The following is a 53,275-nucleotide window of genomic DNA, read 5'->3' on the forward strand; positions in this document are numbered from 1 at the left end:
TCTGGTCATAGGCGCGGAATTCGCCAAAATACTTGGTGATCGCCGCCGTCAGCGTCGTCTTGCCGTGGTCAACATGGCCGATCGTGCCGATGTTGACGTGCGGTTTGTTCCGTTCAAACTTTGCCTTTGCCATCTGGGCCTCCTGGATCAGCGGGGCATGGCTGAGACGGCCCCGGAATTGACGTGCGCCGCGATGTATAAGCCGCAGGCGGGGAAATCAAGGGCCGGAACGCGCGGGGCAAAGGGAATGGGACTTGGGGAATGTGGGGCGGTGTCATCGGACGCATGCCCCTTAAGCGCCTGTGCCGTGCGGCGGGGGAACCGGGGGGCGGAACCGCGGGGGCATGGTCGCCGTTTTCAGCCGAGACAGACGGATAACAGGTCCGCTGCGCAATTCTGGAGAGGTCTTTCCCATGAGCCTGATGAAAAGTCTGACCAAGGTCGCCGCCGGTGTGATGCTTGCCAAGGGAATCGGCACGATGATGAACAACCAGCAGGGCGGCAGGCCGTCGGGCCGCAGCGGCGGCGGCGGTTTGCTGGACAACCTTCTGGGCAATAACAGCAGCGGCGGCTCGGGTCTGGGCGGCAGCACGGGCGGCGGGTTGTCGGGCGGCGGGCTGCAGCAGATGCTGGGCCGGGCGCTTGGCGGCGGTGGCATGTCCGGCTCGGGCGGCTCGGGGCGTGGATCGCTTGGCGGGCTGCTGGACAGTCTGGGCGGACAGCGTGGTGGAGCGACGACCGGCAGCACGTCGGGTGGCGGGCTGGGACAGATGCTGGGCGGGCTTCTGGGCGGCGCTGCGGCGGGCCGTGCGGTCGGCCATCTGGCGCGAAAGGATTCGCAGCCCAGCAATCAGGCCAGCTTTGGCGCGCTCTTTGACGATGCGCTGGCCCATGACGGCGAGCCGCAGACTGCGCCCACGCCGGAACAGAACGAGATGGCCGGGCTGATGCTGCGCGCAATGATCCAGGCGGCCAAGTCGGACGGCACCATCGACGATGCGGAACGTCAGCGCCTGATGGGCCATCTGGGCGACGATCTGGACGAGGAGGAACGTCAGTTCATCCGCGACCAGATGGCCGCACCGGTCGATGCGGCAGCGCTGGCCCGCGAGATCCCCGAGGGGATGGAGCGGCAGGTCTATCTGATGTCGCTGCTGGCCATCGATTTCGACAGCGAGGCCGAGGCGCGCTATCTGAACGAACTGGCCGGAGCGATGAAGCTTGACCGGGCGGCGGTGAACGACATTCACCGCGAAGCGGGGGTGATGCCGCTGTACAATGCCTGATCCCGGGGAAAGGCAGGGGGGCCAGCCCCCCATCGCCTGACGGCGATTCCCCCCGGGATATTTCCCGCCAAGATGAAGGGGTGCGGTTTTCCGTCTCCGTGCGGGTCTGGGGTGCCGGGGCTGTTGACCCGGGCGGGGGAAGCCGTTAAGGCAGCGCAATCGTCACCGGTGCGCCCTGTTTTTTCGCGAATCGGTGATCATCAGTCGGGCCGCCACCCACCGGGGCGGCCTGATGTCATTTTTTACGGTCCGATGCTGGCGCCGCATGGTGCGCCGTCAGCCTCTCGACTGGAACTCCCCGCAAGAGGGATGTCGTTACATGCAAAGCCAGAATATCCGGATCCGGCTGAAGGCGTTCGACTATCGTGTGCTGGATGCCAGCACCCAAGAGATCGTCAATACCGCCAAGCGCACCGGCGCGACCGTTCGCGGCCCCATTCCGCTGCCGAACAAGATCGAGAAATTCACCGTCCTTCGCGGTCCGCACATCGACAAGAAGTCGCGCGACCAGTGGGAAATCCGCACGCACAAGCGTCTGCTGGACATCGTCGATCCGACCCCCCAGACCGTTGACGCCCTCATGAAGCTCGACCTCGCCGCCGGCGTGGATGTCGAGATCAAAGTCTGAGGAGCGAAATCATGTTGCGTACTGGTATCATCGCCAAAAAGCTGGGCATGACGCGTCTGTTCCTCGAGGATGGCCGTCAGGTTCCCGTCACCGTTCTGCAGATGGACGGCCTTCAGGTCATCGCACAGCGCACCGCTGCGACCGACGGATACACCGCCGTCCAGCTGGGCGCAGGCACGGCCAAGGTCAAGCGCACGACCGCCGCGATGCGCGGTCACTTTGCCAAGGCCTCGGTCGCGCCCAAGCGCAAGATCGTGGAATTCCGCGTGGCCGAAGAAAACCTGATCAATGTCGGTGAGGAAATCACCGCGGATCATTATTTTGCTGGTCAGTTCGTGGACATCGCGGGCATCTCGATCGGTAAGGGCTTTGCGGGCGCCATGAAGCGTCACAACTTTGGCGGTCTTCGCGCCTCGCACGGTGTGTCGGTCAGCCACCGTTCGCACGGTTCGACCGGTCAGTGTCAGGATCCGGGCAAGGTCTTCAAGGGCAAGAAGATGGCCGGCCATCTGGGCGCCGTCCGCGTGACGACGCAGAACCTGCAGGTCGTGCGTACCGATGCCGACCGTGGTCTGATCATGGTCAAGGGTTCGGTTCCCGGTTCCAAGGGTGGCTGGGTCACGGTCAAGGACGCGGTCAAGAAAGCCTCGCCCGAGAACCTGATCTATCCGGCAGCCCTGCGCTCGGCCGCCAATGAAGCCAAGCGTATGGCCGAAGAGGCCGCTGCCGCTGCCGCGGCCGAGGAAGAGGCTGCCCGCGAGGAGGCCGCCCGTCTGGCCGCCGAGCAGGAAGCTGCCGCGCTGGCCGAGGCCGAAGCTTCGATCAAGTCGGACAAGGACGCAGCCGATCCGAATGCGGATCCGGTGGCCGAAGACGACGCCGCGCCGGAAGGAGACAAGCAATGAAACTTGATGTGATCAAGCTGGATAGCGGCGCTGCCGGGTCGATCGACCTGTCGGACGACGTCTTTGGTCTGGAACCGCGCGGCGACATCCTGCAGCGCGTCGTGCGCTGGCAGCATGCCAAGGCGCAGGCCGGCACCCATTCGGTGCTTGGCCGGTCCGAGGTCAGCTATTCGACCAAGAAGATCTATCGCCAGAAGGGCACCGGCGGCGCACGCCACGGGTCCCGCAAGGCGCCGATCTTCCGCAAGGGCGGCGTCTACAAAGGCCCGACCCCGCGGTCGCATGCCTTCGATCTGCCGAAAAAGGTCCGTGCTCTGGGTCTGCGTCATGCGCTGTCGGCGAAAGCCACGGCGGGCGAGCTGGTGATCATCGAGGATCTGAACCTCGCCGATGCCAAGACCGCCGCCGTCGCCAAGGCCGTTCGCGAGAATGGCTGGAAGCGCGTGCTGGTCATCGACGGTGCCGAAGTGAACGAGAACTTTGCCCGTGCCGCGCGCAACATCGAAGGCGTGGATATCCTGCCGTCGATGGGCGCCAACGTCTATGACATCCTCAAGCGTGACACCTTGGTCATCACGCGCGCCGGTGTCGAAGCTCTGGAGGCTCGTCTGAAATGAGCGCGAAAGCTGAACATTACGACGTGATCGTCAAGCCGATCATCACCGAGAAAGCCACCATGACGTCCGAGAACAACGGCGTCGTGTTTCAGGTGGCGAAATCGGCCAACAAGCCGCAGATCAAGCAGGCCGTCGAGGCTCTGTTCGGCGTCAAGGTGAAGGCGGTCAACACCACCATCACCAAAGGCAAGACCAAGCGCTTTCGCGGCCAGCCCGGCCGTCGCAGCGACGTCAAGAAAGCCTATGTGACGCTGGAAGCTGGCAGCAGCATCGACGTTTCGACCGGCCTCTGATAACCGGACGCGATCTGGCAGCCCCGGCCTTGTCCGGGGCTGCCGCATTTGACTGAAACGGACCACCTCGGTCCAAAGCAACGGAAGACAGAAAGATGGCATTGAAGTCGTATAAACCGACGACGCCTGGCCAGCGTGGGCTGGTTCTGATCGACCGTTCGGAGCTTTGGAAAGGACGCCCCGTCAAGACCCTCACCGAGGGCCTGACCAAGAAGGGCGGCCGGAACAATACCGGACGGATCACCATGCGCCGCAAAGGCGGTGGCGCGAAACGCCTGTATCGCATCGTCGATTTCAAGCGCACCAAGTTCGACATGGCAGCGGTCGTCGAGCGGATCGAATACGATCCCAACCGCACCGCCTTTATCGCACTGGTGAAATACGAAGACGGCGAGCAGGCCTATATCCTGGCGCCGCAGCGTCTGGCGATCGGTGACAAGATCATCGCCGGCGCCAAGGTCGACGTGAAGCCGGGCAACGCCATGCCCTTCAGCGGCATGCCGATCGGCACGATCGTCCACAATGTCGAGCTGAAGGCCGGCAAGGGTGGTCAGATCGCGCGTTCGGCTGGCACCTATGCCCAGTTCGTCGGTCGCGATGGCGGCTATGCCCAGATCCGCCTGTCCTCGGGCGAGCTGCGTCTGGTCCGTCAGGAATGCATGGCCACCATCGGTGCCGTGTCGAATGCCGACCATTCTAACCAGAACCTCGGCAAGGCCGGTCGCAACCGCCACAAGGGCATCCGCCCAAGCGTTCGCGGCGTCGCCATGAACCCGATCGACCACCCGCATGGTGGTGGTGAGGGTCGCACGTCGGGTGGCCGCACGCCGGTCACGCCCTGGGGTAAAGACACCAAGGGCAAGAAGACCCGCAGCAACAAGGCGACCGACAAGTATATCTTGCGTTCGCGCCACGCGAAAAAGAAGGGGCGTTGATCCATGGCACGTTCTGTTTGGAAAGGCCCCTTTGTTGACGCCTATGTGCTCAAGAAAGCGGAAAAGGTTAAGGAATCCGGCAAGTCCGAGGTCATCAAGATCTGGTCGCGTCGTTCCACGATCCTGCCGCAATTCGTCGGTCTCACCTTTGCTGTCTATAACGGGCACAAGCATATCCCGGTGAATGTCAGCGAAGAGATGATCGGTCAGAAATTCGGCGAATACTCGCCCACGCGCACCTATTACGGGCACGCGGCCGACAAGAAAGCGAAGAGGAAGTAATCGCCATGGGTAAGGAAAACAATCCGCGCCGCGTGGCGGAGAACGAGGCCTTCGCCAAGACGAAGATGCTTCGCACCTCGCCGCAGAAACTGAACCTGGTCGCACAGCTGATCCGGGGCAAAAAGGTCGACAAAGCTTTGTCGGACCTGACCTTCTCGCACAAGCGCATCGCTGGTGACGTGAAGAAATGCCTGCAATCGGCCATCGCGAATGCCGAGAACAACCACGGTCTGGACGTCGACAATCTGGTCGTCGCCGAGGCCTGGGTCGGCAAGAACCTGGTGATGAAGCGTGGCCGTCCGCGGGCACGTGGCCGCTTCGGCAAGATCATGAAGCCGTTTTCGGAAATCACCATCAAGGTGCGCCAAGTCGAGGAGCAAGCATAATGGGTCAGAAGGTCAATCCGATCGGCATGCGTCTTCAGGTCAACCGCACCTGGGACAGCCGCTGGTACGCCGACGACAAGGACTATGGCAATCTGCTGCTTGAAGACCTGAAGATCCGGGACTTCATCCACAAGGAAGCCAAGCAGGCCGGCATCAGCCGCGTCATCATCGAGCGTCCCCACAAGAAGTGCCGCGTGACCATTCACGCAGCACGCCCCGGTGTGATCATCGGCAAGAAGGGCGCGGATATCGAAACCCTGCGCAAGAAGCTGGCGAACTTTACCGACAGCGAGCTGCACCTGAACATCGTCGAAGTGCGCAAGCCCGACGTCGATGCGCAGCTGGTCGCCGAATCGATCGCCCAGCAGCTGGAGCGTCGGGTGTCCTTCCGCCGCGCCATGAAGCGCTCGGTCCAGAACGCGATGCGCATGGGGGCCCTGGGCATCCGCGTGAACGTCGCGGGTCGTCTTGGCGGTGCCGAGATTGCACGGACCGAATGGTATCGCGAAGGTCGTGTGCCGCTGCACACGCTGCGCGCCGATATTGATTATGCACTGTCCAAAGCCACGACCCCGTACGGGATCATCGGTGTGAAGGTGTGGATCTTCAAGGGCGAGATCATGGAACATGATCCCCAAGCCCATGATCGCCGCACTGCCGAGGCTCAGGAAGGTCCCGCGCCCCGTGGCCCGCGCCGCGACGCCCGGTAAGGAGTAGAAAACATGCTGCAACCGAAACGGACCAAGTTCCGCAAACAGCACAAGGGCCGGATTCACGGCGAAGCCAAGGGCGGGTTCGACCTGAACTTTGGTTCCTTCGCCCTGAAAGCCACCGAGCCCGAGCGTGTGACCGCGCGGCAGATCGAAGCGGCCCGCCGCGCGATCACCCGCCACATGAAGCGTCAGGGCCGGGTCTGGATCCGGATATTCCCGGACGTTCCGGTCTCGTCCAAGCCCACCGAAGTGCGGATGGGTAAAGGCAAAGGCTCTGTCGATTTCTGGGCCGCCCGGGTTCACCCCGGCCGGATCATGTTCGAGATCGACGGCGTGAACGATGTTATTGCGCGTGAGGCCCTGCGACTTGGTGCGATGAAACTGCCGGTTCTGACCCGCATCGTCGCACGCGAAGACTGGTAATCGCGCCGCCTGTCCGCAGGCAGCCTGATGACCCCAAGACCCCGCCGGGCAGCCGGCGGGGTTTCCTTTTGCCGGGCCCCCGGGAAAAGGGTTGCAATCGGGCCTTCGGGCCTGTATGCGCAGGCCTTCATCACGAAACTCCACCGGAATCAGGGTGGCCCTGGCGACAGGGGCTCTCCGGTGATGTTGAAAGGAAGACGCGTCATGGACGCCAAAGAATTGCTGACGAAAACGCCCGACCAGCTGAAGGATCAGCTGGTTGCGCTGAAGAAAGAAGCCTTCAATCTGCGGTTCCAGCAGGCCACCGGCCAGCTGGAAAGCACCGCACGGATGCGTGTCGTCCGTCGCGAGGTTGCCCGTGTGAAGACGATTCTGAATCAGAAAGCGGCAGCTGCCGCGGCCTCGAACTAAGGAGCCCCGGTCATGCCCAAACGTATTCTGCAAGGCCGCGTCACCAGCGACAAGAACGAACAGACCATCACTGTTTCTGTCGAGCGCCGCTTCAAGCATCCCGTGCTGCACAAGATCGTGCGGTCGTCCAAGAAATACCGCGCGCATGACGCGCAGAACCAGTTCAAGATCGGTGATCTCGTTCGCATCGTCGAATGTGCCCCGATCTCGAAGACGAAACGCTGGACTGTCCTGACGGACGAAACGGCTTCGGCTTAAAAGTCCATCATCACAGATCAGAAATGATCGAAACCCTGGGGTCGGCGAGGCCGGTCCCCAAAGGTCGGGAGAAACCAAATGATCCAGATGCAGACCAATCTGGATGTTGCTGATAACTCGGGCGCTCGCCGGGTTCAGTGCATCAAGGTCCTGGGTGGTTCGCACCGTCGCTATGCGTCGGTGGGCGACATCATCGTCGTGTCCGTCAAGGAAGCCATCCCTCGGGGCCGGGTGAAGAAGGGGGACGTCCGCAAGGCCGTCGTCGTTCGCACCGCCAAGGAAGTGAACCGTGAAGACGGCACCTCCATCCGCTTCGACCGCAACGCCGCCGTCATCCTGAACAATCAGGGCGAGCCGGTCGGTACCCGTATTTTCGGGCCGGTCGTGCGCGAACTGCGCGCGAAGAACTTCATGAAGATCATCTCGCTTGCGCCGGAGGTGCTGTAATGGCTGCCAAGCTGAAAAAAGGCGACAAGGTCGTCGTGCTGGCCGGCAAGGACAAGGGCAAGCAGGGTGAAATCACCTCTGTCATGCCCAAGGACAACAAGGCCATCGTGGACGGCGTAAATGTCGCCATCCGCCACACCAAGCAGTCCCAGAACAGCCAGGGCGGCCGCGTGGCGAAAGCCATGCCGATCGATCTGTCGAACCTGTCGCTGATGGACAAGGACGGCAAGGCAACCCGCGTCGGCTTCCGCATGGAAGACGGCGGCAAGGTCCGCTTTGCCAAGACCACGGGAGACGTGATCTGATGCTGGACGACGCAAAGTACACGCCCCGCCTGCGCGCGGTGTTCCAAGAGACGATCAAGGCCGCGCTGAAGGAAGAATTTAGCTATAAGAACGACATGCAGATCCCGCGTCTGGACAAAATCGTCCTGAACATGGGTGTCGGCGAAGCCGTGAAAGACACCAAGAAGGTCAAGCAGGCTGCTGATGAGCTGTCGTTGATCGCCGGTCAAAAGGCCATCATCACCTATGCCAAGAAGTCGATCGCCGGCTTCCGCGTGCGTGAAGAGATGCCGCTTGGCTGCAAGGTGACCCTGCGCGGCGACAAGATGTATGAATTTCTTGACCGCCTGATCAACATCGCACTGCCCCGCGTTCGCGACTTTCGCGGCGTGAAGCCGACCTCGTTCGATGGTCGCGGCAACTATGCGATGGGCCTGAAAGAACACATCGTGTTCCCGGAAATCAACTTCGACAAGGTCGACGAAGTTCTGGGGATGGACATCATCATCTGCACCAACGCGAAGACCGACGCGGAAGCGAAGTCGCTGTTGAAGCATTTCAACATGCCGTTCACCAGCTGATCGCGGAGGGAAAGAGATAATGGCAAAGAAATCCATGGTCGAGCGCGAGAAAAAGCGCGAGCGTCTTGTCAAGCAGTACGCCGCAAAGCGTTCTGAGTTGAACGAGGTCATCAAGGACCAGTCCCGCCCGATGGAAGAGCGGTTCAAGGCCACGCTGAAGCTGGCCGAACTGCCGCGCAATTCGTCGGCGACGCGCCTGCACAACCGGTGCCAACTGACCGGTCGTCCGCATGCGTATTACCGCAAACTGAAACTGTCGCGGATCATGCTGCGCGAGCTCGGCTCGCTCGGTCAGATCCCCGGCCTGGTCAAGTCCAGCTGGTAAGGGGGCACACAAGATGATGAACGATCCTCTCGGCGATATGCTGACCCGCATCCGCAATGCGCAGATGCGTGGCAAATCGACCGTCCGCACCCCCGCTTCCAAGCTTCGTGCCTGGGTTCTGGATGTGCTGAAAACCGAAGGTTACATCCGCGGCTACGAGGAAGTGACCACGACCGAAGGCCACAAAGAGCTGGAAATCGGTCTGAAATATCATGACGGCAGCCCGGTTATCCGCGAGCTGTCGCGTGTCTCCAAGCCTGGCCGCCGCGTGTATACCGGCGTCAAGGAAATCCCGCAGGTCCGTCAGGGTCTGGGCGTCTCGATCGTCTCGACTCCTAAGGGCGTCATGTCGGATGCAGCGGCTCGCACTGCCAATGTCGGCGGCGAAGTCCTCTGCACCGTGTTCTAAGGAGGGCAAGATGTCTCGTATTGGTAAGAAGCCGGTCGAACTGCCCAAGGGCGTGACGGCCGAGATCAAAGGTCAGACCATCGAAGTGAAGGGCCCGAAAGGCGCCCGCAGCTTTACGGCGACCGATGATGTGGATCTGGTGCTGGAAGACGGTTTCGTCGCGGTCAAGCCGCGCGGAACGTCCAAACGTGCGCGCCAGCAATGGGGGATGTCCCGCTCGATGATCGAGAACCTGACCGTGGGCGTGTCCACCGGGTTCAAGAAAGAGCTGGAAATCCAGGGCGTGGGTTACCGCGCCACCATGCAGGGCAAGGACCTGAAACTGGCCCTTGGCTATTCGCATGACGTGATCTTCGCGGTGCCCGAGGGCGTCACGGTCTCGTCTCCGAAGCAGACCGAAATCGTTGTGGAAGGCATGGACCAGCAGCTTGTTGGCCAGGTCGCAGCGAACATCCGCGAGTGGCGCAAGCCCGAGCCGTATAAAGGCAAGGGCATCCGCTACAAGGGCGAGTTCGTCTTCCGCAAGGAAGGCAAGAAGAAGTAAGGGGCGCATGAAATGGCACTGAAAAAGCAAGAGCTGTTCCAGAAGCGCCGCCTGCGCGTTCGGAACAAGCTGCGCGCGATGTCGAATGGACGTCCGCGCATGTCGATCCACCGGTCTTCGAAGAATATCTTCGTGCAGGTGATCGACGACCTCAAAGGCGTGACCCTGGCTTCGGCCAGCACGCTGGAGAAAGACCTGGGCCTGATCGGCAAGAACAATGTCGAGGCTGCGGCCAAGATCGGTTCGACCATCGCCGAGCGTGCGAAAGCCGCTGGCGTGGAAGAAGTCGTGTTCGACCGTGGCGGTTTCATCTTTCACGGCAAGGTCAAGGCTTTGGCCGACGCCGCCCGTGAGGGTGGTCTGAAGTTCTGATCCTGTGGGCGGCGGTTCCGCCGCCCCGATGATCCGGGGGCCTGCCTTTTGCGAAAGGCGGCCCACCGCGATCGACATCACCGGCGCAGCGCGCGCCCGCGTATAAGGAATGCCTCATGGCAGAACGTGACAACAATCGCCGGGGCGGTCGCAACGACCGCGACGAAAACCCGGAATTCCAGGACCGCTTGGTTGCCATCAACCGTGTGTCCAAAACCGTCAAGGGCGGCAAGCGCTTTGGCTTTGCAGCTCTGGTCGTCGTGGGCGATCAGCGCGGCCGCGTCGGTTTCGGCAAGGGCAAGGCCAAAGAGGTCCCCGAGGCGATCCGCAAGGCGACCGAGCAGGCCAAGCGCGGCCTGATCCGCGTGCCGCTGCGCGACGGCCGCACCCTGCACCATGACATCGAAGGTCGTCATGGCGCCGGCAAGGTGATCATGCGCACGGCCGTTCCGGGTACCGGCATCATCGCAGGCGGCCCGATGCGTGCCGTGTTCGAGATGCTGGGCGTTCAGGACGTCGTGGCCAAGTCGCAGGGGTCGCAGAACCCCTACAACATGATCCGCGCCACCATCGACGGTCTGAAAAAGGAATCGAGCCCCCGTTCGGTCGCGCAGCGTCGCGGCAAGAAAGTGGCCGACATCCTGCCCTCGACGTCGAACTCGTCCGACAAGCCGGCTGAAGCCGCTGTCGAAACCGTCGACGCGTAAGGAGAACGTCTTATGGCAACCATCGTCGTCAAGCAGATCGGGTCTCCGATCCGCCGTCCGGCCATTCAGCGCGCGACGCTGAAAGGTCTGGGCCTGAACAAGATGAACCGCACGCGCGAGCTGGAGGACACTCCATCGGTGCGCGGCATGGTCAACAAGATCTCGCATCTTGTAACGATCATCGAAGAAAAGAAGTGATCTGACCGGGGCGCTGCGGCGCCCCGTTTCATTTGGAAAGGGCCGGGATGACGATCCCGGCCCTTTCGCATGTCATCTGCCCCGTGGCTGGGCATCCGGGTCATTGCCGCGCGATAGGGTATCGCGCATAACCATGGGTTGCCATAGGTTGGTCCTCAGCATGACCGACGCATGATGGCCCTTGATGATCCGATCCGCCTTGATCCTGATGCTGCTGCCCCTGACGGCTGTCGCCGGGCCTTGGCCGCGCGAGGCGGGTCAGACCTTTCTGTCGATCTCGGCCGAGCGCGATCGGCAGGGCAGCCGCTATACCGGGCTTTACGGCGAATACGGGCTTTCCGCGCGCGTGACCCTTGGGCTCGAACTGGGCCGCACCGATCTGGGTGAGGCCAGCGCGGTGATCTGGGCGCAGCGGGCGCTGGATGATGGGACCGGGCCGAACCGGTTCAGCCTGTCCAGCGGGCTGGGCGCGATCCGCCGCGACGGTCAGATGCGGCCGGTGGCGCAGGGTGCTTTGGCCTGGGGGAGGGGCTTTGACCACCAGTTGGGGCAGGGCTGGATGACCGGGCAGGTTCTGATCCGTGTGACCGGAGGGATGGATGCGGCGCAACAGTCCCCGGCCTTTCGCATCACCGACAGCACGATCAAGACCGACCTGACCCTTGGCCTGCGGCCCACCGACCGGCTGATGGTGATCAACAGCCTGTGGCTGGAGGCGCCGCGAGAGGGGCAGGGGACGGCCAAGCTGGCCTCGTCGGTGGTCGTCGATCCCGGTGGGCCGGTGATGATCGAGCTGGGGCTGGTTCAGCCCCTGCACGGTCCTGCCGAACGGTCGGTCAGGCTGGGTGGCTGGCTGGAATTCTAGCCGCCGCCGCAGGCATAGACCGCGCCGCCGACCGCGACCACGCTGACCGCCGCACCCGCGATCACTGCAGGGGCCGAGGCGACTGCCGCCGCCGCCCCGCCGATCGAGCCAAGCGCGCTGCTGATGGTCGCCGCCGAGCCTGACAGAATCACCGCGCCGGATTTCGATCCGGCCACCGTCTCGACCCCCTGAAAGCTGCGCCGCGCCGCAGCCCCGGCGATGGCGACCGAGGCATCGCGGGTACGGTTCACGCGCTGGCAGACGCCCGAGGGCTGTTCGCAGCGGCCATAGGCATCGCGCGGCCCCAGATCATAACCGATGACCGATTCGCTGTCCTCGTCATGGCGCAGACAAAAGGGGCCACGCTCTTCGTCGTTCAGTTCGGGTGTCAGGCTGCGCAGGACCACATAGCTGGGGCAGGCCTCGCCCCGGCCGACCCGGGCGGCCAGCTGTTCGCGGCGGGAATAATTCTCGGACAGGCGCGCCTCGGCCTTGTCAAAGCCCATCACCACGTCGCGGTTGTTGATGCGCGCCGTGCAGAAGGTCGGCTCGGCATCCTGCGCCAGCGCGGGGGCTGCGGGGGCTGTCAGCAGGGCAATGGCAAGACAAAGGGGTCGGAACATGGGCGGGGCCTTCGGGATCGGTGCTCGCCTTGCAGTAGCAAGCGGCGCGCCGCACTCAAGACACAAGGGTGTGTAGGGGGATGATTGCGCAGGCCCCGTGGCTGATCGCTTGAATGCGGCGGGGTTTGCGCGTATAGCCCGCCGGTGCCCGCTGGCACAGTGATTCATCAATCAAGACAAGCCGTGTCCCCCTGTTTCGCTTCGAGGGTGTGTCCGGCAAAGGAGAAGCGACATGAAACTGCATGAAATCCGCGACAATGATGGCGCGAACCGCACCAAGAAACGCGTCGCGCGTGGTCCCGGTTCGGGCAAGGGCAAGACCGCAGGCCGCGGCATCAAGGGTCAGAAGTCCCGTTCGGGCGTCGCCATCGGCGGATACGAAGGCGGCCAGATGCCGCTGTATCGCCGCCTGCCCAAGCGCGGCTTCACCAAGCCGAATGCGAAACATTACGCCGTCGTGAACCTGGGCCAGATCCAGGGCTTCATCGATCTGGGCAAGATCGACGGCAAGGCCGAGCTGACCGAAGACGGGCTGGTCGCATCGGGACTGGTGCGCCGCAAGCTGGACGGCATCCGTCTGCTGGCCAAGGGCGAACTGAAGGGCGCGATGACCATCACCGTCACCGGCGCGTCGAAAACCGCCATCGAGGCGGTCGAGAAGGCCGGCGGCAAGGTTCAGCTGCCCGCACAAGCGGCGGCTGCTGCCGAATAAGCTGTTGAACGGGGCTTTCCTGCCCCATAGATAGCAACTAGGTTTTCAGGCGCCGCCGTCCCCGGAAAACGGGTCGGCGGCGCTGTCATGACACGGGACGGAACAGCATGGCGTCAGCCGCAGAACAGATGGCCGCGAACCTCTCCTGGGGGCAGCTTGGCCGGGCCACGGAACTTCGCCAGCGAATCTGGTTCACCATCGGTGTGCTGATCATGTATCGCATCGGCACCTATATCCCCGTTCCGGGGATCGACGGCGCCGCGCTGCGCAACTTCATGGAACAGGCGTCCACGGGGATCGGCGGCATGCTGTCGATGTTCACCGGCGGCGCGCTTGGGCGGATGGGCGTTTTTGCGCTTGGCATCATGCCCTATATCTCGGCCTCGATCATCGTCCAGCTGCTGACCTCGATGGTGCCCACGCTGGAGCAGCTGAAGAAAGAGGGCGAGCAGGGCCGCAAGAAGATCAACCAGTACACCCGCTATGGCACCGTGCTGCTGGCGCTGTTTCAGGCCTATGGTCTGGCCCGCAGCCTTGAGGCCGGTGGCCTTGCGCATGAGCCGGGGCTGTTCTTTCAGGCATCGGTCGTCATCACGCTGGTCGGGGGCACCATGTTCCTGATGTGGCTGGGCGAACAGATCACCGCGCGCGGTGTCGGCAACGGCATCAGCCTGATCATCTTTGTCGGCATTCTGGCGGAAATCCCGGCGGCGCTGGCGAACTTTTTCCAGCAGGGCCGGACGGGTGCCATCTCGACCCCGGTGATCCTGTTCGTGATCGTCATGCTGGTCGCGATCATCGCCTTTGTTGTCTTCATGGAACGGGCGCTGCGCAAGATCCGCATCCAGTATCCCCGCCGTCAGGTCGGCATGAAGGTCTATGACGGCCAGACCAGCCATCTGCCGGTCAAGGTGAACCCCGCAGGCGTGATCCCGGCGATCTTTGCCAGCTCGCTGCTGCTGCTGCCGATCACCATCTCGACCTTTTCGGGGAACGAGGCGGGGCCGATCATGTCGGTCGTGCTGGCCTATTTCGGTCCCGGCCAGCCGCTGTATCTGCTGTTCTTCGCAGCGATGATCGTCTTCTTTACCTATTTCTATACCCAGAACGTGTCGTTCAAGACGGATGACGTGGCCGAGAACCTGAAAAACCAGGGCGGTTTCATTCCGGGCATCCGTCCGGGCAAACGCACCCAGGAATATCTGGACTATGTGGTCAACCGGCTGCTGGTGATCGGCTCGGGCTATCTGGCGCTGGTCTGTCTGATGCCCGAGATCCTGCGCGACCAGTTCTCGATCCCGGTCTATCTGGGCGGCACCTCGGTGCTGATCGTGGTCTCGGTGACGATGGACACGATCAATCAGGTGCAAAGCCACCTGCTGGCCCACCAATATGAAGGCTTGATCGAGAAATCGCAGCTGCGCGGCAAACGCAAGCCGGGCACGCCCAAGCCGCGCCGCACACCGACGCGGCGCTGAGGGGCGCCGCAGAAAGCTGAACGACAGACGCTGACAAGGCCAAAAAGGCCAGCCTGAGGGGGACATGCCATGACCATCAATATCATCCTGCTGGGACCGCCGGGGGCAGGCAAGGGCACGCAGGCCCGCCGTCTGGTCGAGGACCGGGGCATGGTCCAGCTGTCCACCGGCGACATGCTGCGGGCCGCCCGGTCCTCGGGGACCGAGATGGGCAAGCGCGTGGCCGCCGTCATGGACCGGGGCGAACTGGTCACCGATGACATCGTCATCGGCCTGATCCGCGAACATCTGTCGGCGGGTGGGCAGGGCTTCATCTTTGACGGCTTTCCCCGCACCCTGCCGCAGGCCGATGCCTTGGGTGAGCTGCTGGCCGAAACGGGCATGCAGCTGGACGCCGTGATCGAGATGCAGGTCGATGACGAGGCGCTGGTGCGCCGGATCACCGGCCGTTTCACCTGCGGCAGCTGCGGCGAAGTCTATCACGACGAAACCCGCCCGACCAAGGTGCCGGGCGTCTGCGATGTCTGCGGGTCTGACAAGATGGTGCGGCGTGCGGACGACAATGCCGACAGCCTCAAGACCCGGCTGCTGGAATACTACAAGAAGACCTCTCCGCTGATCGGATACTATTATGCCAAGGACCGGCTGACGCAGGTCGACGGGCTGGCCGAAATGGATCAGGTCGCGGCCTGGATCGCGCAGGCGCTGGACACTTGACCTTGATGTGATCTGCCGATAAGTCACAGCATCTCGCAAGAGAATCACCCGGGTTTCGGGTGCACCATCGATTTGGCCCGAAGGCACAGCTTTCGGGCCTTGCGTTGTGAAAAAAGGTTCCGGCGTTACGGAACCGCAACTGAAAAGGAAAACGCGTGGCTCGTATTGCTGGCGTAAACATCCCAACGGGGAAACGTGTCCCCATCTCGCTGACCTATATCCACGGCATCGGTCCGCTGTTTGCCGAACAGATCTGCGAGGCCGTCGGCATCGACCGCGCCCGTCGCATCAATGATCTGTCGGATGCCGAGGTTCTGTCCATCCGCGAATACATCGATGCCAACCTGACCGTCGAGGGCGACCTGCGCCGCGAAGTTCAGATGAACATCAAGCGCATGATGGATCTGGGCTCGTATCGCGGCCTTCGTCACCGTCGCGGCCTTCCGGTCCGTGGCCAGCGCACGCATACCAATGCGCGCACCCGCAAGGGCCCGGCCAAGCCGATCGCCGGCAAGAAGAAATAAGGGGCAAGCGATATGGCACGTGACAAGACCCGCATGAAGCGCAAGGAACGCAAGAACATCGCCACCGGCGTTGCTCATGTCAATTCCAGCTTCAACAACACCAAGATCCTGATTTCCGACGTTCAGGGCAATGCGATCGCATGGTCCTCGGCTGGCACGATGGGCTTCAAGGGGTCGCGCAAATCGACCCCCTACGCCGCCCAGATGGCTGCCGAAGACGCCGGCCGCAAGGCGCAGGAACATGGCGTCCGCACGCTGGACGTCGAAGTTCAGGGCCCCGGTTCGGGCCGCGAATCGGCGCTGCGCGCGCTGGCCGCTGCCGGCTTCAACATCACGGCCATCCGTGACGTGACGCCGATCGCCCATAACGGCTGCCGCCCGCCCAAGCGTCGGCGCGTCTGACACCGGATCATCATTGACCGGCCCCCGCATGCCAGCAGGGGCCGGACATTCGCATTTCACCTCGGGCGTTTCCGGCCTTGGACATGGGCGGGGAACAGGTATGGAGGAAAATTCATGATCCACAAGAATTGGGCCGAACTGATCAAGCCGACCCAGCTGGTCGTCAAGCCGGGCGCTGACGCGACCCGCACGGCAACCCTGGTTGCCGAGCCGCTGGAGCGGGGCTTCGGCCTGACGCTTGGCAACGCGCTGCGCCGCGTGCTGATGTCGTCGCTGCAGGGCGGTGCCATCACCGCGGTCCAGATCGACAACGTCCTGCATGAATTCAGCAGCGTCGCGGGCGTCCGCGAGGATGTTACCGACATCGTGCTGAACCTGAAAGGCGTCACGCTGAAGATGGATGTGGAAGGCCCCAAGCGGCTGACGCTGTCCGCAAAAGGCCCGGGCGAGGTCAAGGCCAGCGACATCCACGAGACCGCTGGCATCACCGTTCTGAACCGCGACCATGTCATCTGCCATCTGGATGACGGGGCCGAGCTGAACATGGAACTGACCGTGCAGACGGGCAAGGGCTATGTCGCCGCCGACAAGAACCGTCCCGAGGATGCGCCCATCGGGCTGATCCCGATCGACGCGATCTTTTCGCCGGTCAAGCGCGTCAGCTATGAAGTGCAGCCCACCCGCGAGGGGCAGGTGCTGGACTATGACAAGCTGACGATGAAGATCGAAACCGATGGCTCGCTGACCCCCGAGGATGCCGTGGCCTATGCCGCACGCATCGTTCAGGACCAGCTGTCCGTCTTCGTGAACTTTGACGAGCCGGAATCGGCCACCCGTCAGGACAGCGATGACGGTCTGGAATTCGATCCGCGCCTGCTGAAGAAGGTTGACGAACTGGAGCTGTCGGTCCGTTCGGCCAACTGTCTCAAGAACGACAACATCGTCTATATCGGCGATCTGATCCAGAAGACCGAAGCGGAAATGCTGCGGACCCCGAACTTTGGCCGCAAGTCCTTGAACGAGATCAAGGAAGTGCTGTCGGGCATGGGCCTGCATCTGGGCATGGACGTGGTCGACTGGCCGCCGGAGAACATCGAAGATCTGGCCAAGCGTTTCGACGACCAGTTCTGAGGGATACGGTGGGGGGCAACCCCCGCCGGGACTGCCGGGCATCTGCCCCAAGGAGAGTGGCCCGCACGCATGGGCTGCCGGACAAAGCAAAACACGCTGTAGGAGATCATCATGCGTCACGCTCGCGGCTATCGCCGCCTCAACCGGACCCACGAACACCGCAAGGCGCTGTTCGCCAACATGTCGGGCTCGCTCATCGAGCACGAACAGATCAAGACCACCTTGCCGAAAGCCAAGGAACTGCGTCCGATCGTCGAAAAGCTGATCACGCTGGCCAAGCGCGGCGATCTGCATGCGCGCCGTCAGGCCGATGCGCAGCTGAAGCAGGACATGCATGTCGCCAAGCTGTTCGACGTGCTGGGCGCGCGCTACAAGGACCGTCAGGGCGGCTATGTCCGCATCATGAAGGCCGGCTTCCGCTATGGCGACATGGCGCCGATGGCGATCATCGAACTGGTCGACCGCGACACCACCGCCAAAGGGGCCGCCGACCGCGCCCGTCTGGAAGCAGAATACGCGCTGGAAGACTGATCCCGCGTCATTCGACCGGATTGATTCGGCCCCGCTGCGATTCTCGCGGCGGGGTCTTTTCGTTCAGGGGCTGAACCTATGGGTTTCCTTACCTTTTGCCGACGGGTGTGGATCCCTATTTTTGATGCAGACATAAACAGTCGGAACGTGACGTTGCGTCACCTGTTGTCGGGATCGCTGATTGTCCACACGTTCGCGACAACACGTTGCCATTTGTTAAGAAAATTTTCGCGAATCGACATTGGACATTGACCGCAACGACAGCAATATATCTAAAAAGCCATGTCATCACGCGCCGATATCAATTCCGGACTTCGCAGCTTGGGCAAGATTGCCCAGGCCGGCTATTTCTTGGGCCTGCACATCCGCTTTGCCGCGCCGCTGATGCAGTTCCAGACCTATCCCGAGGAATGGTCGGAATTCTATTCCAAGAACGCCTATGCGCTGCGTGACCCGACGATTGCCTGGGGATTTTCGACCACCGGGTCGTGCCGCTGGTCTGCGTTGCCCATCCCCGATCCGTTCAACATCCTGCGCGATGCGGCGTCGCACGGACTGACTTATGGCCTGACCTTTTCGCATGGGCCGATCGCTTCGCGCACCATCGCCTCGTTCGCACGCGGCGACCGCGAGTTCACCGATGCCGAGATCGACGATATCGCGACGACCGTTCAGCATCTGCACCAGATCACCGAACCGCCCGCCAGCCTGACCAAGGCCCAGAAAGAGGCGCTGCGCTGCATTGCGCAGGGCGATCGTCACGCGGCGGCGGCGGCGAAACTGGGCATTACCGAAAGTGCTTTCAAGGCGCGCCTGATTTCTGTCCGGGAGCGTCTGAAGGCGCGAACGACAGCCGAAGCGCTGCAAAGGGCCAAGGAATACCGGCTACTTTGACCTGGCCCTGATCGCCGGGTGGTCGATCCGGGTGCCCTCATACCCCCCCCTGGAGCAGATGATGCAGACGACGACGTTGTCCTTTTCCAACCTTCACAATCACGGCGAGCTGTTCGCCAACCTGTTCCGGGCGCGCAAGCAAAGCTTTATCGTTCAGAAGAACTGGGATCTGCCCGAGTCGGACGATATGGAGTTCGACCAGTACGACACCCCGCAAAGCCGCTGGATCGCGATCCACGACAAGGGTCAGGTGCTGGCAGGCATCCGGCTGACGCCGACCTCGGCCCGGTGCGGGATCTATTCCTATATGATCCGCGACGCGCAAGAGGGGGTTCTGGGCGGTTCGATCCCGCAGGATCTGCTGTATGACAAGGCGCCGGTCGATCCGCATGTCTGGGAATGCTCGCGCGTGTTCGTCAGCCATTCGATCCCGCAGATCTATCGTCGCAAGGTGCATTTCGCGATGGTCGAGGCGATGACCGGATCGGCCCGCGACATGGGCGCCACCCGGCTGATCGCGTTGACCGGGTCGCATTGGCCGCGCTGGTACGGCCGCTGCGGTCTGACGGCCGAGGCGATCGGTCCGCACATGACCATCGATGATGGCCAGTTCCAATGCGTCGCCATCGACCTGACCGCCAAGATGCACTAAACCCCGCAGGGAACCGGCACCAGCCGCCCGAGACGGGAGCCGTCATGGCCGATCTGTTCGACACCCCATCGCCACCGGGCGCGCCGCCCCCCGCAGCGCCCCGTCCCTTGGCCGACCGCATCCGACCCACCCGCCTGTCCGAGGTCATCGGGCAGGCCAAGGTGCTGGGCCCGGACGGCCCGCTTGGGGCGATGCTGGGGGCGGGCAGCCTGTCCTCGCTGATCCTCTGGGGGCCGCCGGGGGTGGGCAAGACCACCATTGCGCGGCTGCTGGCGGATGAGACCGATCTGGCCTTCGTGCAGATCAGTGCGATTTTCACCGGCGTACCCGACCTGCGCAAGGTGTTCGACGCCGCGCGCCTGCGCCGGACGCAAGGCCGTGCGACGCTGCTGTTCGTGGATGAGATCCATCGCTTCAACAAGGCGCAGCAGGACAGCTTTCTGCCGCATATGGAGGATGGGACCATCCTTCTGGTCGGCGCTACGACCGAAAACCCTTCGTTCGAGCTGAACGCCGCGCTGATGTCGCGCGCGCAGGTCATCGTTCTGGAACGCCTGAGCCTTGCCGAGCTGGAGCTGCTGGCCCAACGCGCCGAACGAGAGCTGGGGCGCAAGCTGCCGCTGGACGCCAAGGCCCGCGACGCGCTGTTGGAGATGGCCGATGGGGATGGCCGCGCGGTTCTGAACCTGATCGAGCAGGTGGCGGCGTGGAAGGTCAACGGCCCCATCGACCCCGACACGCTGGCGCAGCGGCTGATGAAGCGGGCGGCAAAATACGACAAGTCGGGGGATGAACATTACAACCTGATCTCGGCTCTGCACAAATCGGTGCGGGGCAGCGATCCCGACGCGGCGCTGTACTGGCTGGCGCGGATGCTGGAAGGGGGCGAGGATCCCCGCTATCTGGCCCGCCGCATCACCCGCATGGCGATCGAGGATATCGGTCTGGCCGATCCCGCCGCAGCCCGGCATTGTCTGGATGCCTGGGCGCTGTACGAACGCCTCGGCTCGCCCGAGGGCGAGCTGGCTTTGGGGCAGGCGGTGATCTATCTGGCGCTGGCGCCGAAATCGAACGCCGGTTACGCCGCCTATAAGAACGCGCGGGCCGAGGCCAAGCGCACCGGCAGCCTGATGCCCCCCGCCCATATCCTGAACGCGCCGACGCAGATGATGAAGGATCAGGGCTATGGCACGGGCTATGCCTATGATCATGACGCCACCGACGGGTTCAGCGGCCAGAATTATTTCCCCGACGGGCTGAAGCGTCCGGTTCTTTATGTCCCGGTCGAACGCGGCTTTGAACGGGAATTGAAACGCCGTCTGGACTGGTTCGTCAGCCAGCGGCTGAAGCGCGGCAGTTGACTTTGCGCCCGCCCGGTCACAAGAGACTGGCGATGATGAATCCTTTCCTTCAGGTCGCCATCGGCGGCTCGGTCGGCGCGGTGGCGCGCTATTCGGTCTATCGCGCGATTGCGTGGCACGGGCCGGGCTTTCCCATCGGCACCGCTTTGGTCAATATCGTCGGCAGCTTTCTGATGGGGCTGCTGGCGATTGCCTTGGCGGAACGCTTGGGCAACCATTACGCTCCGCTGCTGCTGACGGGATTTCTGGGTGGATTCACGACGTTTTCAGCCTTTTCGCTGGACGCGCTGACCCTGTGGGAACGCGGTCAGGTCTGGGGGATGGGCTTTTATATTCTGGTGTCGGTCCTGTTGTCGCTGGTTGCGGTGATTGCGGGTCTGGCCGTTGGACGAGGACTTTGGGCATGAGCGCCGTGCAGACCATCATCGTAGGCGATGACGACGCAGAGATGCGCCTTGACCGCTGGCTGAAGAAACGTTTTCCGCAGCTGTCGCAGGTGGCCATCGAGAAGATGTGCCGCAAGGGAGAGCTGCGCGTCGATGGCGGCCGCGTCAAGGCCGCCACCCGGATCGCTGCGGGGCAGGCGGTGCGCGTTCCGCCGCTGCCCGAACCTGGCGACATGCCGGAACGCCCTGAACGCCCGCTTGGCCCCCGCGTCAGCGACAGCGACGAGGAGATGATCCAGGCCGCTGTCCTGTGGAAGGACGAACATATCATCGCGCTGAACAAGCCCCCCGGTCTGCCCAGTCAGGGCGGCAGCGGGTTGGGCGGGCGTCATGTGGACGGGCTGACCACCGCGCTGCTGTTCGGGTTCAAGGAACGGCCCAAGCTGGTGCACCGGCTGGACAAGGACACCTCGGGCGTGCTGCTGCTGGCGCGCACCGACCGCGTGGCGCGGGCCTTGTCCGAGGCGTTCCGGTCGCGCACCACGCGCAAGATCTATTGGGCCGCCGTGGCGGGGGTGCCGCATCCGCGGATGGGCACGATCCGCTATGGTCTGGTCAAGGGCGGCTCGGGGCGCGGCGGCGACAATGAAAAGATGATGGCCATCCATCCCCGCGACATCGACAAGACCGAGGGTGCCAAGCGCGCCACCACCGATTACGCGGTCCTCGATGCGCTGGCCACGCGGGCCAGCTGGTGCGCGCTGGTGCCGATCACCGGGCGCACCCATCAGCTACGCGCCCATATGGCCGAGCTGGGCCACCCGATCGTGGGTGATGGCAAATATGGCGGCTCGGGGCAGGAGAATCTGGGCGATGGCTGGGGTGCCCAGCTGGGCGGAGAGATCAGCAAGAAGCTGCACCTGCATGCGCGGTCCATCAGCTTTGACCATCCGATCACCAAAAAACGCATGACCATCACCGCGCCTTTGCCCGAACATATGGGCCGGACCTGGAAATCCGTCGGCTGGCATGAAAACGACGTGCCCGACGATCCATTCGCGGAGGTCGAATGAGGCTGGTCATCTTTGACGTCGACGGCACGCTGATCGACAGTCAGACCCATATCCATCACGCGATGACCTTTGGGTTCGAACAGGCGGGGCTGGCGCCCCTGCCCAAGGAACAGGTTCTGTCCATCGTCGGACTGTCGCTGCCCGTGGCCATCGCGCAATTGGCCCCGCAGGCCGATGCGGCGACGCAGGCGCGGATCGTGGCGGGCTATAAGGACAGCTTCATGCGGGCGCGGCTGGATCATGCGGCGCCGTTTTATCCCGGCGCGATGGAATGCCTTGACCGGCTGGCCGCGCGCGACGATCTGCTGCTGGCCGTTGCCACGGGCAAATCGCGGCGCGGTCTGGACGCGATGATCGAGGCGCATGGGCTGCAGGGTCGCTTTGTCAGCCTGCAGACGGCGGACGGGCACCCGTCCAAGCCGCATCCCGCGATGCTGTGGCAGGCCCTGTCGGACACCGGCATGGACGCCGCGCAGGCGGTGATGATCGGCGATACCAGCTTTGACATGGAAATGGCGCGGGCCGCCGGGCTGGCGGGCTTTGGCGTCAGTTGGGGCTATCACCCGGTCCATGCGCTGCAGGACGCGGGCGCGGCGCAGATCCTGGATGATTTCGCCGCCCTGACGCAGGCCATCGAAGGCTGGGCGGGCACGGAGGCCACCCGATGAGCGAATGGAAAGCGCGGCGGTTCTGGACGACCGTCACCCTGCGCCCCGAGGATGACGGCTTTGCCATCCTGCTGGACGACCGCCAGTTGATGACGCCCAGCAAGCACCGGCTGGTCCTGCCAACCGAACCGCTGGCCTTGGCGGTGGCCGATGAATGGCGGGCCCAGCAGGATCTGATCGATCCCCGGACCATGCCGCTGACCCGCGCCGCCAATTCGGCGGTCGAGAAGGTCGCGCCGCAGGCCGATGGCGTCGCTTCCATGCTTGCTGAATATGGAGGCACAGACCTGCTGTCTTATCGGGCAACTGAACCGCAGGTTCTGATCGACCGGCAGGCCGAGGGCTGGGATCCGCTGCTGGATTGGGCGGCGACCGATCTGGGCGCCCCGCTGCGGGTCACTCATGGGGTGATTCCCGTCCCGCAGGATCCGGCGGCGCTGGCCCGTTTGCGCGCGCATATCGACAGGCTAGACCTGTATGCGCTGACCGCGCTGCATGATCTGGTCACCATCCCCGGCTCGCTGATTCTGGGGCTGGCGGTCGTGCATGGCCGCATCGACGCGGCCGAGGCGCATCGCCTGTCCCGCATCGACGAGGATTTTCAGGCCGAACGTTGGGGCGCCGATGACGAGGCCATCGAGGCCGCAGAGGGCCGCCGCCTGTCCATAGCGCGGGCAGAGCAGCTGTTCCATCTGTCCCGTCGCGGTTGAAAGCGGCGTCAATCCCGGAAGGGGTTCTTGACGTGTGAACTTGTATCGGCACAATACCGCCTAATAGGACGGCAGTTCGATCGTGCTATGACGACAAGGGCCACTCAGACGGTCCGCAATGCCTGTGGACGTCCCCTGCGGTCGGCCAGAGGCTCCAACACAGAGGTAGCAATGAAAAAATCGGTTTTCCTGGGAACAGTGGCCGCGGCGACGATGCTGGCTGGCATGGGCATGGCCCAGGAGGGGTCGACCCTCGCGCAGGTCAAGGAACGCGACGAGCTGAATTGCGGCGTCAACACCGGCCTCGTCGGCTTTGCCGCGCCGGATGCGAACGGCAACTGGTCGGGCTTTGACATCGCCTATTGCCGCGCGCTGGCCGCAGCAGTGCTGGGCGATCCGCAAAAGGTGTCGTTCGTGCCCACGACCGGTCAGACGCGCTTTACCGCGCTCAGCTCGGGCGAAGTGGACGTTCTGGCCCGCAACTCGACCTGGACCTATTCGCGCGACACCGACCTTGCGTTGGATTTCGTCGGCGTCAATTACTATGACGGTCAGGGCTTCATGGTCAGCCGCGATCTGGGCGTGACTTCGGCCAAGGAACTGGACGGCGCAACGATCTGCATCCAGACCGGCACCACGACCGAACTGAACCTGGCCGATTACTTCCGCGCCAATCAGATGGAATACACGCCCGTCAACATCGACAGCAATGCCGAGGGCGAACAGCAATACATGGCGGGCGCCTGCGACGCCTATACCACCGACGCTTCGGGTCTGGCGGCGACACGGGCGGCATTCGCCGATCCGGAAAACCACATCATCCTGCCCGAGATCATCTCGAAAGAACCGCTTGGCCCGGCCGTGCGCCATGGCGACAGCAACTGGGGCGACATCGCCCGCTGGACCCTGAACGCGCTGGTCGCCGCCGAGGAATACGGCGTCACCTCGCGCAATATCGAGGAACTGGTCCGGTCCTCCGAGAACCCCGAAGTCCAGCGCCTTCTGGGCACCACGGACGATCTGGGCGCCATGATGGGTCTGGACGCCGAATGGGCGCGCCGGGCGATTCTGGCCGGCGGCAACTATGGCGAGATCTTTGCCGCCAATATCGGCGAGCAGACCCCGATTGGTCTGGCACGCGGGCTGAACGCGCAATGGACGCAGGGCGGCCTGCTCTACGCTCCGCCATTCCGCTGATCGTCTGACACTGACAAGGCCGGGCCCTTCGGGGGTCCGGCCTTCTGCAAGACGCAACGAAAAAACCGTCCAAAGCATACGGCGCCAAGCCGATGGCGGTGACAGGGGTAATAGAAGATGACGGACATCCCGGCACCGGCTTACAAGCCGTTCCGGCTGAGCATGCTGGTCAATGACCGGCGGTATCGGTCGCTGACCTTTCAGGTCATCGTGTTCATTCTGGTCATGGCGGGCGCGTGGTGGCTGGTCAACAATACGATCCGCAATCTGGCCCTGATGGGCAAAAGTTTCGATTTCGGGTTTCTGTGGCAGCGCGCGGGCTATGACATCTCGCAGATGCCGATCCCTTATACCGCGAATGACACGCATCTGCGCGCCTCGGTCGTGGGGCTTCTGAACACGCTGATCGTGGCGGTGCTGGGCTGTATCGCGGCCACCGTGCTGGGGGTCATCGTCGGCGTGTCGCGTCTGTCGAAAAGCTGGCTGTTTGCCAGGCTGATGACCGTGTTTGTCGAGATCTTCCGCAACATGCCGCTGCTGCTGTGGATCCTGATCATCTATGCGATCTTTACCGAGATCATGCCGCCGCCCAACGCCTATCGCGGCGAAAACCCTGCCGCCTCGATGATCTTTTTCGACCATGTGGCGCTGACCAACCGCTATACCGCGATCCCGACGCTGGCGATGACCAACGATCCGGGCAGTCTGGATCTGGGCGCGCGGATCACCTTCAACTGGGCGACCATCGCCTTTGTCGTGGCGCTGGTCGGCGGCTGGTTCATCCGCCGCGCCATCCTGAGCCATGCGCAGGCCGTGCAGGACCGCACCGGCGACCGCCCCGTGACATGGTGGAAGAACCTGGCTGTCATGACCGTGCCGTCGCTGTTCCTGATCTGGTTCTTCGGGCTGCATTTCGAAACGCCGACCCTGCAGGGCTTCAACTTTACCGGCGGGCTGAACGTGTCGAATTCGCTGGTGGCGCTGTGGCTGGCGCTGACCCTGTACACCGCCGCCTTCATCGCCGAGATCGTGCGCGCTGGCATCCTGTCGGTCAGCCGCGGCCAGTCCGAGGCCGCCTTTGCGCTTGGCCTGCGCCCGAACCGGACGATGAATCTGGTGATCCTGCCGCAGGCGCTGCGGGTGATCATTCCGCCGCTGATCTCGCAATATCTGAACCTGACCAAGAACAGCTCTCTGGCGATCGCGGTCGGGTATATGGATCTGCGCGGCACGCTTGGCGGGACCACGCTGAACCAGACCGGCCGGGAACTGGAGGCGATCGTGCTGATGATGCTGACCTATCTGGTGCTCAGCCTGATCATCTCGGCGGGAATGAATATCTTCAACGCAAGCGTCAAGCTGAAGGAGCGGTGAGATGAGCGATACCCACGCCCAGACCGTCGCCTTCGTGCGCGACACGATGCTGCCCGCCGAGGCCCCACCGATCCGCGAGGCGGGCGCGGTGAAATGGCTGCGCGAAAACCTGTTCTCGGGGCCGGTCAACACCGCCCTGACCATCGCCGGCCTGCTGATCGTCTGGTTCCTGTTCGCGACCTTTTGGGACTGGTTCGCGCATTCCGTCTGGAACGCCTCGAGCCTTGGTGAATGCCGCGAGATCATCGCCGCCACCTGGGGCGAGGGCGCCCGCGGCGCCTGTTTCGCCGTCATCCGGGAACGCTGGAACCAGTATCTGTTCGGGTTCTATCCCCAGCATCTGTACTGGCGCCCGGTGATGACTTTTGGCCTGCTGATGGTCGCGCTGGCGCCGGTGCTGTTTTCCGCCTCGCTGACGATCCGCCGGGTGGTGCTGGGGATCACCGCTGCGGTGACCCTGTGGGCCATGATCACCCTTGGCGCACCCGCGATCTGGCTGGGCTTTGCCGTCCTTGTGCTGGCCGGTGGCCTGATCGCCTCCGAGCGGAACATTGCCTGGGTGCTGCCTTTCACCATCGTCTATCCCTTGCTGGGGGTGTGGTTCCTGTGGGGCGGCACGTTCTGGGGGCCGGTCTTCGTGCTGGTCGGGCCGTTGCTGGGCTGGGTCGCGTGGCGGGTGCTGTCACGGTTCTCGGCCCTTCTCGCGACGGTGGCGGCCATTCTGGTCACGCTGCTGTTCTGGCTGGTTCTGGCGGGCGATGCCGCAGCTGATGCCGAAGCGCTGCTGTCGCTGTCCATCGAAGCGGTCCGGTCCGACCGGTTCGGCGGCTTTCTTCTGTCGCTGACCATAGGCGTGGCGGGCATCGCGCTGTCGCTGCCCCTGGGCATCGTGCTGGCGCTGGCGCGGCAGTCGGACATGTTCCTGATCAAGTCGCTGTCGGTGATCTTCATCGAATTCATCCGGGGCGTGCCGCTGATCACCCTGCTGTTCGTGGCATCCCTGCTGCTGAACTATTTCCTGCCGCCGGGCACCAGTTTCGACATCATCCTGCGGGTCATCATCATGGTGACGATCTTTGCCGCCGCCTATATGGCCGAGGTGATCCGGGGCGGTCTGGCCGCCCTGCCCAAGGGCCAATACGAGGCCGCCGACGCCTTGGGGCTGGATTACTGGAAGGCGCAGCGGCTGATCGTGTTGCCGCAGGCGCTGAAAATCTCGATCCCCGGGATCGTGTCGACCTTTATCGGCATGTTCAAGGATACGACGCTGGTGACCTTCGTGGGGCTTTACGACCCGCTGAAATCGATGTCGGACGCGGTGCGCGCCAATATCGAATGGAAGGGCATCTATTGGGAGCCGTTCATCTTTGTGGGCGGCATCTTCTTTCTCATCTGCTTCGGCATGTCGCGATACTCGATGTATCTGGAACGCCGTCTGCAACGCGACCACAGGTAAGGACCGGTTCCCATGAGTGAACAGATCGAGCGGCAGATCGACCGCAGCCAGATGACGATCAGCGACGAGATCGCCATCGACATCCGAAACATGAACAAATGGTACGGCACGTTTCATGTCCTGCGCGACATCGACCTGACCGTCCAGAAGGGCGAACGGATCGTCATTGCCGGGCCATCGGGGTCCGGCAAGTCGACCCTGATCCGCTGCATCAACCGGCTGGAGGAACATCAGGCCGGCCATATCGTCGTCGATGGGGTCGAGCTGAGCAGCGACATCAAGAACATCGACAAGGTCCGGTCCGAGGTCGGGATGGTGTTTCAGCATTTCAACCTGTTCCCGCATCTGACCGTGCTGGAGAATTGCACCTTGGCGCCGATCTGGGTGCGCAAGGTGCCCCGCAAACAGGCCGAGGCGACCGCGATGCGGTTTCTGGAAAAGGTCAAGATCCCCGAACAGGCCGACAAATATCCCGGCCAGCTGTCGGGCGGCCAGCAGCAGCGCGTCGCCATCGCGCGGTCGCTGTGCATGCAGCCCAAGATCATGCTGTTCGACGAGCCGACCAGCGCGCTGGACCCCGAGATGATCAAGGAGGTTCTGGACACGATGATCGCACTGGCCGAAGAGGGGATGACGATGATCTGCGTCACCCACGAGATGGGCTTTGCGCAGGCCGTGGCGAACCGCGTGATCTTCATGGATCAGGGCCAGATCGTCGAGCAGAACAATCCTACGGATTTCTTCAACAACCCGAAATCTGAACGGACCAAGCTTTTTCTCAGCCAGATCCTGGGTCACTGACGGCGAGGGGGGGAAAGGGGGCGCTGCCCCCCGCTGCGCCCCCCCCCGGGATATTTATGGACCGCCGCAGGGGGCGGGGATCCGGGCCAGTGTCAGATCCGGCCGTCGAGGCGGACGAAATCCATCATGCGGCCCTGGCCGGGCGCGATCTGGTCCCAAGCGTCCACTTCGAAATCCACGACAAGCGTGGCGGCCGTCGGATAGCGGCGAAAGTCGGGGTCCAGCGGCGGGCGTCCGGGCAGCATCGCCGCCAGTTCCGAAATGCCGGGATTGTGGCCCAGCATCATCACCGTGGGCATGGTCGCGGTTTTCAGGATTGCCATCATCCGTTCGGCCCCAGCCTGATAGAGCGAAGGCTCGATCCGTATCAGCGGGCGCACCTCGAGCGGTGCACCGGCGATGACGGACCATGTTTCCTGCGTGCGCGCGGCCGAGGAGCACAGCACCTCTTCGGGTTCATAGCCGCGGCTGGCCATCCAGTCGCCAAGTGCGCGGGCGGAGCGGCGGCCGCGGTCGTTCAGGGGGCGGTCATGGTCATCCAGCGTGGGGTCGTCCCAGGCCGATTTCGCATGGCGCGTCAGGATCAGGCGTCGGATTCCGAGTGGTGTCATTGGGCTCTGCCTCTTGGTGCCATGCCGTCAGTTTTGGCAGCCTGCCACAGCACTTGGCCGAGGGGCAAGCAGATCACGACTGTCGCGCGCCGCTTGTCCCGATCGCGCTGTTACAACCCGACATCGCCCTGACGCAGCCCGCGCGGCTTGACGCGGGGCTCGGTCGTGCGGATCAACGAGCCTGCGCCATGTTCGGTGAACAGTTCCAGCAGGCAGGCATTGGGGGTGCGCCCGTCCAGAATCACCACCGCGCGGACGCCATCCTTCAGCGCCTTCAGCGCCGTTTCAGTCTTGGGGATCATCCCCCCGGCGATCTGGCCGTCGTCGATCATGGCGCGGACCTGATCGGGATGCAGCTGCGTGACGACCTGTCCGCTGGCATCCTTGACGCCCGCCACATCGGTCAGGAGCAGCAGCCGGTCGGCCTGCAGCGCGCCCGCGATGGCGCCTGCGGCGGTGTCGCCATTCACGTTGAAGGTTTCGTTATCCTCCATCCCCGTGGCGACGGGGGCGATCACCGGGATCATGCCTGCGGTGTAAAGATCGCGGATGATCTGGACGTTCATCTCGACCGGGCGGCCCACGAAACCCAGTTCGGGGTCGTCGGCCTCGCAGACCATCATGTCGTCGTCTTTCCCCGAGATGCCGACCGCGCGTCCCCCCGCATCGTTGATGGCCTGCACGATCCGCTTGTTCACAAGGCCGGACAGCACCATTTCGACCACTTCGACGGTTTCCTTGGTGGTCACGCGCTTGCCGCGCACAAAGCGGCTTTCGATGCCGAGCCGCGCCAGCAGGTCGTTGATCATCGGGCCGCCGCCATGGCAGACGACCGGGTTCATCCCGACCTGTTTCATCAGCACGACATCGCGGGCGAATTCGGCCATCGCATCGTCATCGCCCATTGCGTTGCCGCCGAACTTGACGACCACGACCGAGCCGGAATAGCGCTGCAGATAAGGCAGCGCCTCGGAGAGGGTGCGAGCGGTGGCGATCCAGTCCCGGTTCATGTTCTGCGTTCTCATCCTGTGGGCCCCACGTTACCCGCCGGACCCTAGGGCGCATGCGGCGATCAGTCCAGCCCGGCAATGATCGTGCGAAGCGTCGCGATGCCCAGGCCCTTTTCCGAACTGGTCACGACCAGCTCGGGATAGGCGGCGGGGTGTTTCTGCAGCGCCTCGCGCACCTGATCCAGCACCGGGGGCAGGGCGTTCGGGCCCAGCTTGTCGGTCTTGGTCATCACCACCTGAAAGGGCACTGCGGATCGGTCCAGCAGGGTCATGATCTCGTGGTCGACATCCTTCACGCCGTGACGCGAATCGATCAGGCAGAAGGCGCGGCGCAGGGTCTGGCGTCCGGCGAGATAGGACTTCAGCAGCGCCTGCCATTTGGCGACGATGGCCAGCGGCGCCTTGGCATAACCATAGCCGGGCAGGTCGACCAGATAGGCCTGTTCGCCCAGCGCGAAATAGTTGATTTCCTGCGTCCTGCCCGGCGTGTTCGAGGCGCGTGCGATCCCTTTGCGACCGGTCAGCGCGTTGATCAGGCTGGATTTTCCCACGTTCGAGCGGCCCGCGAAACAGACCTCGGGGCGGTTCGGGGGCGGCAGGCCGTCCATATGGACGACGCCCTTCACGAAATCGACCGGGCCTGCGAACAGCAGGCGCGCGGCCTCGGCGGCCTCGGGGTCGGGATCGGGGGCGGTGGGGAAGGCGACTTTCATGCGGTGACCTGATCCTGAAGGCGGATGGTGCCGCCGGTGACGACCTCGGCAAAGACGCCGAAATCGGTATGGCCATAAAGACGGTCCAGCGTGGCGACCATGTCGATGTCGCGCTGGCCCGTCTCGGTATCGGCGCTGGTGGCGGCGCAGCGCCCGATCTGGTCGGTCACGCGCAACTCGACGTCGCCGATTTGCAGGATCCGGCCGATCAGATCGCGTTCGGCAAAGGGCGCCCAACCGTCGATCCACAGATTGCCGCGCCAGCGATGGGTGCCCAACGGCTGGCCCACCTGACCCTCCAACGCGCGAAGGCTGTCATACGACAGGATCGAGATCCACGGCCATTTCTGGTCGGTCCAGATCGCCGCGCCGCGCACCAGCCGCACGGGCGGCGGGGCATCGGCGGGCCAGAGGGGACGCAGCCAGTCGATCAGGCGGTCGCCGTCGGTCGCGGGATCAAGGTCAAGGCTGCCATGGCGCGGATGGGTCAGATGCAGCCGCCCGTCCTGCCAGCCGCCGCTGACGGCCTGCAGGTCCGCCGAGACGACGCCGCGCAGAAAACAGGATTTGGGCAGCCAGCGGTCCGGCTGCCCATCGGTTTCGCTGGCAAGGGCGTGGTGCTGCCCGGACCCGGTCAGCACAGCCCATTCGCGGTCGCCGGGCAGGCGGCGGGCCGCCTGAAGCGTGACCTGTTCCAGCCCCTCTCCGCCGACCGACTTGATCGGATGGCGGCGGATCAAGGCCAGACGGGCGGTCATTTTCCGCTGCCGCCCTTGCCCGGCTTGTCGGCGGACTTGGCTGCTGCGGCCCGCTTGCGCGTCGGGATCGAGGATTTGACGTTGCCCAACAGGTCTGGCCGCGCGCCATGCATGGTCATGATCGTATACTGCTGAATGATCGTGATCACGTTGTTGGTGATCCAATACAGCACCAGACCCGAGGCAAAGCCGCCCAGCATGAACATGAAGATCCACGGCATCCACGCAAAGATCATCTTTTGTGCCGGATCGGTGGGTGCCGGGTTCAGCCGCTGTTGCAGCCACATGCTGATGCCAAGCGCGATGGCCAGCGCGGGCAGAGTCAGCGAATGCAGAAGTGTTCCCTGCGCCGGAATCCCGATGGGCAGCAGTCCGTAAAGGTTCAGCAGGCTGGACGGGTCGGGCGCGGACAGATCCTGAATCCAGCCCAGCCAGGGGGCGTGACGCAGTTCGATCGTGACGAAGATCACCTTGTAGAGCGAGAAGAAGATCGGGATCTGCAGCAGGATCGGCAGGCAACCCGCTGCGGGGTTCACCTTTTCGCGCTTGTACAGCTCCATCACTTCCTTCTGGAACTTCATACGGTCGTCGCCGGTGCGGGCCTTGATCTCTTCCATCTGGGGCTGCAATTCCTTCATCTTGGCCATCGAGATGTAGGATTTGCGGGCTAGCGGGAAGACCAGCGTCTTCAGCACGAAGGTCAGCGCGATGATCGACCAGCCCATATTGCCGATCATGCCATGCAACCAGTGCAGCAGCTGGAAGATCGGCTTGGTCAGGAAATAGAACCAGCCCCAGTCGATCGAATCGACGAAGCCGTCGATGCCGGGGGCCTCTTCGTAATCACGCAGAACTTCCCAAACCTTGGCGCCGGCGAACAGATAGCTGTCGGCCGACAGCGAGGTGCCGGGCTGGACGGTCTGCATCGGAAACCGGGCCTCGGTCTGATAGATGTCCGCCCCGTCGACATATTTCACGACAGCCGTGAAGGCCTGCCCCGGCGCGGGCGCCAGAGATGTCATCCAGTACTTGTCTGTGAAACCGATCCAGCCATTGCCGCTGATGTCGTAGACCTGCGCCCGGCCCTCGCGGGCGATCGGGTCCAGTTCCGTCATCGCGTCGTATTTCGTCTCGATCAGGGTGCCGTCATGCATCCCGACCACGCCCTCATGCAGGATGAAGAAGTTTTCGGTCTGCGGGCGCCCGTGACGGGCAATCAGGCCATAGGGTGCCGCTGAAAAGGCGGCGTCGCCGTTATTCTCAAGGCTTTGCGAGACGGTGAACAGATAGTTTTCGTCCAGCGCAAAGCTGCGGCGGAAGACCTGGCCCGCGCCATTGTCCCAGGCCAGCGTCACCGGCTGGCCGGGCGCCAGAATCTCGCCCTGCTCCAGCGTCCAGACGCTTGCCGGGTTGGGAACCAGATCGGCATCGATGCCCGGCCCTGGGGTCCAGCCATAGACGGCGTAATAGGGTTGGGTCACGTTCACATTGACGCGATCATCCGCCGTGGCGGACGAGGGCGACAGCAGACGCACGTCGGGCGAACCCTCGTCGCGGGTTTCGCTGTAGCGGGTCAGCAGCAGATCGTCGATGCGACCGCCGGCCAACGAGATGGACCCCGCCAGCGCCGGCGACTGGATCGCCACGCGGCCCACGGGTTCCGTCGTATCGGGGGTTGCGGCCAGATCGGCGGGGGCGGCCCCATCGGCCACGCCGGGAACGGCCGGGACCAGCGGCTGGTCGCCGATCCCTTGCTCGGCCAGCGGCTGGCCCGAGGGTTGGTCCGACACCGGTTCCGGAGCGAAGACCGTATACCAGACCAGGATCACCAGAAACGACAGGACCGTCGCCAGGATCAGATTGCGGTTATTGTCTTCCATTCGGTCACCACTGTCATCGCGTCAGTCGGGCCGGTTCAACAGAACCGACCCCGGAAGGTCAAGCGGATTTGCCATTTTGGGCAGGAATGCAAGGCAATTCGCGCAAGAGGTCCGGGCGGCAAGGGTGCCGCAGGGCGGCTGCGGGACGGTTTGACGCGGGGCAGGGGTGGCCCGATCGCCTTGCCCAAGCGCGTCTGCGACGTTCCGGGCGGGCCCGTCAGCCCCGCCAGGCGATGGTCGGAAGGTTGGCGGCACTTGTTTTGTGAACGGTCAGAAATTCCAGCGTCTGCGACAGCGGCATCGGCCGGGCGATGGCATAACCCTGCAACTCGTCACAGCCCATCTGGGCCAGAAAGGCATGTTCCTCGCGCGTTTCGACGCCTTCGGCCAGAACCGAGATGTCCAGACGCTCGGCCAGTGCCAGAATGGCCAGGATCATCCGCTGCTGACCGGCGTCGATATCGCAGGCGGTGACATAGCTGCGGTCGATCTTGATGCGGTTGATGCCGAATTGGCGGATCGCATCCAGACTGGCATAGCCGGTGCCGAAATCATCCAGATCGATCCGGCAGCCGGCCTGCGACAGGCGGCGCAGGTTGTCGCGGGTGTCGGCATTGGAATTGGCCGGTCCCACGCTTTCCAGAACCTCGATCACCAGCCGGCAGGCGGGGATGTCCTGCCGGTCCATTTCCCACAGCAGGCAATCGGCAAAGCCGCGATCGGACAGTTCGCAATTCGAGATGTTGATCGACGCGGTGGGCACGTCAAAGCCCGCCAGATCCCAGCAGCGCAGAGCCGAGATCGCCTGTGCCAGCATGAACAGCGTCAGGGTATTGTGATCCTGTGGCGTCATCTGCGGCATGAAGGCGCCGGGGGCCAGTAGCCCGCGGACCGGATGGTTCCAGCGGGCCAGCGCCTCAAACCCCGAGATGCGGCCGCTGTCGCAGCAGATCTGGGGTTGAAAAAACGCCTCCATCTGACCGGCGACGACGGCATCGCTGATCGTGGCGGTCAGGGTGGGGCCGCTGAGCTGTGGATCATGGGGAAAGATCGTCAACCGTCCCAGATCGGCATCGGCCACCTGATCCATGCGCAGCTGCGCATTCATCATCAGCATGGCCACCGGGGGCAGATCGGGCGTCTCGGCATGGATCAGGATGCCGGTCATCACCGGGGTCACCTGACGTCCGCAAAGCGACAGCGGCGTCTGACCCTGTGCCAGAAGCCGGTGGGCGATTGTGGCCGCATCGCGGACGGTCCGGTCCCGCAGCTGAACCGCGAACAGGCCCGGTGCCACAAGCTCCATCAGGTCCGACGGCCGGACGGCCTGTCCCAGGATCATGGTCAGATGCTGCAAAAGGCCGTGCAGGGCAGAGCGATCCAGCACCCCGTCCAGCACCGGTATGTTTTCCAGCCGCAAAAGCAGGATGCTGCGTGACTGGTCCCGCGATTGATCCCCCTGACCAAGCAGCTGCAGAAAGGGCGAGAACAGGCGGGTTACGTTCAACGACATGCCGGACCTTTCACGGGAATCACCGGCATCAGGATTACGACAAATGTCTTGGCGCGATGTTAATGCGTGCCGCCCGGATCGCTCAGGATCGGGACGGGTTCCTCGATCCTGCCCGGTTCGGGCGGAAAAATTGCAGAAAAATCGAACAGTTCACGATCCAGCAGATGCGAGGGGCGCACATTCATCAGCGACCGGAAGATAACCTGCCGCCGCCCCGGACTGCGGCTTTCCCATTCATCCAGCATCCGTTTGATCTGCACCCGCTGCAAGCCTTCCTGACTGCCGCACAGATCGCAGGGGATGATCGGATAGGCCATGGCGCGGGCAAAGCGGTCGCAATCATCCTCGGCCACATAGGCCAGCGGGCGCAGGACGGTCAGATCTCCGTCCTCGTTCAACAGCTTGGGGGGCATGGTGGCCATGCGACCGCCATGGAACAGGTTCATGAAGAACGTTTCCAGCATGTCGTCGCGGTGATGGCCCAGAACGACGGCCGAGCATCCCTCTTCCCGGGCGATCCGGTACAGATTGCCGCGCCGCAGCCGCGAACACAGCGCGCAATAGGTCCGACCGGCGGGCACCTTGTCTTTGACGATGGAATAGGTGTCCTGATATTCGATCCGATGCGGGACTCCGCGCGCCTTCAGGAAATCCGGCAGGACGGTGGCGGGAAAATTGGGCTGGCCCTGATCCAGATTGCAGGCCAGCAGGTCGACCGGCAGCAAGCCGCGCCACTGCAATTCATGCAGCACCGCCAGCAGGGTATAGCTGTCCTTGCCGCCAGACAGGCAGACCAGCCAACGATCGCCGGGCCGGATCATCGAGAAATCCTTGATCGCGGCGCGGGTATCGCGGATCAGGCGCTTGCGCAGCTTGCGGAACTCGGTGCTTTGCGGGGCGCCTTCGAACAGCGGATGGATTTCGGTTCGCCCGGCATGGTCGAGGGTGTCAGCGTCTTGGGGCATGGCGGGCCTCGTCATCATGATGGGGGTCGGCGCCGGGCACCGGGTCATAGCCATGCCCGCCCCAGGGGTGGCAGCGTGCGATCCGGCGCAGGGTCAGCCAGCCGCCGCGAAACGCGCCATGCCGGGCCAGTGCATCCAGCGCATAGGCCGAACAGGTCGGCTGAAACCGGCAGCCATGTCCGACCCAGGGCGATGCGATCAGGCGATAGCCGCGCACCGGCAAGGCCAGAAGGCGGGCCAGGGGGCTCATCGGTGGATCTTGTCCATCGCGCGGTTGAAATCATCGCGCAGCGCGGCGAAATCGCGGGCGATGGTCGCCTCGGGGCGGCCGACAAGGACGTAATCCCATCCGGGCTGACCCAGGGCTTGCAGGCCAAGCCGCGCAACCTCTCTTAGCCGGCGCTTGGCGCGGTTGCGGGCGACGGCATTGCCGATCTTTTTGGAACAGGTGAATCCGATCCGCGCCGGGCCGTCATCGTCACGACGCCGGGCCTGCAGCAGAAAGCCGGGCATCCCCTGACGCCGCGCGCGGGCGGCGGCCAGAAAATCGGCACGCTGGCGCAGCACGGGCGGCATCGGAAAGCGGTCCGGTGCGGACACGTGAAATGCCGCCGTGCCGTCATCCGTGGGCTGATCGTCAGCAGGATGGGGCAGAGGCGGCATGTCGCAAGCCTTCATCTGGCGGCAATCGCCACCGGTCGGATCCGAAAGGATCAGGCCGACAGACGCTTGCGGCCCTTGGCGCGGCGGGCGTTCAGGATGTTGCGACCGGCTTTGGTGGCCATGCGCGCGCGAAAGCCGTGGCGGCGCGCACGAACGAGGTTCGACGGTTGGAAGGTGCGCTTCATGCTCAGTCTCCGGATCAGTTCTTGCGGGGGGGCGTCAGAACGGGGCAGGTTACAAGGAACTGCCCCGCGCCGCGACGCCGGTTGTTTCGAAGCCCGCTGGATAGTGGCAATGTCCGGCCCCGTCAACTGCCGAAACCCGGAAACCGTCCGGGTCGCGCCTATGGAACCCTGCATGGATCACATTCGTTTGATGTGACATCCCGCAACCGCGCGGCTGACAAGTGCCGCCCGCCCCGACATAACCCCGGACACGATGCGATTGAACACGATCTCTGGCCGATTCGCCGCGCTGACGACCATGTTCGTCGTGCTGGCAGAGTTGTTCATCCTGCTGCCCTCGCTGGCCGGTTTCCGGCTGGACTATCTGGAGAGCCGTCTAGAACGCGCCCAGATCGCCAGCCTTGCGCTGCTGGCGACCGACGATTCGCTGGCCTCGGATCTTGAATCGGAACTGTTGCAGAATGCGGGCGTCTTCAACGTCGTGCTGCGCCGGAACGACATTCGCCAGCTGGTCCTGTCCTCGCCCATCCCCGGCCCCATCGCTGCGACCTATGATCTGCGGACCGAGGGTGTGCTGCAGACCATCGACGATTCGCTGGTGGCGCTGGCCGATCGCCAGAACCGGGTGATCCGGGTCATCGGCGCGCCGGTCAATCAGGCGGGCCAGCTGATCGAGATCACCATGGAGACCGCCCCCCTGCGCGAGGCGATGATCGAATACGGATTGCGTCTGCTGGCCGTGTCGGCGGCATTCTCGATCCTGACGGCGGTCTTGCTGTTCCTGGCGGCGCAACGGCTGATTCTGGTGCCGATCCGGCGGGTGATCAGCCACATGTCCGCCTATGCCAGCGCCCCCGAGGATGGGCGTCACATCATCATCCCCGATGCCCGGCTGGTCGAACTGCGCGAGGCCGAATCGGCGCTGCAATCGATGCAGCAGACCGTCACCTCGTCGCTGAAGCAAAAGGAACGCATGGCGCTGCTGGGTCAGGCCATCGCCAAGATCAGCCATGATCTGCGCAATATCCTGACGACTGCGCAGATCTTTGCCGACCGGCTGGAGGACAGCGCCGACCCCAAGGTCCGCCGCGCCGCACCCAAGCTGGTGAATTCCATCACCCGCGCCGTGAACCTGTGCGAGACGACGCTGGCCTTCGGCAAGGCCGAGGAGCCGGCGCCCACCCTGTCGCGGTTCAATCTGGCGCAGCTGGCTGCCGAGGTGATCGAGGCCGAGACACTGGCCGGAGAGGCGGCGGGACAGGTCGAGTTCCTGACCGACATCCCCCCCAGCCTGACCATCCGCGCCGATCGCGATCAGCTGTACCGGGTGCTGGCGAACCTGTCGCGCAACGCCCGGCAGGCGATCGAGGCCACCGGCCAGCCCGGCACCGTCGAGATCGGCGCAGGCGAGGCCGAGGCCGACTGGTGGATCAAGGTCGGCGACAGCGGTCCGGGTCTGCCCGACAAGGCCCGCGAATACCTGTTCAAGCCCTTCACCGGCAGCACCCGACGCGGTGGCACCGGTCTTGGCCTGACCATCGCCGCCGATCTGGTGCGCGGTCATGGCGGGCGGCTGGAGCTGCTGCGCAGCGATGCCGAGGGCAGCCAGTTCTGCATCCACATCCCCCGCGGCCTTGCCCTGCGGACCGAAGTCGCGGGCCGCTGAGGGCCGTCAGCGCGCCTCTGGTCGCTGCAGAACCATCCCCGCATTGCGCAGGGGCAGTGCCCGCAAAAAAGGCGACGCATTTTTCAGATTTCCCCTTGCATCCCCCCGGGCCTCCCTTTAGTTCCCCGCCTTGTTGCACCCGTAGCTCAGCTGGATAGAGCACCAGACTACGAATCTGGGGGCCGGGCGTTCGAATCGCTCCGGGTGCACCACTTTCATCTTTCCGAACGATGCCAAGGCGCCGCGCGCCTGTGGCTTGTCCCTTGCGGGCGATCTGCATAGTATCTTTGCGGGGCATCCGGTCCTTTGGGTCCGCCAGCCGGGGTAATCGGCCGCGACGCGGGCTGGGCGCGGGGTGTCCCTGATCCGACCTTACCGACAGGCATCCCGATGACCACAGCCCTCGTGCATTTCAACCATGCCTTTGACGGACAGCGCACCACCTGGCCCAGCATGCGCACCTCCAGCTGGTATCCGAATTATGGCGACATGCTGGTCTGCGCGGCACTGATCCGGCAGGTGCGGCTGGACGACACGCTGCGGGTGGGCTTTGGCTATCCGGCCAAGGCGCCGGTCAGTCGGGCGCTGATCCGGGGTTCGACCTATCTGCACCGTCGGTTCGATTTTGCCGGGGCCAATCTGACGCTGGACAGCATCGATGCGCCGCTGGCGATCGTGGGGCTGGGGGCGCAAAGCCCCACGGCGGATGTCACGATTCTGGATGACAATCCCGAAGCGCGGGGCTTTGTCGCCCGCCTGAACGAACGATCGGCCTCGATCTCGGTTCGCGGTGCGTTCAGCGCGGCGGTGGTGGAACGTCTTGGCGGGCGCAATATCCGCGTCACCGGCTGCCCGTCGCTGTTCTATCGCCTCAGCTGTCCGCAGGTGACGATGGACGATGCGCTGGCCACGTCGGAACGCAGGATCGGCGTCTCGCTGCATACGGGGCTGGAAAAGAACATGTTCTGCGCCGCCCCGGTCGAGGCGCGCCGCGCCCATGTGCGGGCGATCCGCTATGGTCTGGATGAATGCGCTTCGCTGTCGCTGTTCGAACAGGGTGTGATCAGCGAATTCGACATCGCCGATGCCGGATTGCCGATGCCCCTGCGGCTGGCGGCGGCCGACAAGGTGCTGGCCCGCATCGACCCGTTGGGCGATCTGTCCTCGGACGAGCTGATCGCCCATATGGTCAGCGTCACCAGCATCGAGGAATGGCTGGAACGCGCCGCCGAACTGGATGCAATCATCGGCTTTCGGTTTCACGGCAATATGGTCGCGCTGCTGCAGGGCAAGCCCTGCTATTACTATGTCTATGATTCCCGCATCCGGGAATTCTGCGATCTGTACGCGTTGCCGTTTCAGGATGTGCGCGAGCCTTGGGTAGCACCGGACCGGGCGATTCTAAACCATGACTGGGACCGCACCAACGCGGCCATGCGGGGCTGTCTTGCCCAGATGCAGGCGTTTTATGCCGAGAACGGCTATCACACGCTGATCGAGGACGCCGCCTGAGCAGGGGCCCGGCACAAGGAACGAAATCCGGGGGGCCGTGTTGCGCATCTGGCCTGCGCCTTGTCGCAAGGGGTCGGTCCGGGATATGAACGGGCAGCACAAAGGACAGACGGACCAGAATGGACGCTTCAAGTGACCGGCTGACCAGACCGGGATGGAATTGCTGGCGGGTCGAGCAATCGACGCGCTTTGCCGTGATTGCCGATGCGGATGAATATTTCCGCGTCGTCCGGCAGGCGATGACGCAGGCGAAACACTCGATCCTGATGATCGGTTGGGATTTCGACGCGCGCATCCATCTGGGCGATAATTCCGTTGACGGAGGCCCCGCAGCGCTTGGCGATTTCGTCATGTGGCTGGCCCGGCGCAGTCCATCGCTGCATGTGCGGCTGCTGCGGTGGGATACGGGCGCGCTGAAATCGATCTTTCGCGGATCGACGCTGATGACCATCCTGCGCTGGAAGATGCATCCGCGCATCACGCTGCGGCTGGATGGCAAGCACCCCTTTGCCAGCTCTCATCACCAGAAGATCGTCGTCATCGACGACTGTCTGGCCTTTTGCGGCGGCATCGACATGACCGAGGGGCGGTGGGACACCCGCGACCACCTGGACGACGATCCGCGCCGGGTCAGCCCGCGCGGCAAGCCGATGAAGCCGTGGCACGACGCGACCAGCGCCTTTGACGGGGCGGCGGCGCGGGCCATCGGCGATCTGGCGCGCGACCGCTGGCGCATCGCCTCGGGCGAGGATCTGGCGCCGGTGGCAGATGCGACGGGCTGCTGGCCTGACGGGCTGGAGCCGACCTTCCGCGACGTGCCGCTGGCGATCTCACGCACCCGCCCCGAGATTGCGGACGTGCATCCGGCCTTCGAGATCGAGCAGATGTATCTGGACCTGATCGGACGGGCCAAGCGGGTGATCTATGCGGAAAGCCAGTATTTCGCCTCTCGCAAGATCGCGCAAGCCATCGCCCGGCGCCTGACCGAGGAAGACCCGCCCGAAATCGTGATCATCAACCCGATCAGCGCCGAGGGCTGGCTGGAGCCGATGGCCATGGACACCGCGCGCGCCAAGCTGGTCGAGGCGTTGAAGCGGCTGGATCATCGCGACCGCTTTCGCATCTATCATCCGGTCACCGACAAGGGGGCCGAGATCTATGTCCATGCCAAGGTGACCATCGTGGACGACCTGTACCTGCGGGTCGGATCGTCGAATTTCAACAATCGGTCCCTGCGGCTGGATACGGAATGCGACGTGATTCTGGCCGCCGAACGCCCTGGGTCCGAGGCGACGAGGGCCCGCATCACCCGGTTGCGCGACGATCTTCTGGCAGAACATCTGGCCCGGGATGCGCAGGATGTCGCGGCGGCGCTGGACGACCATGATGGGAGCCTGATCGCGCTGATCGAGGCGCAGCGCGGCCCGAAGGGGCAGGGGCGGACGCTGATCCCCTATGAAATCCCCGAACTGAGCGATTTCGAGGCATGGCTGGCCGAGAACGAGATCCTCGACCCCGAGGGGCCGGACAAGATCTTTGAGCCTCTGGGCAAGCGCAAGGGGCTGTTTCGCAACTGGCACTGGCCGCGCCACCGTCCGTGGCGCCGGCGCAAGACCGGCTGAGGCGGTTTTGTGGGGCCGGCCCCTGTCCGCGCCGGCTAGGCCGGTTGCGATCGCAGCCCGGTCTGATCGGAAGCCGTCTGATCGGGCCCGGTCGGCAACCCCTTGAGCAACCCCGAGGCGCTGATCCCGTTCAAAAGCCCCGCATCGATGGCCTTGCGGATCGCCTGCGGTGTATCCTCGGCGCCAAGCGCCTCGCGCGCCATGCGCAGCCGGTATCGCAGCGCGGTGCGCGAAATCCCAAGTGCGGCGCTGGCCTGATCATAGGTCATCCCGCAGGCCATCGCGTCCAGCGCCTCGACCAGAATGGGGCGCAAGGCGGTGCTGCGATCGACCAGATCATGGGCCTGCCGCAGCAGCGCGGCCATCTGCGCCACCTCGGACGAGATGAATTCGCGGTCGGCGCGGGCCGCGCCCAGATAGGACCGCGACCGTTCCGGTCCCCGCGACAGGGCCACGCCAAAGGTCAGGCCATGATCGCGCGCCTGTCCCATCACGTTCAGCGGGTCGGGCATTTGCTGGGTCAGATCGCTCCACCGGATGGTGCCCTCGTTCAGCACGCACCAGATCATCATCGGATCGCCAAGCGCCAGATTGCGCTGCGTATAGGCCTGCAGCCATCGCGAGGGATAGGTCGAGACCCGTCGCACGGGCCGCGAAAAGCGGATATGCAGGCCAAGGCTGAACCCTTTGGGCGCCAGCCGCGCCAGCGCCTCTTCGATATCCGCCAGACCGGCGGGGGCTGTGGGGTCGTTCGGAACGGTGCTGGCTGAGGGCATGTCTGTCCTATCGCGGGCGGTTCTAGGGGGGCGTGGCCGCATCGGCATCGCTGCGATGCAGCGAACACAGGACCGGCATAGCCCTGTGGGGTTATAGATAGACCGGGGCGGGCCGCATAGGTGTGTCACGCGCAACAAGCGTGTATTTGACCGGTTTCGGGCAAATGCCCGGTATTTTCATCGTAAATGGGGGGCGTCTTTCGGGGCGCCCCTCTTTTTTTCGTGCGCGGCCCGGCCCGCCAGCCCCCGATGCCCGGGGTTGCGCCTGCCCGCCGGTCCGCTAGCTTGCGCGCAATCAAGGAAAAGGGACTTGGCGATGGATCGTGTGACATTGGGCGGCAGCAAGGTCGAGGTCAGCCGCATCTGCCTGGGCACCATGACCTTTGGCAATCAGACGGACGAGGCCTGTGCCCATGCGCAGATGGACGCAGCGCTGGAGGTCGGGATGACCTTCATGGACTGCGCCGAGATGTATCCCGTGAACCCGGTCCGCCGCGAGACGATCGGCGTCTCGGAAGAGGTGATCGGCCGCTGGCTGGCCCGCACCGGCCATCGCGATCAGATCGAGATCGCGACCAAGATCACCGGTCCCAGCCAGATGGTCCGCGATGGTGCGCCCTTTGACGGGGCGACGGTGACGGCCTGCATCGACGCATCGCTGCGGCGGCTGCAGACGGACCGGATCGATCTGTATCAGCTGCACTGGCCGGTGCGGGGATCCTATGGGTTCCGGCAGAACTGGACCTATGACCCCTCGGGTCAGGACAAGGCGGCGACGCTGGATCACATGCAGGACGTGCTGGGCGCGATGCAGCAGGCTGTCGCTGCGGGCAAGATCCGCGCCGTGGGCCTGTCCAACGAATCGGCCTGGGGGCTGACGCGCTGGTGCGATGTGGCCGACCGCATCGGCGGGCCGCGCATGGCCGCGATTCAGAACGAATATTCGCCGCTCTATCGCCTTTACGACACCGATCTGGCCGAGGTTGCGGTGAACGAGGATGTCACCTTGCTGTCCTATTCGCCGCTGGCAGCGGGGCTGCTGACCGGCAAATACGCCGATGGCGCGATGCCGGATGGCAGCCGGGCGGCGGTGGATGTGGCGACCGGCGGGCAGGGCAATCTGGGCGGTCGCAAGACCGATCGCGGGGTGGCTGCGGCTGCGGCCTATGGCCGTCTGGCGGCAGATCATGGCTGGGACGTGGTGCATATGGTCATCGCCTGGCAGCTGACGCGGCCCTTCAAGGTGGTGCCGATCATCGGGGCGACGACGCTGGACCAGCTGCGCCACCTGATCGCCGGGCTGGGCCGCGATCTGCCCGACGATCTGCGTCGCGGGATCGAACGGCTGCACCGGCTTCATCCGCTGCCCTACTGATCGGGGGCATGACGGGTCCGTGGCCTTCCTGATCGGGGGCCCTCCTGATCGGGGAGCCGTCGATCAGGGGCGTATTGGCCCCGGCCCTATTGATCGGGGGCGCACGGCCTCTATCTTTCTGACGAGGCAGAAGAAACGATGGGGACCATGGCATGGCAGGCGATCCGTATTCCGCATTGGGCGTCGCGCGCGGCGCCAGTGCCGCCGAGATCAAGAAAGCCTATCGGCGCATCGTCAAGACCGATCACCCGGATCTCAATCAGGATCCGGCGGCCGTGGCGCGTTTCAAGGCGGCCACCGCCGCTTATGATCTGCTGAAGGATGACGAACAGCGCCGCCGCTTCGACGCCGGAGAGATCGACGGCCAGGGGCAACAGCAGGCGCCCCAGTGGCGCCAGCGCCAGTCGGCGGGCGCAGGCGGGCATCCCTTTGGCGATGCGCCCGGCCATGGCGGCGATCCCGATCTGTCGGATGTCTTCGCCGATCTGTTCGGCCACCGCCCCGGCGGGCGCAGTGCCGGGTTCGGGGGCGCCGGGTTCGGAGGCTTTGGCGGGTTCGGCGGCGCGCGGGCCGATCAGCGTGGCCATGATCTGCGGCTGGCGCTGCAGGTCGATTTCCTGACAGCGGCGCGCGGCGGTCCGACCCGGATCACCCTGCCGCAGGGTGGCACGCTGGACGTGAACATCCCCAAAGGCGTGCGCGACGGTCAGGTGATCCGCCTGCGCGGCAAGGGAGAGCCGGGGACAGGTCGTGGCGATCCGGGCGACGCGCATCTTGAGGTTCGCGTGACCGAACACCCCCAGTTCCGGCGCGAGGGCGACGACATCCATCTGATCCTGCCGATCACGCTGGACGAGGCGGTGCTGGGCGGCAAGGTCGCGGCGCCCACGATCGACGGCCCCGTCAATCTGACCATCCCGCGCGGCGCGACCTCGGGGCAGAGGCTGCGGCTGCGCGGTCGTGGCGTGAATGGCGGCGATCAGCATGTCGAACTGCGCATCGCCATGCCGCCCAAGATCGATGAGGGGCTGGCCGCGTTCTTCGAAACCTGGCGGCGCGAGAATGCCTATGATCCCCGCAAGGGCATGACAGAGGGGCCATGACGGGCGGATCATGACGGGCGGATCATGACCGGCGGATTGTGACCGGCGGGGCATGAAGACCGGGCCATGGCGCCCCGGTCGCCGCCATCAGGCGTGGCGCTAGACGGTGGAAATCGCCCGGCGCCGGATCGTCTGATCCTTGGGCGCATTGGCCGGATCGGCCATCCGGGCGGGCAATTCCGCCATGACCGCACGTCGCGCCTCGGGCGTCATGGTGCCCCAAGCGGCGATTTCGTCCAGACGGCGCCAGCAGCCAAGGCAGAGGTCGCTGACCGGATCGATCCTGCACAGCTTGATGCAAGGGCTGTCGGTCATGACCGCACCGCCCTGTCGCGCAGACCCGCGACCTGCCAAGCAGCCCGGGCCGTGCAAGGCCCGCGCCGGACGCTGCCGCTTGGCCCCGGACCGCCCGATGCCGATCTTCCCGACGCCGATCCGCCCGAACGCGTGCCGCCTGATGCCGTGCCGCCCGACGCCGTGGTGCTGGCGCTGTGGGTCGGGACCGTGGACCGAAGCACGCTCATGCCCGGTCCGAGATATAGCGCAGCCGGTCCAGCGCGCCTTGCAGGATGTAACCCGCCGCGACCTGATCGATCACCTCGGCGCGGCGCTTGCGCGAGGTGTCACCCTCCAGAAGGGCGCGTTCGGCGGCGACGGTGGACAGGCGTTCATCCCAATAGGTGACGGGCAGGTCGGTCAGCCGGATCAGGTTGCGGGCAAAGGCACGGGTGGCCTGCGCGCGCGGCCCTTCGGACCCGTCCATATTGCGCGGCAGGCCAAGGACCAGCCCGACCAGCGCCCGGTCCTGCACCAGCGCCAGCAGCGCCTGCGCATCCAGCGTGAACTTGACCCGCCGGATCACTGTGATGGGCGAGGCGACCTGCCGCATCCCGTCGCTGACCGCCACGCCGATGGTCTTGGTGCCCAGATCAAGGCCCGCCAGCGCCCCGTGGCGGGGCAGGCTGGCGCCAAAGGCGATCATGTCTTCATGGATCATGGTGCGGGCCCTGCCGGGTTGGCTGCGTCGGAGGAGCCAGAGGGTACACCGCCGTCTGACGGGGCGTCGGGCGTCGGGCTGCCGGGTGCCAACGCCTCGGGCGTCGTGTTGGCCGGCGCCGCTGCGTCCGGTGCTGAACCATTGGGATCGGATGTATCGCCTGACGGTGCATCCGGCGCGGGGGCATCGGATGCGGGCGGATCAGCGGTCGGGCCAGCAGGTGCCCCATCCTCCGCTCCGGGCGCATCCGGCACAGGGGCAGCCCCGGCCCCCTGATCCAGCGCCCGATTCGCCGCAGCGCCCGCCGCCTCGACCACGGCCAGCGCCTCGGGGATATCGGCAAAGCGCTGGCGCGCCTCGGTCAGGATCGCATCGGCCTGATCGTTCCGGCCCAGCACATACAAGGCCGAGATCAGCCGCGCCCATTCGTCCGGCGCCCCGCCCTCGGTCGCCAGTCGCTGCTGCAGGCCGGACACCATGCCTTCGATCATCTGCTGGCGATCCTCGGGGGACATGTCCTCTATCGCCGCCAGATCCTGCGCATCGGGGCCGGGCATGTCGGGGCCGGGCAGGCCCGGCATGTCTGTCGCCTGAGGCGCGGGGGGCTGGTAATCGCCCTCACCGGCCAGCCATGCCAGTTCCTCGATGGCGGCGCGGATCGAGGGGATCCACGGCGCGCCCTCGGGGCCTTCCTCCAGCAGCCGGCGCCAGATCGGAAAGGCGCGGTCGGGGCGACCGTTTTGGATCAGCATCACGCCCTGCAGATAGCGGGCCTGCGGTTGGTCCGGGTCCAGCGTCAGGGCGCGCGCCAGCACGGCCTCGGCCTCGGGGGTGACAAGACCGCCTGCGGTTTCGACCATCAGGCTGGCCAGCTGCATCAGCTCGACCGCATCGGCCTGATCGCCGCGCAATTCCACCAAACGGGCCTGCGCGGCCTGCGCGGCGGCCAGATTGCCAAGCCGCATCTCATGCGTGGCCAGCAACTGCTGGCCCTGCGGGTCGTCGGGATTGCGGCCCACGGCCTCGCGCAGCTGGTCGATCATCGCCAGATAGTCGGGCTCGGCCTGCGACAGGTCGGGGGCGGGGCGGGCGGGGGCATCCGCCTCGGCCTGCGCTTGGGCAGGACGGGCGCGATAGGCGGCGTCGGCGGCGGCGAAACGTTCGGCCAGCGGCATGTCGGGTGCGCCGGGCACACCTTCGCGCAGATACAGCGCCACCGCCCCGGCCAGCATGACCACCAGCACCGCCCCGGCCCAGATCAGACCGCCGCTGCGCCCGACCGTGGGGGCCGCCTGCGCCACGCGGCGATCCGCATCCAGAACCTTGCGCCCGATCTCAGCCCGCAGGCGCTGCGCATCCTCGGGCTGCAGGACACCGCGTTCCAGATCGCGTTCGACCTCGGACAGCTGGTCGCGATAGACGCGCAGATCGAACGCGGCGGCGGGCTCCGCCCCGGCCCGCGCCCGCCGCAGCGGCGCCAGGATGGCAAAGGCCACGATCGCGGTGATCCCCGCTGCAACAATCCAGAACATGCGTCACCTCCGTTGAGCCCCGTCCTATCGCGACTGGCGCGGGACCGAAAGCGCGGCGCGCGGGAAATCCCCCGGGCAGTCCGTTTGTCGCATGTCGCATTTCGCCGCGATCTGCCGCAACGCGCCTTGAGCGCGCGGCCCCGCAGCGCCATGGTGGCCCCAGCTTATCCCCCTGAGAGGCACCATGCCCGACGCCCCCCGCTCCAGACGCTATTCCGTCTTCGCCTTGGCCCGAGAGGCTTTGCGCCAGCATTCCGGCTGGACGCGGGCCTGGGCCAATCCCCTGCCGCGCGATCGCTATAAGGTGATCGTGGTGGGTGCCGGGGGGCACGGGCTGGCGACGGCCTATTACCTTGGGAAGAATTTCGGCATCACCGATGTCGCGGTGATCGAAAAGGGCTGGCTGGGGGGCGGCAATACCGGTCGCAACACGACCATCATCCGGTCGAACTATCTGCAGGACCCGTCTGCGGCGATCTATGAAAAGGCGCGCAGCCTGTATGAAAACCTGTCGCAGGATCTGAACTATAACATCATGTTCAGCCCGCGCGGCCTGATCATGCTGGCCCAGACCGAACACGAGATCCGGGGTTACAAGCGCACCGTCTATGCCAACAACCTTCAGGGTGTCTCGACCGAGTGGCTGGACCCGCAGCAGCTCAAGGCCAAGGTTCCGATCATCAATCTGGACGGGCCGCGCTATCCGGTGCTGGGGGGCCTCTATCAGGCCCGCGGCGGCACGGCGCGCCATGATGCGGTGGCCTGGGGCTATGCGCGGGCGTGCAGCGACATGGGCATGCACATCATCCAGAACTGCGAGGTGACGGGCGTGCGGACCCAAGGCGGTCAGGTGCGCGGCGTCTCGACCACCAAGGGAGAGATCGGCTGCGACAAGCTGGCGATCGTCGTGGCGGGTCATTCCAGCCATCTGGCCGAGATGGCGGGTTTCCGCCTGCCCATCGAAAGCGTCGCGTTGCAGGCGCTGGTCAGCGAACCGATCAAGCCCTGCATGGATGTCGTGGTGATGGCCAACACCGTCCATGGCTATCTGTCCCAATCCGACAAGGGCGAGATGGTGATCGGCGGCGGCACCGACGGGTTCAACAACTTCACCCAACGCGGCAGCTGGCAGCATGTCGAGGAAACCGTCCGCGCCCTGATCGAGACCTTCCCGATGCTGTCGCGCCTGAAGATGCTGCGCCAATGGGGCGGCATCGTGGACATGACCGGCGACCGCTCGCCCATCCTGTCCACCACCCCGGTGGGCGGCATCTTCGTCAATTGCGGATGGGGCACGGGCGGCTTCAAGGCGATCCCCGGTTCGGGCTGGGCCATGGCCGAGCTGGTCGCCAAGGGCACCCCCGGTCCGCTGGCCGAGGGTTTCGGTCTGAACCGCTTCCGCGAGGGGCGGTTCATCGACGAATCCGTCGCCGCGGGCGTGGCGCATTAGGCGGGGGGGCGCCGATGGACGCGCATCAGGGAACCCACTGGTCTGCCTGCGAATTGATCGGTCATGACTGTTTTGACCGAAAGGGTTTCCCATGGCTGACCGCAACAACAATGGCCTCTATTTCATCGTCGGCGGCATCGTCGTCATCGTGGCGCTGCTGTTCTTCTTCATGTCCGGCAGCGAAACCGGCACGGCCACGACCGACCCGGTCGCAGGCGGCGACACCAATATCAGCGTCGAGACGCCCGCAGCCGACCCCGCGACAGGCACGCCGCCCGTCTCGGTCGAGACCGACACCCCCCCGGCTGTCGAACCCGCACCCGAGCCTGCCGCCCCGGCTCCGGCCAACTGAGCGACTGACCGACCGGGCCGCCCACGCGGCGGCCCACGGCTTCGGTCTGGAAATATCCACGGGGGTCCGGGGGCAGTCGGCCCCCGGTCTTCGTGCGGTCGCAGACCGCACAAGCCGCGCCGCCAGCACCCGTTGCTGCGGCGCGTTCGCATATCCGCGCCCCGGCAGTGCCACCCCGCCCGATCAGACAATGCCAAGCCTGCAAAACCCCCTCCGGCACAAGGACGCATCATGCTGACCCTGACCTGCCCCTGTTGCGGCATCCGTGCCGAGGAAACCGAACTCCATCCCGGAGGAGAGGCGCATCTGACCCGCATCGGCCCCGCAGGCACGGATGAGGATTTCGAATCCTATCTCTTTGCCCGCAAGAACGTCAAAGGCGTGCATTTCGAACGCTGGCGCCATGCCTATGGCTGCGGGAAATGGTTCCTTGCGGCGCGCTGCACCGCGACGCTGCAGGTCTTCGGCACCTACAGCGCGCAGACCAAACACCCGCCCGCCGATATCGTGGATGCGATCCGCGCCGCACGACCCGACTGGACCCCCGACTGGACGATCCCGCAGCCATGACCCACACGCCCCCCTTCCGCCTGCCCGCCGGTGGCCGCCGCATCGACCGCGCCTTTCAACTGCCATTCCGTTTCGACGGGCGCCACCTGCGCGGCCTGACCGGCGACAGCCTCGCCTCGGCGCTTCTGGCCAATGGCCAGATGCTGATGGGCCGGTCGTTCAAATATCACCGACCGCGCGGTCCCGTCGCCAGCGGGGCCGAGGAACCCAACGCCCTGTTCGGTCTGGGACAAGGCGGTCGGTTCGAACCGAACCAGCGTGCCACGACCACCGCGCTCGTGCCCGGGATGATCCTGCGCAGCCAGAATTGCTGGCCCAGTCTGGATGCCGATATCGGCGCGGTGAACGGCGCGCTGGCGCCGTTCCTTCCGGCGGGCTTCTATTACAAGACCTTCATCCACCCCCGCCCCTTCTGGAAACATGTGTTCGAGCCGATCATCCGCCGCAGCGCGGGCCTTGGCCGGGCGCCGACCGATGCCGATCCTGACCGCTATGAACAGGCCTATGGCTTTGCCGATACCGTTATCGTCGGCGGCGGCATCGCCGGTCTGACGGCGGCCCGCGACGCGGCAGAGGCCGGGGACCGGGTGCTGGTGCTGGAACAGGACGCGCTCTGGGGCGGGCGCACCCCCACCGACCATCAGGGCGGGCAGGCGGCCATCGAGGCCCTCCTGGCCGACCTGCGCGCCCGCGACACCGTCACCCTGCGCCGCAACACCATGGCGACGGGCCTTTATGATCACGGCTATCTGATCGCGCGAGAGGCTCTGGCCGATCACGACCCCAATCAGGGCATCCCCCGCCAGCGCCTGTGGCGCATCCGGGCGGGTCGGGTGATTGCCGCCACCGGTGCGCTGGAACGCCCGCTGGCCTTCGCCTGCAACGATGTGCCCGGCGTGATGCTGGCCAGCGCCGTGCGCGACTTCATCGCCGAATTCGGCGTGGCACCGGGCCAGCGCATCGTGATCGTCACCAACAATGACGACGCCTATCGCACCGCCCTTACCGCGCATGCCGCAGGCCTCGACGTGCCCGCCATCGTCGATGCTCGCCCGCTGGCCGACGGCGCCCTGCCGCAGGCCGCCCGCGCCGCCGGAATCGCGGTCCTGACAGGCACCGGCATCGCCAAGGTCAAGGGCCACCGCCATGTCGAGGGCGTGATCCTCTGCGATCAGTCGGGCGAGGGCAGGCCGCTGCAAAGCCTCGATTGCGATGTGGTCGCCATGTCGGGCGGCTGGTCGCCGGTCGTGCATCTTTACAGCCATTGCGGCGGCAAGCTGATCTGGGACGAGGGTGCATCCATGTTCCGCCCCGACCCGGACCGCCCCCCTCTGGGCGCGGATGGCAGCGGCAATGTCACCGTCGCGGGCGCCGCCAATGGCGATCTGCGCTGCGCCGGGGCGCTGGAACAGGACGAAGGCCCCATCCAGCCCGTCTGGGTCATGCCCGCCCGCGCGCCCTATAAGCTGCGGTCCAAGATGTGGCTGGATTTCCAGAATGACGTCAAGGTCAGCGATGTGGAACTGGCCGCGCGCGAAGGCTATGCCTCGGTCGAACATACCAAGCGTTACACCACCCTCGGCATGGCCACCGATCAGGGCAAGCTGTCCAACATCAACGGTCTGGCGGTGCTGTCGGATGCCCTGAACCAACCGATCGAGGCGACGGGCACCACGACCTTCCGCCCCCCCTACACGCCGCTGACGCTGGCCACCATCGCGGCCGAGGCCAAGGGCGATGCCTTCCAGCCTTTGCGCAAAACCCCGATCCATGTCTGGCATGACAGCCATGGCGCCAGCTTCGAACCCGTCGGCCACTGGCGCCGCCCCTATGCCTATCCCCGCGCCGGAGAGGATCGCCACGCCGCCGTGAACAGAGAGATCCTGTCCGTGCGCCGCGGTGTCGGCACGCTGGACGCCTCGACCCTTGGCAAGATCATCGTCAAGGGACCGGATGCGGGGCGGTTTCTGGACATGCTCTATACCAACATGATGTCCACCCTGCCGGTCGGCAAATGCCGCTATGGCCTGATGTGCAGCGAGAACGGCTTTCTGATGGATGACGGCGTGGTCGCCCGGCTGACCGATGACACATGGCTGTGCCACACCACCACCGGCGGCGCCGACCGGATTCACGGCCACATGGAAGACTGGCTGCAATGCGAATGGTGGGACTGGCAGGTTTATACCGCCAAGCTGACCGAACAATTCGCCCAGATCGCCGTCGCGGGCCCCAAGGCCCGCGCGCTGCTGGAACGCTTGCCCGGCACCATCGATCTGTCCCCCACGGCGCTGCCTTTCATGGGCTGGGCCGAAGGGGAACTGGACGGCATCCCCGCCCGCATCTTCCGGATCAGCTTTTCGGGCGAGCTCAGCTATGAAATCGCCGTGCCTGCCAGCCGGGGCCTCGATCTTTGGACGCGCCTGCACGAACGTGGCGCCGATCTGGGCATCACCCCCTATGGAACCGAGGCGATGCATGTCATGCGCGCCGAGAAAGGTTTCATCATGATCGGCGACGAAACCGATGGCACGATCATCCCGCAGGATCTGGGCCTCGATTGGGCGATCTCGAAGAAAAAGACCGATTACATCGGCAAGCGCGCGCAGCGCCGCAGCCACATGACCGATGGCGCCCGCTGGAAACTGGTTGGTTTGGAAAGCCTGTCGGGCAAGGTTCTGCCCGATGGCGCCTATGCGGTGGCCGAGGGCGCGAACCCCAATGGCCAGCGCCGCACGCAGGGCCGCGTCACCTCCAGCTATCATTCGCCCACGCTGGACAAGCCCATCGCGATGGGACTGGTCCGCCACGGCCCGTCGCGGATGGGGCAGGTGCTGGATTTCCCGATGCCTTCGGGCGAGGTGATGCAGGCGCGGATCTGCGATCCGGTCTTTTACGACAAGGAAGGGAGCCGCCAGAATGGCTGATATCCTCGCCACCATCGCCCGGGTGCATGATCTGGGCATGATCACCATCCGCGCCGATCTGGACCGCGCAGGCGACGCCTTGGCAGAGGCTGCGGGCCTGCCCATCCCCGGCGTCACCGGCCTCACCACCGATGGCAGCCGCACGCTCGGCTGGATGTCGCCGGACGAGCTGCTGCTGATCCTGCCCACCCCCGAACTGCCTCAGGCGCTGCAGGATCTGACGCAGGCGCTGATGGGCGAACACGGGCTGGTGGCCGATGTGTCGGATGCCCGGGCGGTCTTCGACATCACCGGACCCCATGCGGCGGATGTGATCGCGAAACTGGCCCCCGTCGATGCCGCCTCCCTGCCACAGGGCCATCTGCGCCGGACCCGTCAGGCACAGACCGCTGCCGCGATCTGGCGTCAGGGCGACGGTTTCCGCGTCGCGGGCTTCCGCTCGACCGCCGATTATCTGGGGCTGATCCTCGCCAATGCCGCCACCCCCGGCAGCCAGCTGGCCCCGCGCTGACGCCCGCAGGCCCGCCCCGCCCCCT

66 protein-coding genes and 1 tRNA gene are annotated in these 53,275 nt (G+C 64.7%); 51 read left to right on the forward strand and 16 right to left on the reverse strand.

Annotation, left to right across the window (positions count from 1 at the left end; genetic code table 11):
* Positions 1-133, reverse strand: a 133-nt coding sequence (locus EG885_RS10275; protein WP_242679605.1) for a GTP-binding protein, incomplete at its 3' end; no start/stop codon positions are given.
* Positions 134-413: 280 nt separating this feature from the next.
* Between EG885_RS10275 and EG885_RS10280 the strand changes: the two genes are divergently transcribed.
* The 22 genes from EG885_RS10280 to EG885_RS10385 all read left to right on the forward strand — a co-directional run bounded on the left by EG885_RS10280 (position 414) and on the right by EG885_RS10385 (position 11,869).
* Positions 414-1,286, forward strand: coding sequence for a DUF533 domain-containing protein (locus EG885_RS10280; protein WP_131574396.1), 873 nt, complete (start codon positions 414-416; stop codon positions 1,284-1,286).
* A gap of 319 nt (positions 1,287-1,605) precedes the next feature.
* Positions 1,606-1,914, forward strand: a complete 309-nt coding sequence (gene rpsJ, locus EG885_RS10285; RefSeq protein ID WP_042247848.1) for a 30S ribosomal protein S10 — start codon at positions 1,606-1,608, stop codon at positions 1,912-1,914.
* Positions 1,915-1,925: 11 nt separating this feature from the next.
* Positions 1,926-2,819, forward strand: coding sequence for a 50S ribosomal protein L3 (gene rplC, locus EG885_RS10290; protein ID WP_131574397.1), 894 nt, complete (start codon positions 1,926-1,928; stop codon positions 2,817-2,819).
* Complete coding sequence (gene rplD, locus EG885_RS10295) at positions 2,816-3,436, forward strand: 50S ribosomal protein L4 (protein ID WP_131574398.1); 621 nt, start codon at positions 2,816-2,818, stop codon at positions 3,434-3,436. Before rplC ends, rplD begins: the two co-directional genes overlap by 4 nt.
* Positions 3,433-3,729, forward strand: a complete 297-nt coding sequence (locus EG885_RS10300) for a 50S ribosomal protein L23 (RefSeq protein WP_131574399.1) — start codon at positions 3,433-3,435, stop codon at positions 3,727-3,729. Before rplD ends, EG885_RS10300 begins: the two co-directional genes overlap by 4 nt.
* Positions 3,730-3,824: 95 nt before the next feature.
* On the forward strand, positions 3,825-4,664 hold the full coding sequence (gene rplB / locus EG885_RS10305; RefSeq protein WP_131574400.1) for a 50S ribosomal protein L2: 840 nt from the start codon (positions 3,825-3,827) through the stop codon (positions 4,662-4,664).
* Between the two features lie 3 nt (positions 4,665-4,667).
* The gene (rpsS, locus tag EG885_RS10310; RefSeq protein ID WP_131574401.1) at positions 4,668-4,946 is read left to right on the forward strand and encodes a 30S ribosomal protein S19; all 279 of its coding nucleotides are present in this window, start codon (positions 4,668-4,670) and stop codon (positions 4,944-4,946) included.
* 5 nt (positions 4,947-4,951) lie between these two features.
* Positions 4,952-5,332: a 50S ribosomal protein L22 gene (gene rplV, locus EG885_RS10315; protein WP_131574402.1), complete on the forward strand. Its 381-nt coding sequence runs from the start codon at positions 4,952-4,954 to the stop codon at positions 5,330-5,332.
* Positions 5,332-6,042 (forward strand): 30S ribosomal protein S3, encoded by a 711-nt coding sequence (rpsC, locus tag EG885_RS10320; RefSeq protein ID WP_131574403.1) that lies wholly within the window; start codon positions 5,332-5,334, stop codon positions 6,040-6,042. Before rplV ends, rpsC begins: the two co-directional genes overlap by 1 nt.
* 12 nt (positions 6,043-6,054) lie before the next feature.
* Complete coding sequence (gene rplP, locus EG885_RS10325; RefSeq protein WP_042247870.1) at positions 6,055-6,468, forward strand: 50S ribosomal protein L16; 414 nt, start codon at positions 6,055-6,057, stop codon at positions 6,466-6,468.
* A gap of 204 nt (positions 6,469-6,672) precedes the next feature.
* On the forward strand, positions 6,673-6,879 hold the full coding sequence (rpmC, locus tag EG885_RS10330) for a 50S ribosomal protein L29 (protein ID WP_131574404.1): 207 nt from the start codon (positions 6,673-6,675) through the stop codon (positions 6,877-6,879).
* 12 nt (positions 6,880-6,891) lie between these two features.
* A complete protein-coding gene (gene rpsQ / locus EG885_RS10335; RefSeq protein ID WP_131574405.1) occupies positions 6,892-7,137 on the forward strand; it encodes a 30S ribosomal protein S17 in 246 nt (81 codons plus the stop codon).
* A gap of 78 nt (positions 7,138-7,215) precedes the next feature.
* A complete protein-coding gene (gene rplN / locus EG885_RS10340; RefSeq protein ID WP_022708219.1) occupies positions 7,216-7,584 on the forward strand; it encodes a 50S ribosomal protein L14 in 369 nt (122 codons plus the stop codon).
* Positions 7,584-7,889: a 50S ribosomal protein L24 gene (gene rplX / locus EG885_RS10345; protein ID WP_131574406.1), complete on the forward strand. Its 306-nt coding sequence runs from the start codon at positions 7,584-7,586 to the stop codon at positions 7,887-7,889. Before rplN ends, rplX begins: the two co-directional genes overlap by 1 nt.
* Positions 7,889-8,449: a 50S ribosomal protein L5 gene (gene rplE / locus EG885_RS10350; RefSeq protein ID WP_131574407.1), complete on the forward strand. Its 561-nt coding sequence runs from the start codon at positions 7,889-7,891 to the stop codon at positions 8,447-8,449. Before rplX ends, rplE begins: the two co-directional genes overlap by 1 nt.
* A gap of 19 nt (positions 8,450-8,468) precedes the next feature.
* Positions 8,469-8,774, forward strand: a complete 306-nt coding sequence (gene rpsN / locus EG885_RS10355; RefSeq protein ID WP_131574408.1) for a 30S ribosomal protein S14 — start codon at positions 8,469-8,471, stop codon at positions 8,772-8,774.
* A gap of 16 nt (positions 8,775-8,790) precedes the next feature.
* Positions 8,791-9,183 (forward strand): 30S ribosomal protein S8, encoded by a 393-nt coding sequence (gene rpsH / locus EG885_RS10360; protein WP_131574452.1) that lies wholly within the window; start codon positions 8,791-8,793, stop codon positions 9,181-9,183.
* A 10-nt stretch (positions 9,184-9,193) separates the two neighbouring features.
* The gene (gene rplF, locus EG885_RS10365) at positions 9,194-9,727 is read left to right on the forward strand and encodes a 50S ribosomal protein L6 (RefSeq protein WP_131574409.1); all 534 of its coding nucleotides are present in this window, start codon (positions 9,194-9,196) and stop codon (positions 9,725-9,727) included.
* A gap of 12 nt (positions 9,728-9,739) precedes the next feature.
* A complete protein-coding gene (gene rplR, locus EG885_RS10370) occupies positions 9,740-10,099 on the forward strand; it encodes a 50S ribosomal protein L18 (protein WP_045982153.1) in 360 nt (119 codons plus the stop codon).
* Between the two features lie 116 nt (positions 10,100-10,215).
* Entirely contained in the window at positions 10,216-10,806 is a 591-nt protein-coding gene (rpsE, locus tag EG885_RS10375) for a 30S ribosomal protein S5 (protein WP_131574410.1), read from the forward strand.
* A gap of 12 nt (positions 10,807-10,818) precedes the next feature.
* Positions 10,819-11,004, forward strand: coding sequence for a 50S ribosomal protein L30 (rpmD, locus tag EG885_RS10380; RefSeq protein WP_131574411.1), 186 nt, complete (start codon positions 10,819-10,821; stop codon positions 11,002-11,004).
* Positions 11,005-11,188: 184 nt separating this feature from the next.
* Positions 11,189-11,869, forward strand: a complete 681-nt coding sequence (locus EG885_RS10385) for a hypothetical protein (RefSeq protein WP_131574412.1) — start codon at positions 11,189-11,191, stop codon at positions 11,867-11,869.
* On the opposite strand, the gene EG885_RS10390 is transcribed toward EG885_RS10385, so the two are convergent.
* Complete coding sequence (locus EG885_RS10390) at positions 11,866-12,492, reverse strand: hypothetical protein (protein ID WP_131574413.1); 627 nt, start codon at positions 12,490-12,492, stop codon at positions 11,866-11,868. The two genes, EG885_RS10385 and EG885_RS10390, sit on opposite strands and share 4 nt — an antisense overlap.
* 232 nt (positions 12,493-12,724) lie before the next feature.
* On the opposite strand from EG885_RS10390, the gene rplO reads away from it, so the two are divergent.
* The 18 genes from rplO to EG885_RS10480 all read left to right on the forward strand — a co-directional run bounded on the left by rplO (position 12,725) and on the right by EG885_RS10480 (position 28,559).
* A complete protein-coding gene (rplO, locus tag EG885_RS10395; RefSeq protein ID WP_131574414.1) occupies positions 12,725-13,204 on the forward strand; it encodes a 50S ribosomal protein L15 in 480 nt (159 codons plus the stop codon).
* 107 nt (positions 13,205-13,311) lie between these two features.
* Entirely contained in the window at positions 13,312-14,682 is a 1,371-nt protein-coding gene (gene secY / locus EG885_RS10400; RefSeq protein ID WP_131574415.1) for a preprotein translocase subunit SecY, read from the forward strand.
* Between the two features lie 69 nt (positions 14,683-14,751).
* Positions 14,752-15,399: an adenylate kinase gene (locus EG885_RS10405; protein ID WP_131574416.1), complete on the forward strand. Its 648-nt coding sequence runs from the start codon at positions 14,752-14,754 to the stop codon at positions 15,397-15,399.
* Positions 15,400-15,554: 155 nt separating this feature from the next.
* On the forward strand, positions 15,555-15,923 hold the full coding sequence (gene rpsM / locus EG885_RS10410; RefSeq protein WP_131574417.1) for a 30S ribosomal protein S13: 369 nt from the start codon (positions 15,555-15,557) through the stop codon (positions 15,921-15,923).
* A gap of 12 nt (positions 15,924-15,935) precedes the next feature.
* On the forward strand, positions 15,936-16,325 hold the full coding sequence (gene rpsK, locus EG885_RS10415) for a 30S ribosomal protein S11 (RefSeq protein ID WP_042247912.1): 390 nt from the start codon (positions 15,936-15,938) through the stop codon (positions 16,323-16,325).
* Positions 16,326-16,439: 114 nt separating this feature from the next.
* Positions 16,440-17,456 carry a DNA-directed RNA polymerase subunit alpha gene (locus EG885_RS10420; RefSeq protein WP_131574418.1) on the forward strand — a complete coding sequence of 339 codons (1,017 nt, stop codon included), beginning with the start codon at positions 16,440-16,442 and terminating at the stop codon, positions 17,454-17,456.
* 111 nt (positions 17,457-17,567) lie between these two features.
* Positions 17,568-17,987, forward strand: coding sequence for a 50S ribosomal protein L17 (gene rplQ, locus EG885_RS10425; protein ID WP_131574419.1), 420 nt, complete (start codon positions 17,568-17,570; stop codon positions 17,985-17,987).
* A gap of 282 nt (positions 17,988-18,269) precedes the next feature.
* Positions 18,270-18,881, forward strand: coding sequence for a helix-turn-helix transcriptional regulator (locus EG885_RS10430; RefSeq protein WP_131574420.1), 612 nt, complete (start codon positions 18,270-18,272; stop codon positions 18,879-18,881).
* Positions 18,882-18,942: 61 nt separating this feature from the next.
* Complete coding sequence (locus tag EG885_RS10435; RefSeq protein ID WP_131574453.1) at positions 18,943-19,533, forward strand: acyl-homoserine-lactone synthase; 591 nt, start codon at positions 18,943-18,945, stop codon at positions 19,531-19,533.
* A gap of 44 nt (positions 19,534-19,577) precedes the next feature.
* On the forward strand, positions 19,578-20,894 hold the full coding sequence (locus EG885_RS10440) for a replication-associated recombination protein A (RefSeq protein WP_131574421.1): 1,317 nt from the start codon (positions 19,578-19,580) through the stop codon (positions 20,892-20,894).
* Positions 20,895-20,926: 32 nt separating this feature from the next.
* On the forward strand, positions 20,927-21,301 hold the full coding sequence (gene crcB, locus EG885_RS10445; RefSeq protein ID WP_131574422.1) for a fluoride efflux transporter CrcB: 375 nt from the start codon (positions 20,927-20,929) through the stop codon (positions 21,299-21,301).
* Positions 21,298-22,353 carry an RluA family pseudouridine synthase gene (locus EG885_RS10450; protein ID WP_131574423.1) on the forward strand — a complete coding sequence of 352 codons (1,056 nt, stop codon included), beginning with the start codon at positions 21,298-21,300 and terminating at the stop codon, positions 22,351-22,353. The genes crcB and EG885_RS10450 overlap by 4 nt, the downstream gene beginning before the upstream one ends.
* Positions 22,350-23,021, forward strand: coding sequence for an HAD-IA family hydrolase (locus tag EG885_RS10455; RefSeq protein ID WP_131574424.1), 672 nt, complete (start codon positions 22,350-22,352; stop codon positions 23,019-23,021). The genes EG885_RS10450 and EG885_RS10455 overlap by 4 nt, the downstream gene beginning before the upstream one ends.
* A complete protein-coding gene (locus EG885_RS10460) occupies positions 23,018-23,731 on the forward strand; it encodes an ATP12 family chaperone protein (RefSeq protein ID WP_131574425.1) in 714 nt (237 codons plus the stop codon). Before EG885_RS10455 ends, EG885_RS10460 begins: the two co-directional genes overlap by 4 nt.
* Positions 23,732-23,902: 171 nt before the next feature.
* Complete coding sequence (locus EG885_RS10465) at positions 23,903-24,928, forward strand: amino acid ABC transporter substrate-binding protein (protein WP_131574426.1); 1,026 nt, start codon at positions 23,903-23,905, stop codon at positions 24,926-24,928.
* 117 nt (positions 24,929-25,045) lie between these two features.
* Complete coding sequence (locus EG885_RS10470; protein ID WP_165571105.1) at positions 25,046-26,302, forward strand: amino acid ABC transporter permease; 1,257 nt, start codon at positions 25,046-25,048, stop codon at positions 26,300-26,302.
* 1 nt (position 26,303) lies between these two features.
* Positions 26,304-27,758: an amino acid ABC transporter permease gene (locus EG885_RS10475; protein ID WP_131574427.1), complete on the forward strand. Its 1,455-nt coding sequence runs from the start codon at positions 26,304-26,306 to the stop codon at positions 27,756-27,758.
* A gap of 12 nt (positions 27,759-27,770) precedes the next feature.
* Positions 27,771-28,559: an amino acid ABC transporter ATP-binding protein gene (locus EG885_RS10480; protein WP_131574428.1), complete on the forward strand. Its 789-nt coding sequence runs from the start codon at positions 27,771-27,773 to the stop codon at positions 28,557-28,559.
* Between the two features lie 92 nt (positions 28,560-28,651).
* Here the strand turns inward: EG885_RS10480 and EG885_RS10485 are convergent, their stop codons facing one another.
* The 10 genes from EG885_RS10485 to rpmH form a co-directional block, all read right to left on the reverse strand.
* Positions 28,652-29,170: a SixA phosphatase family protein gene (locus EG885_RS10485; RefSeq protein ID WP_131574429.1), complete on the reverse strand. Its 519-nt coding sequence runs from the start codon at positions 29,168-29,170 to the stop codon at positions 28,652-28,654.
* Between the two features lie 110 nt (positions 29,171-29,280).
* Positions 29,281-30,180, reverse strand: coding sequence for an acetylglutamate kinase (argB, locus tag EG885_RS10490; RefSeq protein WP_131574455.1), 900 nt, complete (start codon positions 30,178-30,180; stop codon positions 29,281-29,283).
* A gap of 62 nt (positions 30,181-30,242) precedes the next feature.
* Positions 30,243-30,893, reverse strand: coding sequence for a ribosome biogenesis GTP-binding protein YihA/YsxC (gene yihA, locus EG885_RS10495; RefSeq protein WP_131574430.1), 651 nt, complete (start codon positions 30,891-30,893; stop codon positions 30,243-30,245).
* Positions 30,890-31,651, reverse strand: a complete 762-nt coding sequence (locus EG885_RS10500; protein ID WP_131574431.1) for an MOSC domain-containing protein — start codon at positions 31,649-31,651, stop codon at positions 30,890-30,892. Before EG885_RS10500 ends, yihA begins: the two co-directional genes overlap by 4 nt.
* On the reverse strand, positions 31,648-33,531 hold the full coding sequence (yidC, locus tag EG885_RS10505; RefSeq protein WP_131574432.1) for a membrane protein insertase YidC: 1,884 nt from the start codon (positions 33,529-33,531) through the stop codon (positions 31,648-31,650). Before yidC ends, EG885_RS10500 begins: the two co-directional genes overlap by 4 nt.
* 217 nt (positions 33,532-33,748) lie before the next feature.
* Positions 33,749-35,044, reverse strand: coding sequence for an EAL domain-containing protein (locus tag EG885_RS10510; protein WP_131574433.1), 1,296 nt, complete (start codon positions 35,042-35,044; stop codon positions 33,749-33,751).
* Between the two features lie 59 nt (positions 35,045-35,103).
* Entirely contained in the window at positions 35,104-36,009 is a 906-nt protein-coding gene (gene ttcA, locus EG885_RS10515) for a tRNA 2-thiocytidine(32) synthetase TtcA (protein ID WP_131574434.1), read from the reverse strand.
* Entirely contained in the window at positions 35,993-36,259 is a 267-nt protein-coding gene (gene yidD, locus EG885_RS10520) for a membrane protein insertion efficiency factor YidD (RefSeq protein ID WP_131574435.1), read from the reverse strand. The genes ttcA and yidD overlap by 17 nt, the downstream gene beginning before the upstream one ends.
* Positions 36,256-36,672, reverse strand: coding sequence for a ribonuclease P protein component (gene rnpA, locus EG885_RS10525; RefSeq protein WP_131574436.1), 417 nt, complete (start codon positions 36,670-36,672; stop codon positions 36,256-36,258). Before rnpA ends, yidD begins: the two co-directional genes overlap by 4 nt.
* 50 nt (positions 36,673-36,722) lie before the next feature.
* The gene (gene rpmH, locus EG885_RS10530; RefSeq protein WP_131574437.1) at positions 36,723-36,857 is read right to left on the reverse strand and encodes a 50S ribosomal protein L34; all 135 of its coding nucleotides are present in this window, start codon (positions 36,855-36,857) and stop codon (positions 36,723-36,725) included.
* 253 nt (positions 36,858-37,110) lie between these two features.
* On the opposite strand from rpmH, the gene EG885_RS10535 reads away from it, so the two are divergent.
* From EG885_RS10535 to EG885_RS10550, 4 genes are all read left to right on the forward strand, one after another.
* Positions 37,111-38,523, forward strand: a complete 1,413-nt coding sequence (locus EG885_RS10535; protein ID WP_131574438.1) for a sensor histidine kinase — start codon at positions 37,111-37,113, stop codon at positions 38,521-38,523.
* A gap of 135 nt (positions 38,524-38,658) precedes the next feature.
* Positions 38,659-38,735, forward strand: a tRNA-Arg gene (locus EG885_RS10540).
* A gap of 178 nt (positions 38,736-38,913) precedes the next feature.
* Entirely contained in the window at positions 38,914-40,035 is a 1,122-nt protein-coding gene (locus EG885_RS10545; RefSeq protein WP_131574439.1) for a polysaccharide pyruvyl transferase family protein, read from the forward strand.
* A 119-nt stretch (positions 40,036-40,154) separates the two neighbouring features.
* The gene (locus EG885_RS10550; RefSeq protein WP_131574440.1) at positions 40,155-41,657 is read left to right on the forward strand and encodes a phospholipase D-like domain-containing protein; all 1,503 of its coding nucleotides are present in this window, start codon (positions 40,155-40,157) and stop codon (positions 41,655-41,657) included.
* Between the two features lie 35 nt (positions 41,658-41,692).
* On the opposite strand, the gene EG885_RS10555 is transcribed toward EG885_RS10550, so the two are convergent.
* Complete coding sequence (locus EG885_RS10555) at positions 41,693-42,433, reverse strand: helix-turn-helix transcriptional regulator (protein ID WP_165571106.1); 741 nt, start codon at positions 42,431-42,433, stop codon at positions 41,693-41,695.
* Positions 42,434-42,749: 316 nt separating this feature from the next.
* Here EG885_RS10555 and EG885_RS10560 point away from each other — a divergent pair, with 316 nt between their 5' ends.
* Together EG885_RS10560 and EG885_RS10565 are read left to right on the forward strand one after the other, a co-directional pair.
* Positions 42,750-43,808, forward strand: a complete 1,059-nt coding sequence (locus EG885_RS10560) for an aldo/keto reductase (RefSeq protein WP_131574442.1) — start codon at positions 42,750-42,752, stop codon at positions 43,806-43,808.
* Between the two features lie 152 nt (positions 43,809-43,960).
* Positions 43,961-44,911, forward strand: coding sequence for a DnaJ C-terminal domain-containing protein (locus EG885_RS10565; RefSeq protein WP_131574443.1), 951 nt, complete (start codon positions 43,961-43,963; stop codon positions 44,909-44,911).
* Between the two features lie 99 nt (positions 44,912-45,010).
* Here EG885_RS10565 and EG885_RS10570 read toward each other — a convergent pair whose 3' ends face one another.
* The 3 genes from EG885_RS10570 to ccmI all read right to left on the reverse strand — a co-directional run bounded on the left by EG885_RS10570 (position 45,011) and on the right by ccmI (position 47,440).
* A complete protein-coding gene (locus tag EG885_RS10570) occupies positions 45,011-45,226 on the reverse strand; it encodes a DUF1289 domain-containing protein (protein ID WP_131574444.1) in 216 nt (71 codons plus the stop codon).
* A 205-nt stretch (positions 45,227-45,431) separates the two neighbouring features.
* On the reverse strand, positions 45,432-45,908 hold the full coding sequence (gene ruvX / locus EG885_RS10575; RefSeq protein WP_131574445.1) for a Holliday junction resolvase RuvX: 477 nt from the start codon (positions 45,906-45,908) through the stop codon (positions 45,432-45,434).
* A complete protein-coding gene (gene ccmI / locus EG885_RS10580; RefSeq protein WP_131574446.1) occupies positions 45,905-47,440 on the reverse strand; it encodes a c-type cytochrome biogenesis protein CcmI in 1,536 nt (511 codons plus the stop codon). Before ccmI ends, ruvX begins: the two co-directional genes overlap by 4 nt.
* Positions 47,441-47,624: 184 nt before the next feature.
* Here ccmI and EG885_RS10585 point away from each other — a divergent pair, with 184 nt between their 5' ends.
* From EG885_RS10585 to EG885_RS10605, 5 genes are all read left to right on the forward strand, one after another.
* On the forward strand, positions 47,625-48,890 hold the full coding sequence (locus EG885_RS10585) for a sarcosine oxidase subunit beta family protein (RefSeq protein WP_131574447.1): 1,266 nt from the start codon (positions 47,625-47,627) through the stop codon (positions 48,888-48,890).
* Between the two features lie 91 nt (positions 48,891-48,981).
* The gene (locus EG885_RS10590; RefSeq protein WP_131574448.1) at positions 48,982-49,242 is read left to right on the forward strand and encodes a hypothetical protein; all 261 of its coding nucleotides are present in this window, start codon (positions 48,982-48,984) and stop codon (positions 49,240-49,242) included.
* 231 nt (positions 49,243-49,473) lie between these two features.
* Positions 49,474-49,812, forward strand: coding sequence for a sarcosine oxidase subunit delta (locus EG885_RS10595; protein ID WP_131574449.1), 339 nt, complete (start codon positions 49,474-49,476; stop codon positions 49,810-49,812).
* Complete coding sequence (locus EG885_RS10600) at positions 49,809-52,739, forward strand: sarcosine oxidase subunit alpha family protein (protein WP_131574450.1); 2,931 nt, start codon at positions 49,809-49,811, stop codon at positions 52,737-52,739. The genes EG885_RS10595 and EG885_RS10600 overlap by 4 nt, the downstream gene beginning before the upstream one ends.
* The gene (locus tag EG885_RS10605) at positions 52,732-53,250 is read left to right on the forward strand and encodes a sarcosine oxidase subunit gamma (protein ID WP_131574451.1); all 519 of its coding nucleotides are present in this window, start codon (positions 52,732-52,734) and stop codon (positions 53,248-53,250) included. The genes EG885_RS10600 and EG885_RS10605 overlap by 8 nt, the downstream gene beginning before the upstream one ends.
* Positions 53,251-53,275 lie beyond the last annotated feature (25 nt).

It is taken from the genome of Paracoccus nototheniae (assembly GCF_004335005.1).
Classification (GTDB): domain Bacteria; phylum Pseudomonadota; class Alphaproteobacteria; order Rhodobacterales; family Rhodobacteraceae; genus Paracoccus; species Paracoccus nototheniae.

Bases quoted from the DNA above. Each gene is read 5' to 3' on its own strand.
- EG885_RS10280 (WP_131574396.1), top strand. From the start codon at position 414: ATGAGCCTGATGAAAAGTCTGACCAAGGTCGCCGCCGGTGTGATGCTT.
- rpsJ (WP_042247848.1), top strand. From the start codon at position 1,606: ATGCAAAGCCAGAATATCCGGATCCGGCTGAAGGCGTTCGACTATCGT.
- rplC (WP_131574397.1), top strand. From the start codon at position 1,926: ATGTTGCGTACTGGTATCATCGCCAAAAAGCTGGGCATGACGCGTCTG.
- rplD (WP_131574398.1), top strand. From the start codon at position 2,816: ATGAAACTTGATGTGATCAAGCTGGATAGCGGCGCTGCCGGGTCGATC.
- EG885_RS10300 (WP_131574399.1), top strand. From the start codon at position 3,433: ATGAGCGCGAAAGCTGAACATTACGACGTGATCGTCAAGCCGATCATC.
- rplB (WP_131574400.1), top strand. From the start codon at position 3,825: ATGGCATTGAAGTCGTATAAACCGACGACGCCTGGCCAGCGTGGGCTG.
- rpsS (WP_131574401.1), top strand. From the start codon at position 4,668: ATGGCACGTTCTGTTTGGAAAGGCCCCTTTGTTGACGCCTATGTGCTC.
- rplV (WP_131574402.1), top strand. From the start codon at position 4,952: ATGGGTAAGGAAAACAATCCGCGCCGCGTGGCGGAGAACGAGGCCTTC.
- rpsC (WP_131574403.1), top strand. From the start codon at position 5,332: ATGGGTCAGAAGGTCAATCCGATCGGCATGCGTCTTCAGGTCAACCGC.
- rplP (WP_042247870.1), top strand. From the start codon at position 6,055: ATGCTGCAACCGAAACGGACCAAGTTCCGCAAACAGCACAAGGGCCGG.
- rpmC (WP_131574404.1), top strand. From the start codon at position 6,673: ATGGACGCCAAAGAATTGCTGACGAAAACGCCCGACCAGCTGAAGGAT.
- rpsQ (WP_131574405.1), top strand. From the start codon at position 6,892: ATGCCCAAACGTATTCTGCAAGGCCGCGTCACCAGCGACAAGAACGAA.
- rplN (WP_022708219.1), top strand. From the start codon at position 7,216: ATGATCCAGATGCAGACCAATCTGGATGTTGCTGATAACTCGGGCGCT.
- rplX (WP_131574406.1), top strand. From the start codon at position 7,584: ATGGCTGCCAAGCTGAAAAAAGGCGACAAGGTCGTCGTGCTGGCCGGC.
- rplE (WP_131574407.1), top strand. From the start codon at position 7,889: ATGCTGGACGACGCAAAGTACACGCCCCGCCTGCGCGCGGTGTTCCAA.
- rpsN (WP_131574408.1), top strand. From the start codon at position 8,469: ATGGCAAAGAAATCCATGGTCGAGCGCGAGAAAAAGCGCGAGCGTCTT.
- rpsH (WP_131574452.1), top strand. From the start codon at position 8,791: ATGAACGATCCTCTCGGCGATATGCTGACCCGCATCCGCAATGCGCAG.
- rplF (WP_131574409.1), top strand. From the start codon at position 9,194: ATGTCTCGTATTGGTAAGAAGCCGGTCGAACTGCCCAAGGGCGTGACG.
- rplR (WP_045982153.1), top strand. From the start codon at position 9,740: ATGGCACTGAAAAAGCAAGAGCTGTTCCAGAAGCGCCGCCTGCGCGTT.
- rpsE (WP_131574410.1), top strand. From the start codon at position 10,216: ATGGCAGAACGTGACAACAATCGCCGGGGCGGTCGCAACGACCGCGAC.
- rpmD (WP_131574411.1), top strand. From the start codon at position 10,819: ATGGCAACCATCGTCGTCAAGCAGATCGGGTCTCCGATCCGCCGTCCG.
- EG885_RS10385 (WP_131574412.1), top strand. From the start codon at position 11,189: ATGATCCGATCCGCCTTGATCCTGATGCTGCTGCCCCTGACGGCTGTC.
- EG885_RS10390 (WP_131574413.1), bottom strand. From the start codon at position 12,492: ATGTTCCGACCCCTTTGTCTTGCCATTGCCCTGCTGACAGCCCCCGCA.
- rplO (WP_131574414.1), top strand. From the start codon at position 12,725: ATGAAACTGCATGAAATCCGCGACAATGATGGCGCGAACCGCACCAAG.
- secY (WP_131574415.1), top strand. From the start codon at position 13,312: ATGGCGTCAGCCGCAGAACAGATGGCCGCGAACCTCTCCTGGGGGCAG.
- EG885_RS10405 (WP_131574416.1), top strand. From the start codon at position 14,752: ATGACCATCAATATCATCCTGCTGGGACCGCCGGGGGCAGGCAAGGGC.
- rpsK (WP_042247912.1), top strand. From the start codon at position 15,936: ATGGCACGTGACAAGACCCGCATGAAGCGCAAGGAACGCAAGAACATC.
- EG885_RS10420 (WP_131574418.1), top strand. From the start codon at position 16,440: ATGATCCACAAGAATTGGGCCGAACTGATCAAGCCGACCCAGCTGGTC.
- rplQ (WP_131574419.1), top strand. From the start codon at position 17,568: ATGCGTCACGCTCGCGGCTATCGCCGCCTCAACCGGACCCACGAACAC.
- EG885_RS10430 (WP_131574420.1), top strand. From the start codon at position 18,270: ATGTCATCACGCGCCGATATCAATTCCGGACTTCGCAGCTTGGGCAAG.
- EG885_RS10435 (WP_131574453.1), top strand. From the start codon at position 18,943: ATGCAGACGACGACGTTGTCCTTTTCCAACCTTCACAATCACGGCGAG.
- EG885_RS10440 (WP_131574421.1), top strand. From the start codon at position 19,578: ATGGCCGATCTGTTCGACACCCCATCGCCACCGGGCGCGCCGCCCCCC.
- crcB (WP_131574422.1), top strand. From the start codon at position 20,927: ATGATGAATCCTTTCCTTCAGGTCGCCATCGGCGGCTCGGTCGGCGCG.
- EG885_RS10450 (WP_131574423.1), top strand. From the start codon at position 21,298: ATGAGCGCCGTGCAGACCATCATCGTAGGCGATGACGACGCAGAGATG.
- EG885_RS10455 (WP_131574424.1), top strand. From the start codon at position 22,350: ATGAGGCTGGTCATCTTTGACGTCGACGGCACGCTGATCGACAGTCAG.
- EG885_RS10460 (WP_131574425.1), top strand. From the start codon at position 23,018: ATGAGCGAATGGAAAGCGCGGCGGTTCTGGACGACCGTCACCCTGCGC.
- EG885_RS10465 (WP_131574426.1), top strand. From the start codon at position 23,903: ATGAAAAAATCGGTTTTCCTGGGAACAGTGGCCGCGGCGACGATGCTG.
- EG885_RS10470 (WP_165571105.1), top strand. From the start codon at position 25,046: ATGACGGACATCCCGGCACCGGCTTACAAGCCGTTCCGGCTGAGCATG.
- EG885_RS10475 (WP_131574427.1), top strand. From the start codon at position 26,304: ATGAGCGATACCCACGCCCAGACCGTCGCCTTCGTGCGCGACACGATG.
- EG885_RS10480 (WP_131574428.1), top strand. From the start codon at position 27,771: ATGAGTGAACAGATCGAGCGGCAGATCGACCGCAGCCAGATGACGATC.
- EG885_RS10485 (WP_131574429.1), bottom strand. From the start codon at position 29,170: ATGACACCACTCGGAATCCGACGCCTGATCCTGACGCGCCATGCGAAA.
- argB (WP_131574455.1), bottom strand. From the start codon at position 30,180: ATGAACCGGGACTGGATCGCCACCGCTCGCACCCTCTCCGAGGCGCTG.
- yihA (WP_131574430.1), bottom strand. From the start codon at position 30,893: ATGAAAGTCGCCTTCCCCACCGCCCCCGATCCCGACCCCGAGGCCGCC.
- EG885_RS10500 (WP_131574431.1), bottom strand. From the start codon at position 31,651: ATGACCGCCCGTCTGGCCTTGATCCGCCGCCATCCGATCAAGTCGGTC.
- yidC (WP_131574432.1), bottom strand. From the start codon at position 33,531: ATGGAAGACAATAACCGCAATCTGATCCTGGCGACGGTCCTGTCGTTT.
- EG885_RS10510 (WP_131574433.1), bottom strand. From the start codon at position 35,044: ATGTCGTTGAACGTAACCCGCCTGTTCTCGCCCTTTCTGCAGCTGCTT.
- ttcA (WP_131574434.1), bottom strand. From the start codon at position 36,009: ATGCCCCAAGACGCTGACACCCTCGACCATGCCGGGCGAACCGAAATC.
- yidD (WP_131574435.1), bottom strand. From the start codon at position 36,259: ATGAGCCCCCTGGCCCGCCTTCTGGCCTTGCCGGTGCGCGGCTATCGC.
- rnpA (WP_131574436.1), bottom strand. From the start codon at position 36,672: ATGCCGCCTCTGCCCCATCCTGCTGACGATCAGCCCACGGATGACGGC.
- rpmH (WP_131574437.1), bottom strand. From the start codon at position 36,857: ATGAAGCGCACCTTCCAACCGTCGAACCTCGTTCGTGCGCGCCGCCAC.
- EG885_RS10535 (WP_131574438.1), top strand. From the start codon at position 37,111: ATGCGATTGAACACGATCTCTGGCCGATTCGCCGCGCTGACGACCATG.
- EG885_RS10545 (WP_131574439.1), top strand. From the start codon at position 38,914: ATGACCACAGCCCTCGTGCATTTCAACCATGCCTTTGACGGACAGCGC.
- EG885_RS10550 (WP_131574440.1), top strand. From the start codon at position 40,155: ATGGACGCTTCAAGTGACCGGCTGACCAGACCGGGATGGAATTGCTGG.
- EG885_RS10555 (WP_165571106.1), bottom strand. From the start codon at position 42,433: ATGCCCTCAGCCAGCACCGTTCCGAACGACCCCACAGCCCCCGCCGGT.
- EG885_RS10560 (WP_131574442.1), top strand. From the start codon at position 42,750: ATGGATCGTGTGACATTGGGCGGCAGCAAGGTCGAGGTCAGCCGCATC.
- EG885_RS10565 (WP_131574443.1), top strand. From the start codon at position 43,961: ATGGCAGGCGATCCGTATTCCGCATTGGGCGTCGCGCGCGGCGCCAGT.
- EG885_RS10570 (WP_131574444.1), bottom strand. From the start codon at position 45,226: ATGACCGACAGCCCTTGCATCAAGCTGTGCAGGATCGATCCGGTCAGC.
- ruvX (WP_131574445.1), bottom strand. From the start codon at position 45,908: ATGATCCATGAAGACATGATCGCCTTTGGCGCCAGCCTGCCCCGCCAC.
- ccmI (WP_131574446.1), bottom strand. From the start codon at position 47,440: ATGTTCTGGATTGTTGCAGCGGGGATCACCGCGATCGTGGCCTTTGCC.
- EG885_RS10585 (WP_131574447.1), top strand. From the start codon at position 47,625: ATGCCCGACGCCCCCCGCTCCAGACGCTATTCCGTCTTCGCCTTGGCC.
- EG885_RS10590 (WP_131574448.1), top strand. From the start codon at position 48,982: ATGGCTGACCGCAACAACAATGGCCTCTATTTCATCGTCGGCGGCATC.
- EG885_RS10595 (WP_131574449.1), top strand. From the start codon at position 49,474: ATGCTGACCCTGACCTGCCCCTGTTGCGGCATCCGTGCCGAGGAAACC.
- EG885_RS10600 (WP_131574450.1), top strand. From the start codon at position 49,809: ATGACCCACACGCCCCCCTTCCGCCTGCCCGCCGGTGGCCGCCGCATC.
- EG885_RS10605 (WP_131574451.1), top strand. From the start codon at position 52,732: ATGGCTGATATCCTCGCCACCATCGCCCGGGTGCATGATCTGGGCATG.